Source organism: Paenisporosarcina sp. P4_B8 (assembly GCF_056402175.1).
This window is the reverse complement of the sequence record NZ_JBFUHX010000001.1, coordinates 403,445-452,093: the sequence shown is the minus strand read 5'-3', so window position 1 is coordinate 452,093 and position 48,649 is coordinate 403,445. Positions and strand designations below refer to the sequence as shown.

Here is a 48,649-nt window from a genome sequence, read left to right as displayed (position 1 = left end):
GGCTTCTCCGTGTCATCCTTCTGGTTATAGGTCTCGATGATAAGAAATGTTTACGCTGTCTCTGCGAGACAGTAGAGATCCTTCATCATATATTGCTCATTAAAATGGACTTTCTTTTTACAAATACCATGCAATACTTTTAGTAATTTACCGCACAGGACCACCATCGACTGCTTACCCCGCAAGGGATTTTGTTGGCGTGTTGTGTAGTATTCATGAATCCGTTTAAACGCTTCGTTATGACGAATGAGTGGGACGATTACTTTGAAAAGAATATATCTAAGTCTCCTTCTTCCTCGTTTGGCTCGCCCTTTCTATATATTTACCCCGTATTTACATTAATGCTGCTTTTTAAAAAAGTTTGATCAAAAACACTTCGCAAACCCATATTTCACGACAGTCAAAAAGAAGCCATTTTGTAAATGATTGATCAAAAGGCTTCTTAATTTGTTATTAGTTATTTCGTTTTTCATAAAAAAGTTTGAGCATTTTTTAGTGGTCCTTATTCAACTAAAGCACCCGTTAGTTGAATAAGAACTTTTTAATCAATACTATCAAAATCATAATCATCAAGCTGAGTTTTATAAAATTCATCACAACTCTCTTCAGTTGGAAGCACTCCGTCTTCATCAGGCAAAAGAACTCTCAACACGTCCCGTCCCATTTCTTTATACGGTTTAAATGCCACTTTAAAGCCTTCTATTATGTCAGAGTATTCTTCGCCTTCCTCAAACCTTTTACCACTACTTATGTCCTCAGTTAAGGTAAAGAAAATCCCATTTGCAACTTCAGGGTCTATATTAAGCACAATTTGAAAATCCATATGATTAAAGTTTCCTTGAACTCCGTGAGTGTGATAATTAGCGTGAATTTCATCGTATTCTTCTGCGTAAATTGCATCCATATACCAGCCATATTCTTCTAACATTTGTTTTTCCCATTGTTCATTTTCCAAGTGATTTCCCTCCAATGCATTTTCTTCATTATAACAATCCTTATTAAACTAACCTGCCACATTAGTTTAATAACATAGAAATCCAAAAACGGTCTGATGTATTTAATAAACCCACAACACTTGAAGCTGTTTCCTCAAAATCGTCTTCTGTTTTTGCATCCTCATAATCAAACCATATTCCTTCTTCATCAACTGATTTTGCTCCTAACCTAAACCGATTGTTTAGATGATGAGCAGTTGCTTTGTTAGGTGGGATTTTTTCTCCCCAACTCATACTTACACCTTCTATTGGACACGTTGCCAATTCAACTACAAATGAACCAGCCCATCTGTTGAATTGGATAGTAATTAAATCTATAATCTTTTCATTTGTCCGTCTAAAGTGAGGAAACGAGCCTTTAAATTCTTGATTTCTTAAAACCGGTGTCACAATTTTTTTCAAGGCATTATCCATCATTTTTCTTTGATTCTATTCCATTTTTTCTCCTTTCTCAGGTTAATTTGTTCAACTTATCTGCCCCTTTAATTGAATAAGGCAGCCCGATGATCTTAAACTATAGCACCCGTTCGTTGAAGAACATATATTTGTTAATGTCCTTCTAATTGGTTCAATAGATAATCACATAGTTCCTTATAAATTGATTGTCTTTTTAAATTCAAGATAAAGTGTTTTGCATTATCCCCAAACTACCGCTTGGGGATAATTTTTGTTATAATACAGTTCAGTAAAAAATTTATAAGGATGTAATAGTTTGAAAAAATATATTAAAGGTTATGCTCTAGGAACTTTACTAGGTTTATTACTTTGTTCGTCGGCATTTATCGTTGATGTTCCATTCACTTTTCGACAACATTGGTATGCGGTGATAATCTTTTTACCTGCTGTTATTTATTTTATCTTTACCTATAGTGAATACAATGAAATCTCTTTTAAAAAGGAAAATATCAAGAAATCTATACCTTTCAGCATCGGTTTAGTTTTAAGTTCGTACGCAGTTTGTTCGATTTGGGGTTTACCAGATTTATTAAAATATTAATCCAATTGAAAATTAGGGAATACAAAAAAGCTAAGAAACACTGTTAAATCAACGTTTCTTGGCTTTTTCTGTGAATCCGAACATACAAAGCCTACTTTTATCGTCGTAAATCACATTTTTTTAGGGAACTTCTATATTAACAATATAAAAATCAACATTTAAATTTAACAGAGCCTTTGAAATAAAAAAGACCTATTCAAATGAATATGTCCTTTTTATATTTACAACTGATTTTATTAAATAAACAATAAGAAATAGAGCTTTCTAAGACAGCTCATACCCTTCAACTAATCTGCCTCGTTAGTTCGAAAAGAAAAAGGGTTGTTTAAACAGCCCGATGATCTTTAACTAAAGCACCCGTTAGTTGAATAAGGAAAAATGCTTTACTACCTTCTTGAGATGAAGCACCTTTAGTTTAAGTAAAATGTTTTACAATATTTTTTCATGGATACACTTGAAATTTTTATCATCGCTGCTGAATCGTCATTTCTTCCCACGAATAATCTGGTATAGTTGCAATCCATAACGTATTTTCCATGATATCCACATCAAAAACGATGGAATCCCTCGCATCAAACACTTTTTCAGATTTTCTTTCATCTTTCGTGTTGATGGAATAAATAGCTTCACCTCTATGTGTGTATCCGAACAATTTCTCTCCTTTTTTAATAAGTTTAACTACCATTTCATCAACTTGAATTTTTCTCCAATTTCCCTCTTGAAGATTTCGGGTCCAAATTCCACTTTGTGTGGTAATGAATAGCCTATTATTAATCACTTTCATATCATGAGGTATATCATTACTATTCGGAATGGTTATCTCGTTCCACTCATCATTTGTCTTTCGCAAAATCTTCCTTTCTTCTGTGAGTCCTACCAAATCACCATTATCCGTTATTTGAACCATATAAAGTGGTTTAGGAACAATAGCTTGTTCCCAACTCTCCCCTTGATTGGTCGTATAGTAAACCTTTCCATTTGATATCACAGCTATATGGTTGTTGATTGAATAATCCATGTTCTCAATCATGTGGTCTAATGAAAGAATTTTCGTTCCTTTACCGTTTGATGTAATACCTGCCCATAATTCCTTTTCCGTAGCTGCAAATAATTGATCATTTATATCAAACCACGCGTGTGTGACATAGTTATTAGCTTGGAGTTCGGTCCATGTTTCTCCATTGTTATGGCTCCATTCAATAAAAGGTTGCTTCGTTGTACTAAATTGTGTTGGCTTTTTGTCTCCCCATACGACTAAATTGTTGTTTCCAGCGACAATCCCCGTAATCGCAATCCCTTTTTTTGTTAGGTCAACGGTGCCAATACGTTTGGATATTAATCCTCCACCGTATGGTAATTTATGAATGGCACTGACCACATCACCGTTTTGGGCATTAAATGAAATTCGAGTAAAACGGCTATCTCGATCATTTCCAATCACTGTTAGAATGGGCATACCATCGATACTATCTAGTGTAAAATGATATCCTGTTGCCCAATCTTTTCCTGGATTTAGTCCGTATTTATCCTTTGCTAGTTGGAGAACATCAGAGCTATCCAACTTGATCTCATTGTGGGGTATTATTGGATCCTGAGATTGCTTACTCGGTCTAAACACCGTAATTTTCTTTTCTGAGATACCAATTAGTACATAATCATCCGTACCTGGAACCACAAAGTTCATAAACCAATTAAAGCGTTTCCCTGTTCCTCCTCTCGAGCCTCCCATCTTTTCATCCACACTGTTTACTGTTGTAAGTGTTGCTTTTACATTCCATTCTTTTGCTCTCTGCAACCCAATGTTAATCGCTTCTTTTAGCGTGATTTCACCATCTGAAGCGACTGTTTCACTGTCTCGTGTAGATTGTGTTATTGGGCGATTAGCGTACGTAATTAATGATGTAGTCATAACAATAAAAAAGATTAAAATTATTGATATTTTCTTCAAATCATCACCTACTCAACCTATTTTGTAGGTATTATATCCATGGATATTATTTGTATTCTTATTCAACTAAACCGCCTCATTCGTTCAATAAAAAAAGCTGCCTAAGCAGCCAGTTAAACTTAAACTAAAGCACCCGTAAGTTCAATAAGGTCCAGGAAAAAGGTTTTTTCATCGTGAATTTAATTCAGGACCCCAAGGTGCTGGAGAATACAAATCTTCTTTGATATTTTGTCTCTTCAACTCTAATTTTTCAGCATAGTAATTAAGCATTTCATAAACAGTTAAACGATGAAAACTTCCGTTGAGAAATTGCGGTTCATTTCGTCTTTCTGGGTCTATATTCGAAAGTGGTACAAAAACTCTTGCTGTATTATCGTTAAATTCATTTATTGGAACATTGAAGTTGATATGCTCGTTATATCCATTTGCAACTGCTATGACAGTAACTTCCCCCATGTTTTTCATTGGGAACCTACGGTCTTTAAAAACAGTAACAGGTATTTTTGCTTCTCCATCAGAATTTGTTAACTCTGTTCCAATTACCTCACCTAATGAATTTATTACAATGATTCGAGCGTTCATAATTGGTGTATCTTGTTGTTTAAAAGTCGTTTTTACTGTGACATTAAGTGTTGCAAATACTATATTTTCATTTGTCTCTGCAAACTTTGCTTTTGTTGAACTTTCCCAATTTACATATAACACCGTTGTTATACTTATTAGCAAGAGTAAAAAAATTATTGATAACTTTCTCATCCAGCACCTACCTAATTTTAAGGTAGTATTTGCTTATTGTAAGACAATATTCTTTTTGAACTAACCTGCCCCTTTAGTAGAATAAGAACTAAAGGCCTCTACTCTTGATTAAAATGCAATAACTTATCTAATGGTATATCTGATTCTTTAAAACCATATTTCGTTAACATCATTAGTTCTATCGCTTTWTCAGGGTTCTCTTGATAAATCTTTATWATTACTTCACAATGTGCCAATGCTAAGTGTTCTGTAAGCATTTGTGCAAATTCACGYAGTAWTTCTTTATGTTCATCTTTAACAGCTTCATCAGAGAAATATGTAGCAGAGACATAGTTTGCACGCTGGTCATCTTCTTCATAAATTAAATCTGGAATTTCAAAATCATCAAATGTGGCAGGKCGAAATTCATCTAAAATGGCTAAAGMATAATGTTGGTCGCCAATTCGAACATCCCACACTTCAAARTCCCTTAATCTAATTTTACGTTCAAAATAATCAATCAAAMTTATACGTCCCCTTTCAATTTWTTTWACTGCTGATAATCAATCAAAATTACATMTTCTTATTCAACTATTCTGCCCCGTTAGTTCAATAAGAAATTAGCTGTATAAGTAAATAATATATCAACCATTTCATCTTTTAATTTTATTCCGATAGTTTAAGGCTCACCTATACCCATTGCGAGTAATAGAAAAAAAGTGAACACCAGCATACAAATATTTAGAATCCCCCCGATAAAAAACCACAACTTGTTTCCTGACATAAATGCAAACACAATCCCAATAATTGATAGAACACTAAAAATTTTTATACCAACATATATATCAGCATTAGGTCCTCTCAAAATATAAAAAGCAATAATACTACTAATAAACATTAGCAATGAGATAACACCGAATTTGTTCAAGGGTTATCCTCCTTAATTTAATCCTTTATAATTATTACGTTATTTAACCCAAATAGTTCCAATAAATGAAAAATTCTCATTGAACTAACCAGTCCCGTTAGTTGAAGAAGAAAAAGGCTTTACTCCTTATTGAAGTAAAGCACCCGTTAATTTACTTTCTTTTTAGATAAATTTCTTAAAGAAGACCCCTTCGTCATCGAAACAAATGGCCTGCTGAGATGTTGCTTAATGAAAGTTCAATCTTTGCAAACTTCTACAGTAAACATTTGGACTTATCATCCAGAGTCAGCGCAGAAAATGATTGCTTCCCCTTTTGGTTTCACAATGTTTGCTAAACTCAATCCGCACAGTCCAATAAAGGTTTGTTATTTTTCTTAGATTATACTAATTAAAACCCCAATTCCTTTCCCCTTTTTTAGACATTTCGGTTTATCCCTTCGGTTGTTTCAGCTAATATTTGTAGATTTCCTTCTTCTAATATAGTTCTTAGGTCCCTCTCAAAACCCCATTTGTCAATAATATTGTATGACTATACAATTCAACTAATCCTCCCAATTTATTTACCTCATCTAGAGAACTTACTACCATAAGATAGAAGCTTCTACAGAAATAGAACCAAACCTTTAAGGAGGTGAAGACAAGCTCTGATTCTAGTAGTCTACTTCAGCAATCTTTTTGGGACTGAATAACTTCTTATTTTTACCTCACCATGATTTTTCTCAGCTTAGCATTATCCGCTAATTACCTTATGGAATAGGAGAATGTAAATGAAAAAGCTAACCATGAAGACGCTTCTAGTTGGATCGATTGCCGCTTCTATGCTATCAGGCTCCATTTCTCAAGTGAACGCACTTGGAGAATCTAGGAATGGGACGGTATTGGATAAATCAACTGTTGCAATGAGTAATAATGAGACCGGTGATCACGTAATTACGCTCATTACTGGTGATGTCGTAAAAGTTTCTACCCTTAAAAACGGGAAATATATCATCAATGTAGAGCCAGCTAATAAGGATGGGGATGGAGTCAGGGTCCTGACCTTTGGTGAGGATACTTTCGTATTCCCGAACTCTACCATGCCTTACCTGGCAGCAGGAAAACTGGATAAGGACTTATTTAATATTACGAAATTGATTGAATATGGGTATGATGACAAGAATCAGACAGGGTTGCCGGTTATCGTCGAATACGAAGAGACAAAGGCTAAATCTTACTCCAAAAACATTGCTCCAAAAGGATCGATGAAGGTTCGGGAGTTGGAAAGTATTAATGGTGCCGCACTTACTACCGACAAAATGAAAGCGGAAACATTCTGGGAAGATGTCACAGTTCAAAGGGACAATAAAGAACCTGAAAAATCTTCGCTCTTTAAATATGGAGTAGAAAAAATTTGGCTGGATGGCCGTGTAGAAGCAGCCCTTCATCAAAGTGTCCCTCAAATTGGAGCACACACAGCATGGGAAGCAGGCTTTACAGGTGAAGGCGTCAAGGTTGCCGTACTTGACTCCGGAATTGACCCTGGCCACCCGGACCTTGTCGATCAATTGGACGAAGCGGTGAGCTTTGTACCTGGCGAAGAAGTGAATGACGGAAATGGTCATGGAACACACGTTGCCTCCACTGTGCTTGGAACAGGTGCAGCTGATGGAAAATCCAAAGGCGTTGCTCCTGATGCACGCTTACTGGTAGGGAAAGTATTGAGTGATCAAGGATTTGGACAAGATTCTTGGATTATTGATGGAATGGAATGGGCATCTGAGAATGCAAAGATTGTCAATATGAGTCTTGGAACTAGCGAGCCAGGTGATGGCACAGACCCTATGTCTCAAGCTGTAAATAGACTTAGTGAAGAGAATGGAACACTATTTGTTATCGCTGCCGGTAACAATGGAGCAGAAGGCTCTATCGGCTCTCCTGGTGCTGCAGATTCCGCTTTAACTATCGGGGCTGTGGACAAATCGGATCGGCTTGCATGGTTCTCTTCAATGGGGCCTCGCTATGGCGATATGGGTCTAAAACCTGACTTATCTGCTCCTGGTGTAGGTATTGTTGCAGCCCGTTCCCAATTTACATCTGGCAGTGGATATTACTCTAGAAAAGATGGTACATCCATGGCTTCACCACATGTCGCAGGTGCAGCAGCTATCCTTGCCGAAAAACATCCAGAATGGGACGGAAAAGCTTTAAAAGAAGCATTAATGAACACAACAACGAAGCTTGAAGGTTACCAGCCTTATCAGGTGGGAACAGGACGGGTTGATATAGCTGCAGCCTTGGAAACAAAGCTGAGAGCAACTAGCTCCATATCATTCGGCTTCTTTAAATGGCCTCATGATCAAGCAGCCCCTGTTGAAAAAGTCGTTACCTATACAAATGATAGTGACGAAGACATCACAGTAGAGTTGGAAGCGACATTTACAAATGCAAAGGGTAAAGAAGCTCCATCTGGTATGTTAAACCTTTCTGAAAATACCATCACTGTTCCAGCCAATGGCACAGCGGACATGAACGTAACACTTGATTCCACACTTGCTGAAACAGGCTCCCGTTATCAAGGATTTTTAACAGCAAAAGCAAACGGAAAAGCCGTTGTACACACAACTATGGCGATGGTCAAGGAAGAGGAACGTTATACTCTTACACTAAATGCAACTGACCGTGACGGCTCTGCTGGACTTGCATATGTGGCAATATCCAGCGAGAAAATGGAGCCGTGGGTTTATGCTGTCAATGGTTCATCAGAACTTCGCCTGCCACCAGGCACCTATTCGGCCATGTCTCTAATGGATGTGGACGTGAACACAGACCACGCTGGTGTAGCCCTTGTAGGTGACCCGGAAGTGAACCTGAATGGACCAAAAACAGTGGAACTCGATGCAAGAAAAGCAAAAGAAATATCGGTAGAGGTACCGAAGAAAACAGAGGCAACTTACCAACGTATGGAATATCACCGAACAATTGGTGATATGCCCCTGACTAGTCTCTATTTGATGCCGGTTTGGATTGATAAGATGTACGCTGTTCCAACAAAAGAAGTCAAAAACGGATATTTTGAGCAGCTTACTCGCTGGCGCCTAACAAAACCACTTCTGACCATTAACTTTAATGGAAAGGAACTGGATGATATTCCATTTGCCGGAAGTGCATTATTGGATGGAAAGTATAACTTATCCACTGTCTATGCCGGAAAAGGCAGTTCAGCTGACTTCGACCGCCTAAAAGCAAAAGGTAAAGCTGTTATGGTCGATCGAAATGATGAAGTACCCCCTTCTCAACAAGCTTCTGCTGCTGCTGCTGCCGGGGCAAAGCTACTGATCATCGTTAACAATGAGGATAAAGAATTTAGTAAATATGCTGGTACTCCAGAGTATACAGAAAACCCGATTGCCGTTGCTGGTATCAGCAAAAAAGAAGGCGACAAGCTTGTAAAAGCTGTACGTTCAGGAGATGTAAAACTGCAAGTAGAAGGAACAATCGATTCTCCATATCTATATGATCTTATGGATGTCCATAAAGGTTCTATACCAAAGGATTTAACCTATGCACCGGAGAATAAAGACCTAGCGACAATCGACAGTCGCTACAATTCCCATATTGAAACAGCAGGTGGAGAATTCCGATACGACTTGCGTCCGCATACATTTGGGGCTGTAGGCTTCCTGTATAAGATATCATTACCAAGAGCCCGAACGGAGTATGTTTCGGCAATAGAGGACACAGGCTGGTATCACCAGGCAAAAGTCTTAGATGCGACATGGGAGATCCGTCAACCATTGGCCACTTACACAAAAGGCCAAAAATTAACAGAGAACTGGTTCTCTCCAGTTGTCCGTCCAAGCTTGGGTCAAGGTTACTGGGCTCCTGAGCGCCAAGGCAATCATCTAATGATCAATGTTCCTGCTTGGGCCGATGCAGGAACAGGAAACACAGGCGGTACCGAATATAATATATCTGTAAAAAATCAGACATCTAAATTGTACAAGGGTGATACATTAGTGAAGGAAGGTAAAGCCCAAGCGCTCTATGCAACAGATGTCGCACCAAAAGAACGTACGCAATTCCGCTTTGTTACGGACGCAGAACGTGACGCAGATCGCTGGAATACGTCGGTCCGCACTCATACTGAATGGACCTTCTGGACGGAAGCATCAGAGGATTGGAGATACGATCTTCCATTCCTAACTCTGGATTACAAGGTGGACACCGATGTAAATGGGGATGCATTGGCAAACCGTCCTACTAACCTTGAGCTGTCTGTCGGTAAAGTGGAAGGTGCAGTAGGATACGGAAACGTGAAGGATGCCACTTTGGAAGTTTCATTCAATGAGGGCAAAGCGTGGAAAAAAGTGAAGCTTACAAAAGATGGCGACGCTTATGCCGCAACCATTGGAAATCCGATAAACGCAAAATCCGTTTCACTCAGAGCAAGCGCTTGGGATGATGAAGGAAACAAAATTACCCAAGAGATCATCAAGGCTTACGGATTAAAATAGTTTTAATGGAAGATGCCTGCTTTATATAGAGAAAGCAGGCGTCTTTTCTTTTGGTTAGTTAGGTGTGGCGGATGTGAAAAATTGATTTGTTAGATGAATGATTGGGTTTGTTAGGATAAGGTGCCTATATGTTAGAATAGGGTATTTTGAGAACTCCATCCTAGCTCAGAAGGAAGCACATACATTCTTTTTACCCCCGAACAATGCAAAAAACATAAAAACAGAGCGTTTTTTCCTCTTTACAAGCCCATTTTCTGACCAAAACTTAAAGCTTCAGCCACAAAAACGTAACCTCTCCATCAAACAAACTGATTATTTGTTCTGAACTTCTCCACAATTTCTCCAGCAAAACGATTAGCATTGGCCATATCATTGTTGGACATATAGTAGTCAAATAATTTTACCGCATAAAACTCTTTCGCCATTATATAGCCCATTTTGTCAAAGTGGGGAAATGCCTTGTTCTCCAGATAGTGATAATACTGGTCATCCTCACCTAGAATGGAGTGATAATGCATCGTAAAGAGATGATGAAAGGTGGCGTCCGAAAAATTCCTGCATAACACAAGTCCCTCTTCTACAAGCTTTAGAAGCTTTTCCTTTGGCGTCTTCCCTTCTTTCGTCAAAGCGTTTATGTACCCCTCCAGCGAGCCGACATACTTGGGCATGGAGGAATTGCGTGCATCCATCGACTTTTGGTAATATTTAGCAGCCTGCTTGAAATAGCCGTGCCGCAAATTCAGATAGCCGAGGTTATGATGCAGCATCGCTTTTTGATGATCGAGCCCATAATCCCCTGTCATATCTATCAATCTATGATATTCACTGCTTAGAAAACGGTAATCATTTGATTGCTCGAGCTGGATGAGCATCAGCATTTCAGCTTTAATGATACGGGAGAAGCTGCGAATTTTGGTGAAGAAGGCCAGTGCCTTATTCGCATTAAAAAAAGCTAGGACGCGAGAATTAAGCGAACTATAGGCAACAGCCAAGTCGTAATAATATTCCTGATTGGAGTATTGCTCCAGACTGATTTGACCTAGAAAAGAGATGGCACTGACATAGTCAAACTTCACGGTCAGATGGAAAATCCCCTTTATGTGCAACAACATATTTTCCTCATAATTAGATAAACCTGTCCAAACATCCATCTCCTCTATTAGAGCCTGCGCTGATGTAAACTCGCCAATAGACAAGTAGTATCTGGTGAGCACAAGGGTGTAGGATCGATAAAAATCCTGAATATATAAAAGGTTAATTCCATCAAGCTGCCTTTTTATACTATCCGCCTTTGTCTGCAGTTCCTTCACAATGGCATCATGCCACTCCTTTAATAAGGATTCCACCCTCCTGTAATTTAACACTTCCCTTTCCATATCAATTCCTAGTCTTTGAGATAATAATAGAATAGTTTCATCCGATACTTCTGTAAGCCCCCGTTCTATTTTACTGATATGAGTACTGGAGGAAATTCCTTCCCCTAGGTCCTTTTGCTTCATTTCTTGTTGTTCGCGATAGAATTTGATTATCTTTCCTTCCAGCATGATTCCCATCTCCTAAGCGTCCCTCCTTAAGCCATGACGGCACCTTTTTCTATTTAGTTTTTCCCCATTATCAATTCTCTATTAAAGGGGGATAGTCCTTCTTTAACTTAACTTGCATTATTGCATTATTAGTTGATGAAGAAACTGGATGATCCATCCGAAAAACATCAATTCAAATGCTAGCTGGATTGTATCGCGTATACACCCTAGGTTGACATAACGCTCACGACTAGGAAGTTAGCCCCCACGAACCAACCCTTACCAACTTTAACTTCTTCTTCTTTTCGTCCATCTTGCTTTTATTCATCGAATATACATCGTTGATTTGACGGGCTTTTGGTTGATTCGCTTTTCCCCTCTAATGAATAAATATCCAATCTGTCTTGGGCTTTAGGCAAATAAAAAAGACCGTCTCTGACGATCTCCTGTTCTTCAACTAAAGCACCCGTTACTTTAAGTACATTTCTTCACAAACTAATCTGCCACATTCGTATTATATGGTCTTATGATAACGGTAGTCGGGGTAGAACGTCGCAACCGTGGGAAATTAATCCCGTTAGTTAATCTGTTCACCCCCTACTTGTATAAACATGCTTCAGGCTGGTTGAGACAAAGATCCCGTTTAACAAGCGAACCTATGACATTACAAGAAGTCTTAGGGGATACCGACTGATATTGCATTTTTAGGAGAAGATAAAGTATAAATCCAGTCATTGGTCTGGATGTACCAAAAGGAGAAAGTCAGGTGCAGGCATTTTTAGATAAAGGTAAATCATCTCGTACGAGCTTCAGTATTAAACACGATCTTGAAGGTTTAGGTAGTTTATTAGAATTCCTTCAAGAGGCTATATAACAACAAAAAAATAGTTGGGCAGGAATAGCGTCCTGTCCAACTATTTTTTCATGATTGTTACAGTTTTTCAGCAAACCATTCCGTTGTTATCTTTAAAAGTTCTTCTGCAATGGATTGATCAGGATTTAATTCGTTATCAGCGAATATTTTGAAACCATGATCTGCACCTTCAATAATACGCAGAGTCGCATCGGTACTTCCAGCATGTTGCACCAATTCCCTTGCCAATAGCGGTGAAACGACAGGATCTTCCGAACCTCCAATTGCGAGCAATGGGCCTTTATATTTGGCAACCTCATCAAGAGCACGAGAATTTTCCATCGCTGTAAAAAATTTTTCACCAAATTCTAATTGAGTACCCCATGGCATCGTCACTATAGCCGAACCTTTCGCATAGGCTTCTTCGGCATATTCGAACAAAATCTCTAAGTCTTTTGCACCATTTGACGGCGCGGATGACCAGGTTGCAAGTGCTTTTACTTCTGGTGCCCGGGCTGCTACTACTTGCGCTATTCGTCCTCCTTGGCTGTAACCCAACACACCGATTCGATTATTATCTATTCCCGTATAATTAGCGAGGAATTCGACCGATTTCAGAGCATCCGCGACTGAATCATCGAAATTATTCTCAACATAGGGTTGGGAACTATCCCCGCCTCCTGCAAAGTCAATCCGCAAAGATGCATATCCTATTGATGCCAATTGAGCAGCAAGTCGTTTATAGATATCTCCAAGTTCATTTTTATTTCCACCCGTACCATGCAACAGCAATACCACAGGAGCTGGTTTATCCTTTGTTGCTCCTGGCGGGCTTACCAATATACCGGGAACATTATGGCTTCCATTAGGGATCGAAACGGACTGTTCCTTTATGGGTTGATTGCTCTCCTTTATGGGTTGATTGCTCTCCTTTTTGCTTGTACTTTCACATCCTGTACAGAAGATTGATATCATAAGGACTGAAATCAGAATCATGGTCATGGTCATTAATTTTTTCATTTTTTTATCCCCTTTAATGTGTTGAACTTGGCTTTGTAGATAAGAGTTAGCAAAACTTTCATAACTAGCGGAACACCTACTTACTTCTTTCTTTACCTCAATCAGCGCTTCTTATAGTCACCACCTCCCTATTCAAGTTTTGGCGAGATTGTATGTATTAAGAATCTTACATGAGGTTTATGTAATCGCTTACATATAGTCGAATAAATAAACTGGTAAATCTATATAAACTCCGCCAAAGCACAAAAAAATAAAAGATTGGGGGATTCTTGAACATATAAATCCTCTATCACATCGAGTAAAGAATGTCATATTGGCTCTTATGATTCCACCACTCCTTAGAACTGCTGCCGGATCGAATGGACCAATCCGCCAAGATCATCGGTTACAACGGAGCGATTTTGGGACTCTTGTGTGCGGTAAAATGTATTCGCTTACAGAAATCGCAATTAAATTTTGAGGAATTCGATGCCTCCTTTTTAATGAATGCCATCATACGCTAAGGATAACAACAGACAACCATGGTGCGTGGTATATATAGTTGTATAATAAATTCACTGTAATTGTATTTCAGTAAACCGGTTAAGTCAATACTGATTTAAAAAAGTGTGTGTCGTGGTTCCGTGATAATGTCACTATGGGACAGGGGACAATCACATTGACTAACGCAGAGATGAAGAAAGTACTTGTTGTGGAAAAAATCTTAGATGGGCATATGACAAATGTGGATGCGGCAGCTTTATTGGGGATAACTCCCCGGCAAGTTATTCTGTTGAAGAAAAAATACATGCAAGAGGGACCTTCGCGAATCGAGCATCAGAACAGAGGCAGAAAGCCCTTTCATGCTTAGGAGGATAAAATTAAGGAACATGTTGTCGATTTGTACATAACCCAGTATCACGGCAGCATTCGTTTCAGTTTAGCGCTAAAATGACCGAAGAAGATTGTGTAACGCTAGAGGACGATCTTATTCTCTGGCATCAAGGTCAAGCCTTGGAAAGTTAAAGAAACTGAAAAGGTACAACGCATAAAGGAAACAAAAAAGGCGAGTTCTGCGCAGCCACGCAAACCCACCTCAAGCCATCCGTGGAGACTTAGAACCAAAAACAATCTCAGAAACATAAAAAACTTGCAGTCCAAGCCCCCTAGTGGGGTCTCGGACTGCAAAGAAAGTGACATTTCCTCAAAAATTTGACATACTGATTAAAAAAGTTATTTTCCATATTTTTCTGCAATTTAAACTGGATTTAGTTGTATTTCATCATCCCCAATGTTGAGGTGTCGCATCCCTAACTAAAGGGATATAATGTTTATTGAGGAGGAGTATTTTAATGCCGATTAAAAACAAGTCCCATCTATATGTGGATGCTTATGATAAAATACTAAAACTAATTAATGCGGGAGTTTATCCGGTGGGAAGTAAATTGCCTGCGGAATTGGAACTTTCCAAAATGATGAATGTTAGCAGGATGACTTTACGCCAAGCCTTAAGCTTACTCCAAGAAGATGGCTATATCGAGACGATCCATGGACAAGGAAACTTTATAAAAGATAATACAAAATTACGAAGTATTGGATTAGAGAAAATAGGAGATACAGTTTCTAATTGTTGTACGGAAGCTATTGACGACATTGATTCCGACTTTCGCCTTGAATTTGTCAACGATTATGAATATACAAAAAAGCTGTTCGGTATTAACTCGGCAGTGGTTATTGGATTTAGCAGATGGTACAAAAGCAAAAACAAAATTGTTGCGCACACCTTTTCCGCGCTGCCAAGTGAAATCGCTTCCCAATTTCAAGTAAGTCTTAATGATAAAGAATGTATTCTCAAATTGCTTGAAGAACGAATTTATGAATATGCGCATTCTTCGACAATAGAAGTCAAGTTTACAAAATCCATACCYCCCTCTTCGAGCCATCAACTCCATTCAAACAATGATTTATTTACACTATTAATCGAGAGTTTATATGATTCGATTGGCCATGTTATACTCCAGAATAAAATATATATACCGACGGAATTCAGCTCAATTAAAATTAATCGGAAAAATAAATAGATTTATTGCTGAAGCCAAGTGATATTCTGGAAAGCCGGCTTCTATCTATGTTTCCACCTCGTGTCAATACGTGGATATTAAGTTCATGAGTAGAGTAGAAACTCCCGTCGCCGAAAGTTGTAAGTAACAGACGTTACTATAAGGGAAGCTCACACATAAGAACTTGTACATCCACTTTTGGCCGCTGGCGTCATATAAGACGGCTTTACCGAAATAAAACGAGCAGGCAGCCAGGGCCACCTGCTCGAGAAAATAGCACTCTGAAAACCATAATGTTGGATTTCTTACCCATTCCACAGCCATTTCTACAGTTCAAAATAGTCTGCTTCAGGATTTTCCTTCAGCACTTGTTTTTTAGTTAAATAACATGGTGTTTCTTCACCTGGAACACTGTAAAATAAAAATTATTACTACGAACATATTAATTAAATGTTTCATATTCCCCCCTATTAGTTTACGTTTATCTCTTAATTAGGAGTCTTATTAAACTAAACTACCCCGTTAGTTTAAGTACAATATTTCACATTCTTATTCGTTAGTTCAATTGGTTCAACAAAAAGCGTTAATCCTTCTTGGATCAACGTCTCCTTACTTTCAGCAGCCTACCTCTCCGTTAATCCTACTCGGATCATCGCAACTTTATTTCAAAACTACAATAGAATAAAAACCTCGTATTTTGTTTGATCAAAATACGAGGTTTCACCTGTTAATTACTATTCATTTTTATTTAATAGCTCCCGCTAAACTTGCCAAAAACCTTTTCTGATTGTGACACCCTACGTTCATATTGTCCAACAACCTATCGAACGAAATAAATTCACTTCACAAATTGGATTGATTTCTGATTCCTCTGCCACACGACACTTACCAAGATTGTAATCCCTAGTACGACGAATCCTAGCAAGAAAGGATATATAATATTCACGTCATATAAAACACCAGCAAGTAGCGGTCCGATTACGTTACCAATACTCATATAGGCGTTATTCATCCCCATCGCGAAGCCTTGTTCATTACCTGCTAGCTTTGAGATCAGCGTATTCAGCACTGGTCTCAAAATAGAAGTTGCAAGGAACACCACTAACGTAATCATAAAGAACAGCACATAGGTTGAGGCAAATAAAGATAAGAAGAAACATAAAGCTGTCAAGGCAATAAAGAAATTCAAAATGATTCCTTCACCAAACCTTCGAACGAGACGATCCACCACCAATAATTGCATCACAACGCTGACAATCCCGGTTGACGTCACCATCACAGCAATCTGTTTCGGTGTTGCGCCAAATTGATTATCCACAAACAGACCTAATACCGATTCATATGCCATCAACCCAAAACTCATAACGAGTGTAATAACAAGTGGGATAAAATAAGGCTTTTGTACAGACTGTGCAAGTTTTTTCACCATTGGTTCCTGTTTAACTGAGCCTAAAACATCTCCAGTTTCCCTGCTTTCCTTCAATACAATGACTGAGAAAATCACAGACAACAACGATACCAATGCGGAAACGAGCAATGGAAGCTTCAAGTCATAATCCGCCAAAAATCCTCCGATTCCAGGTCCAATGACAATTCCGAGTGACATCGCTGCGGAAATGTAACTATTCCCTTTTGCACGCTGATCCATTGTCGTAATATCTGCTACATAAGCAAAAATCGCAGGAATTAATAAGGCTGCACCGATACCGCCGATCACTCGCGATGTATACAGCACCCATATTGAATCCGAGAAATAAAACACAAACATGGAAAGCGTTAATCCGCTTAGACCTGCAATAATCATCTTTCGTCGACCAACTTGATCTGCCCACTTACCGGCAATCGGTGACATGACGAACTGTGCACCCGCAAAGATGGCAATCATAAGACCTGCCGCCATGCCCCCTTCACCAATCGACATTAGATAGGCTGGCAGTATCGGAATGATTATGCCAAAACTCCCTATTGCGATAAACATATTTATCATTAAAACAATTATTTTCTTTCGTTGATCTTGCATCATCAATATTCCTCATCTCATTTAACATACTTTCCTATCTAACCCTACCTACCAGTCAAACGTCAACTCTTTCCGTTCATTTACTTGAAATGTAATCTTTTTTTATGTTCGGTACCATTGTGACGAATTAAACAACTTTTTCGACTATATTCGACTTTATTCATTATTTGGTAGGTAAAATCCTTCTTATCAACTATAATAAAAAAGAGTACTAGCTACTATAATACAAAAATATTGTTATATATTGTAAAATCTTGAATGATTTACTTAAGACACTTTGAAAAAACCTTATTATAAAGGGGGGATTTGAATGCAAGCACAACAATTAAATTTACAGCTAATTGAACAGTCGAAAATGCGATGTGAAGAATGGGGATTGGATCCGACGATTATTCCCGACCCTTTTGAAATTGGCCATGAACAACTACAACAAATTCAAAAAGAAAATAAAGAAGTCTTGAAAGTGGTGGAATTTTTTATTCCAGAATTTTTGAAGATGGTAAAAGGAACTCCACTTTTGATTGTTGTTACCGATAATCAGGGCATCGTCACCTATATGGAAGGTGACAATACGATTAAAGATGTCATTCAACAACTTGGCTTCAGAACAGGCGTTCAGTTTACGGAGAATTACAATGGAACGAATTGTATCAGTCTTGCACTGAACCACAATCAACCGGTTGAAGTAATAGGCTCTCAACATTATCATGATTTCCTCTATCAGTCGGCTTGTTATTCCGTGCCAGTTACAGATCATCGTACGAACGGCACTCTTGGAACAGTTTCCATTATGACCGCTTTGAATTTTGAAGACCCTCTACTCCTTTCTTTGCTTTCGATTGTCGGAACGAGTATTGAACGTGAAATCCAATTGCAAGAACAAAACAAAGATTTGAATGTGCTGAACCAAGTGTTAACGGAATCCTCACATACTGCCATGATTTTGACGGATCATCATGGTCGTATTATGGAATTTAATCCATATGCAGAAAAACTGACAGGATTGAAACGCCAAGATGTGATTAAAAAGCCTGCGTCTGAGCTGGCTATTCTTGAGGATTGGATAGATCAAATTATCCAAACGAAAGAAAGCTTTTCCGATATCGAAGTGAAATTCCAAAAACCCGATTCGTCAAAAGAAACCATTTGTCTATTTGACGGTCGTCCAATTTACAGTGTGAATCAATATTTCATCGGGACAGTCTGCAGCTTCCGTGACATAACGGAACGCTATGAAAACCAATTGATCATGCAACATCACGCACATCATGATGATTTAACAACATTGCCTAATAGACGCTATTTCCATAACTATATAAATGGCATTCTAGATTCATCCGATGGGAAAAATATTTCATTGGCGGTTTTCCTGCTAGATCTTGATCGTTTTAAATTAATCAATGATACATTGGGTCATGCAAAAGGTGATACGTTACTTGTTGAAATCGCTCAAAGATTAAATCATTATTTACTCGACAAAGGAAAGCTGTTTCGAATGGGTGGCGATGAGTTTACCATCGCTTTGACACATTTCAATTCAGTTGATGAATTAAAAAAAATTGCCGACGATATTATTGAAGTCGTTCGGAAACCATTTTTCCTTCAAAACCTGGAGTTTCATGTTAGCACGAGTATAGGTATCGCCCTCTATCCAAATAACGGGTCAGATATCAATACCCTATTCCTACATGCAGATACTGCTATGTACCGTGCAAAAGATCAAGGGAAAAACGGTTACTGCATATACAATTCGGATATGAACGAGGAATCTCTCAAGAAACTAACGCTCGAATCGGAGCTCGAATTAGCCATAAAAAATAACGATCTTATCCTGCATTACCAACCGCAGATTGATTTGCACACTAATCAAATTGTGGGAGTTGAAGCCTTATTACGCTGGAATCATCCTAAACTCGGACTTATTCCTCCAGTTGATTTCATTCCCCTAGCTGAAGAAATGGGATTGATGGTACATCTTGGTGAATGGGTACTCAATCACGGCTGCCGTCAAATGAAAAAGTGGCACGATCAAGGCATGACGTCATTGAAACTATCCATCAACTTGTCTCCTCAGGAATTTTTAAAGCAACGTCTTGTGGATAAAGTCAAACAAGTATTGCAAGAAACTGGGCTTGCACCACATGGATTGGAACTGGAAATCACGGAATCTATGACAATGGATGTTATTCGTTCCACATCAATCTTGGAAGAATTGCATGAGCTTGGTATCCAGATAGCCATGGATGACTTTGGTACAGGCTACAGTTCACTTAACTACTTGAAGAACTTCCATATTCATCGTCTGAAAATTGATCGAAGTTTCATTCGTGACATGCTGAATGGACCGAAAGATGGCCAAATCGTAAGCACCATCATTTCCATCGCACATGCGCTGAATCTAAAAGTCATTGCAGAAGGCGTAGAAACAAAAGAACAGCTTCATTTCCTTGAAAAATTACAATGTGACGAAATACAAGGCTACTATTACAGCAAACCGTTATCAGCTACCGATCTCGAAAAAAAATATGAATTTAATTCATCTAGAGGTGTCATTCATCCATGAAATCAATTGCATCATTATTGGTCGAACACTTAAAATCATTTCAAGTAACTCACGCATTCGGTATTCCCGGTAAAGCGGTTGTTCCGCTTCTCCTTGCAATGGAAAAGAACGAACTTGAATTCGTATTAAGCAGACACGAATCTGGCGCTGGCTTCATGGCTGCAGGTTATGCACGCCAGAACAATACGCTTGGGGTAGCGGTCGGAACTTCAGGACCAGGTGGCACGAACTTGCTGACTGCTGCTGGACAAGCAAAAGCCTTCCACTTGCCGGTACTTTTCATTACTGGACATCCTTCAGTCAAAGATTCAGGACGTGCCATGGGTCAGGATTCCAGTATTTTCGGGACCGATCTTGTAAAAATGTTCGAACCAGTTACTCTCTTCAGCGCAAGAGTCGAACGAGCTGATCAGTTCCAAGTATACTTCCAGCATGCACTTCAAAAAGCACTGACTGGAACAAAAGGTCCTGTTCATCTTTCCATCCCTGCTGACGTGTTGATGGAAGAAATCGAGCCCTTTACATTATCGCTTCCGGCCATGGAACCGGCGGTCTCGCCATACATGGGAGAAGTGAAATCCTTGCTGGAGCAAGCGAAAAGACCTCTCCTGTTCCTAGGGAAAGGTGTGCATATTTCACAGGCTTATGACGAAGTTAGCCAACTTTCACTTCAATACAATGTGCCCGTCATCACTACACCGGGCGGAAAAGGAACAATTCGCACCGAACATCCGGGTTACCTCGGTCCTTTCGGATTGGGGGGAACGCAAGCTGCGTCTGATTATTTAAATGAAGGCGTTGACTTGTTAATTGTCATCGGAACGAAACTGACGGATATGACGTTAGCCGGTTTCACTCTGGACATGGCGCCTGAACAAATCATTCAATTTGATATTGAATCGACATTTATCGGCCGGTCACTACCTGTTCCTACCCTGCCTGTCATTGGGGATGCAAAAACGAATCTACATGCCATTCTTGACCCGGCATTTCGTGAAATTGCGGCAACAACTTTCGCTGAGAAAGAAGCAATTGATGTTGACATTCTTCCTTCAACTACCGAAAGATTGTCAGCAGTTACTGCTATCCAATTGATGCGCAAACATCTGCCCTCAGAGACCATACTGTATGGGGACGATGGAAGTCATACTTTCTACGCAATCGAGCATTTCACGATTGAACAAGAAGGTACATTCTTTATGGATGATGTCTTCGGGACAATGGGACATGCAATCGGCTACGCCATCGGTGCTAAATTTGCAGATCCCAACCAAGCCATCGTCTGTCTGACTGGCGACGGCTGCATGATGATGCACGGCGCAGAAATATCAGCTGCTGCATGCCATGACCTGCAAATTCCATTTATCGTCCTGAACAACGGTCGCTTAGACATGGTCGACAAAGGCATGCGCTATAATTTAGGGCGATCAGTCGGTACGGTTTACGAATACCCAGCAAACTTAAGCCTATTCGGCGAATCACTGGGTGCAGCATCTTTCCGTTGCTTCACTGCTCAACAAGTTGAAGAAGCCCTGACCTTCGCAAAAGCTAACAAAGGACCAACCGTCATCGAAATAATGGTGGACCCTGAAGAAATCCCACCTACACTGAAACGCGGTTAATAGATACCCCACCAACTTTTTTCGAGTTGGTGGGGCTTTGTTTTGTTAACTAAAGAAGTTTTGATAAAAAGGTTGCTGTTGTTTGTTGGAAAATGCCGTTTCCAACTAATGTTGCACTCTTTCCAACTAACATTTCATATTTTCCAACTAACATTTCATATTTTCCAACTAACCATTCGAATTTTCCAACTAATTAGCGGAGGTTATGTTCTAAAGTTTTTAATGGATGTCTGGCATTTTTCGTCATATTAGAATTTTAAAAGATTCCATAAATACGAAGAATTTAATGATAAACTAGAATTATCAGAACAGGAGTGATCACACAATGCGCGTAGCCATTTTCGACTTTGACGGGACACTGTACCCGCAAGAAACATTTACATTAATGATGAACTATATGAAGAAACACCCTGTCCACTCATCAAAATATCAATCATTTTATCGAGCGCTAATGAAGCCATACCTTGCCTATAAAATGAAAATATACCCTGAAAACAAAATGAAAGCCAAATCAATGCAACTCTATCTGGACGCATTCAAAGGAATGTATCAACGTGAAATCGAAAAATACTTTGAGGATATGTCCCGTGATATGCACAAAGACCTTAACTGGAATGTTGTCGATCGTTTGCAAAAGCATTTAATCGAAGGTGACCATGTCCTTCTCGTGTCAGGTGCTTTCACTCCTATGCTAAACGAAGTTACCCGTGACTTCGCTATTCACGATGTCATTGGTACAGAAATTCCAATGCGAAACGGCAAAATCGATACAGATACTGGCATTTACCATATCCAAGGTGAACGCAAAAACGAAATGATAGAGAAAGCACTTGAAGGCATGGAGATTGACTGGGAAAACAGTTCAGCTTATGGCGACAGTATTTCCGACATCACCGTTTTGGAACTCGTTGGAAATCCGGTGGCGGTCCGTCCCGAATCCCGCCTGAAAGCAGTAGCTGAAGAACGCAAATGGGAGATTATTTGGTAGATTGAAAGGTGGAGAATGCCACTATAGCTCGACTCCGACTGTGGAAAGGCCGAATCGAAAACCCTGTTTTCGAATGATGTTAGGAAGGAAGGCTAAGAGCCCGACATCGTGTCGGAACGCCTTCATGATCAACATCCTGTCGAACCAAGTTTAGGTGCGGGCTGGCACTTGTAGCTGGACCGCACGATTAATGTAACAAGCGACTGAAGATATAATTTCAGTGGCTTTTTCTTTTTCCGGAACCTCCTCCATAGAGAAAGTCAGTCGTCACCATCTTTTTCTCAGACTGAGATTTCGCACTAGTAAAGTTCAATGAATAGCCACCCCCGCGCACTGGTACGTATGATACACTTAAAAGAAAAAAAGGAAGTATTCATACATGAAACGTTTTAAATTTATCATTCCGATTATGGTAGTCGTCGCAGTTCTTTCGTTATGGCACTTAAGCACGGATTATTCAGAGGTCCCTCTTGCAACACGTATTTTGATTGCAGCAGGCGGTTCCGTCGTGTCAGGCATTATCTCCTACTTTATGCTGAGAAAAGATGTTCATAAAGTCGACCCAAAACCTGCAGAACCTACAAATAAAAAACGCTAAATAAATTTACTGTGATCTATAAATATGGACAACAAATAGCACCTCCAATTGTTAGTTGTGTCTAACAATTGGAGGTGCAGTTCATTTTGACGGTGCCTTTCTCTTTCCTTTCGAGACTTCTTAAAAATCTCATAGTCGCATGTTACCTCAAAATTTATCACTCAAACTGGAGCATTTATCGAACAAACAAGAGATTTATCGCTCAAGCACCTCTCAACCCCAACTTCACTTGTTGAGACAACTTTCACCTCAAAACAAAAAAACCTTCCCAACTCGGGAAGGTTCATAATTATTTCATTTTATATATACGTGTTTCAAATGGTGCCATCTCGAAACTATTCATTTCTTCGTGAGGTTGCACGTCTTTGTTCGCCAATAATAAGTTATCGAACTTAAATGCGCGCTCCGCCATTTTTTCAATGGACACGGTATTTGCTCCCAAATTGGAAATGACGATTACTTGTTCGTCACCCAAAGTACGCGAATAAGCATATACGTATTCGTGATCAGGCAGCAATAAATCGTACGTGCCATACGTAAAGACATCGTGTGATTTTTTCAGTTGAATCATTTTTTTGTAAAAATGATAGATGGACTGTTCATCTTTCAACTGGTTTTCAACGTTGATGTCAACATAGTTTGGATTGATGCCAATCCACGAAGATGCTGTTGAGAAGCCCGCGTTTTGTTCAGACGACCATTGCATCGGGGTACGTGAATTATCACGACTTGATGACCAAATGATGTCCATGATTTCTTCATGCATCTTGCCTTCACTCATCTTGGAAGCGTACATCCCTTTGATGGCCACATCGTTATAATCTTCAATCGATGCGAACTGTACATTGGTCATGCCGATTTCCTGGCCTTGATAAATGAATGGCGTCCCTTGCATGAAGAAGTACATAGCTGCGATAGATGTTGCACTTTCGTACCAGTACTCTTTGTCGTTCCCCCATGTGGAGACGATGCGGGCTTTGTCATGGTTTTCGATGAACAATGCGTTCCAGCCATTGTTCTCAAGCCCCTTCTGCCAACGCGTCAACACTTCTTTAAGACCTTGGATATCCAGTGTTTTCTTATCTTCAGCATCCCATAATCCCAAGTGTTCGAATTGGAACACCATGTTGAACTTACCGTTCTCTTCTCCAACCCATTGATCGATTTCGTCGACACTGACACCGTTTGCTTCGCCAACAGTCATGATATCGTATTTTGAAAACGTCTCTTGCTTGAGTTCTTCAAGGAATGGTTGGATTCCCTCGACGTTCATATATTTTTCCCATGCGTGAATATATGGTTGATCCGTATCGTTTTCCATATCTGAAAACGTTTGGTCTTTTTTAATATGGCTGATTGCATCCACTCGGAAACCATCAATGCCTTGATCCAGCCACCAATTGATCATGTCATATAGGGCAGTTCGCACGTCACCATTTTCCCAGTTCAGGTCAGGTTGTTTTGTTGAGAAGATGTGCAAATAATATTGCCCACTTTCTTCATCCAATTCCCATGCTGAACCGTTGAAAATACTTTCCCAGTTGTTTGGCTCTTTGCCATCTTTGCCGTCACGCCATACGTACCAATCACGTTTCGGATTGTCTTTTGACGATTTGGACTCGATAAACCATTGATGCTCATCACTCGTATGATTAATAACCAAATCAATAATCAGCTTCATCCCACGTGCGTGAACTTCTGACAACAATTGAGTGAAATCGGCCATCGTGCCAAACTCATCCATGATGTCCTGATAATCGCTTATGTCATAGCCATTGTCATCATTTGGTGATTTGTACATCGGACAGATCCAGATAACATCAATGCCTAAATCTTTCAGATAATCCAATTTTGAAATGATTCCTTGAAGATCGCCAATTCCATCTCCATTTGAATCCATAAAACTACGAGGATACACTTGATAAACAATTGCTTCTTTCCACCAGTTTCTAGTCAAATCTTTACCTCCTTCAGTCTTTCAAGATAACTGCACATTTCATTTTTCATTTAACTTTTTTCAACTTACCTGTTTTACTTCACATCACCAGCCGCTTCTCCTAAGATCCCTCTCGGTCGAAGACTTATGAAGACTTTATGTAACAATTTCATATGTATTAATCATTCTGAAAGGGGTCTCAACTTTGCCCCATCGATATTGAAATTGAATTTCCATAATACGAAGAACAATGGAATTATGACTCATTGGAACGAATACCAAAGACGCAACTTGCATAAAAAACGTTCACGTTTTTTACGAGAAAGTGCGTATGCTGCCATCGAAGAGAAAATGATGATAAGAATAATTACGCTCGGAGTCGTAATCATGAGGGTATTGAAAAAATATTGGAACAAAATCCAAAAGCTCAAAAATATCATTGTTATCATCCATCTGAAAACAACGAAACATATAAATTTCTTGGTTGCAGCAAATAGAACATTCCTCAAATTATGAAAACGCTTGCATAAACTTTTTAGGAATCTGTGCAACCGTTTTCACAAATAGGTAAACTTATCGTATCACATGACGTTTCTTCATTCAATAACACTTTTTATATTATTCAATTACTTTATATTACTTAATGCGTAATTCACTTTCTTTATCAAAGAAGTGTCCTTTTTCCAAGTTGAAAGCAAGATTGATTATATCGCCAGGCTGAACATTGCTGCTTGCATCTATTCTTGAGATGAATTCTTGATTGTCGATGTTCGAGTAAACCATCAATTCCGCCCCAGTAAGTTCTGATACTTCCACTTTTACAGGCAAAGTTGGTGATCCAACAGGTGCTTCATTTGAAATATGTTCAGGACGAATTCCTAAGATTACTTCCTTACCTTCGTAGCCTTGCTCTTTTAAGTAAGTTGCATGTGAAGATGGAATTTCAAGAGAAGTTTCCCCAATCACAAAATGTCCTTTCACGACTTTACCATTAAAGAAATTCATAGAAGGTGAACCGATGAAACCACCAACGAATACATTATCCGGCTTATCATATACTTCTTTTGGCGTGCCGATTTGCTGAACGAGCCCGTCTTTCATAATGACAATACGTGAAGCCATTGTCATTGCTTCTGTTTGATCATGTGTTACATAAATAGTTGTTGTCTTCAGTCGTAAATGTAATTTGGCAATTTCAGCACGCATTTGAACACGCAACTTTGAATCAAGGTTCGATAATGGCTCGTCCATCAAGAATAGATTGGCATCACGGACAATCGCACGACCTAGTGCCACGCGCTGACGTTGACCGCCTGATAGTGCTTTTGGTTTGCGATCCAAATAAGGTTCCAAACCAAGAATTTCAGCAGCATTTCTTACACGTTCTGCAATTTCATCTTTCGGGAACTTACGCAATTTCAATCCGAACGCCATATTTTCAAATACCGTCATGTGAGGGTAAAGTGCATAGTTTTGGAAAACCATTGCAATATCACGCTCTTTTGGCGGAATATCGTTCATGCGTTTGCCATCGATATAAAAATTACCATGCGAAATATCTTCAAGACCTGCAATCATACGCAATGTGGTCGACTTCCCACACCCTGATGGACCAACGAAAACAATAAATTCTTGTTCTTCTACATGCAAGTCAAAATTTGAAACGGCAGTAACGTTGTTATCGTATACTTTTGATATGTTTTCCAACACTAATTTTGCCAATCCATACACGTCCTTTACTTATTTTTTCTCTTCTTCGCCTGACCATACCAGTAAAGCAGCACCAAGCATACCTGCTTCATTGCCAAACGTCGCTCTTCTTACTTCCACCGGCTTCAGCAACAACGGTTCGAGTGACTCCAGTAAGTGAGACCACCATCCATCTGCCGATTCGGAAACACCGCCGCCGATTACGACACAATCCATATCAAGGACTGCCTGTAACGAACTGATAACAATAGCCAAATCACCCGTGAATTTTTTCGTGATAGCCAATGCTTCCGTATGGCCTTCACCARCAAGTTCAAACATTCGGTTCGGTGACACTAACTGATTTTGATCATCCACAATATTACGTTCAGCAATAAGTCGACGTAGCGCCGTCCCTGAAACATATCGTTCACTGCAACCCGGTCGACCACATGCACAGATGTGACCATTCGGATATAAAATCATATGACCGACTTCCCCCGCACCGCCGTGGGCTCCATTCATAACGTGACCATCGATGACAAAACCGCCACCCAGTCCCGTACCAACCGTTAAACAAACCGTGCGTCGGAAACCTTTTGCTGCGCCAAGTCGATGTTCAGCAAGACCGGCACAGTTCGCATCATTATTGACCTCGACTCGAAGCCCTGTCGCTTTCTGTAAAAGCGCTTTCACTTCTGTGCCTTGCCAGCCGGGCAATGTCTCGGTTTCGAAAGTGATGATGCCTTGTTCCGCGTCCACCATGCCTCTCGTGCCAATCCCAATCGCCTCGATGTGCGGATGGTTCTGTAAAAATTCGACTACTTTTTCTTCTAAATAAGGATACAAAGGGATCTGAGTTGGAACAACATGATCTTCAATCACTTGTCCCGTTGAGTCGACAACGCCGAATCGAATCTTCGTCCCTCCAATATCCACACCAAGGACTACCATCTACTCTTGACCTCCATTATATTGAAATCTATTAATCGATGAAGTTATCTTTTTTATCATACATGATTTTACCGATTCGTCTATATTTGATTTTTCACAAAATTCATTCCGACGCAGATGAATAAAAAACCAATGCCTCATATGGTCGCAACTCAATTTTATCAAGCAGGCCAACAGAAGGATAATTATGGCTAATCAGTTTACTATTACTTATATAGTTTTTCACGACATCATCTTTTAGTAAAATTTCATCCTTACTGAAATTACATAACACCAACAGGCTTTCTTTCTCAGCTCTGCGTTCATAAGCAAATAGCTGTGCATGATCCTTGAATAATATTTTGAAGTCACCGGTTGTGATAACGTCCAGCTGTTTTCTCAACTTGATCAGCTGCTGATAATGTGCAAAGACCGACTGTTCACTTTGTAAATCATTCGCAACATTAATTTCTGAATATCTCGGATTAACTTCGATCCACGGAGTCCCCGTTGTAAAACCACCATTTTTTTCAGATGACCACTGCATCGGTGTGCGTGCATTATCTCGACCTTTTGCATAAATGGATTGCATAACGGTATCGTGATTGGCACCCTGCTCCATTTTTTCATGATACATATTCAATGTTTCCAAATCTTTGTATTGGTCAATTGTTTCGAATGCCACATTCGTCATGCCAATTTCTTCGCCTTGGTAAATATAAGGTGTCCCTTGCATCATATGTAAGCATGTTGCGAGCATTTTTGCTGACTCCACACGATACTCCCCATCGTTACCGAAACGCGACACAATCCGTGGTTGATCATGGTTATTCCAATATAGACTATTCCACCCTTTGTCTTGAAGCGAGATTTGCCACTTTTCAAGATTGTCCTTCAGATCGATTAAATTCAAAGGTTTTAGATTCCATTTACCATTAGGACCACTATCTAAATCCATATGTTCAAATGTGAAAATCATATTCACTTCTTTATTTTCAGGATTCGTGTAATCGATTGCTTCCTTTGGTGAAGCTCCTGGCATTTCGCCAACTGTCAAAACGTCATAATGCGAAAGCACTTCTTGATTCATCTCTTGTAAAAAGTCATGTATCTTCGGACCGTTAATGAAATAGGGACTGCCATCCCCGTAAGCTTGTCCTTCATTTTGTGCACCATTAGGCAAACCTGGCTCCTTAGAAATGAAATTGATTACATCCATACGGAATCCTCCAATTCCTTTATCCAGCCAAAAACGCATCATGTCATACACCGATTGTCGCAATTCATCATTTTCCCAGTTTAAATCAGGCTGTTTTTTAGAGAACAAATGAAGGTAATAATCTTGTGTTGCGTCGTTCAATTGCCAAGCGGACCCACCAAAAACCGATCCCCAATTGTTCGGCGGCTGTCCGTTTTTACCCTTTGCCCATATGTAAAAATCTCGTTTAGGATTATCTACACTCGACTTCGACTCAACAAACCACGTATGTTCATCCGATGTATGATTGACGACTAGATCCATAATAATTTTGAGATTCCGTTCCTTTGCCGCTTCCAATAACTCATCAAAATCCGCCATGCTTCCGAATTCATCCATGATGGATTGATAATCCCGGATATCGTAGCCGTTGTCATCATTTGGAGAATCGTATATCGGACTCAGCCAAATTACATCCACACCAAGCTCCACCAAATAATCCAATTTTGAAATGATGCCTTGTAAATCGCCGATTCCATCACCATTAGAATCATAAAAACTGCGTGGATACACTTGATACACAACACTTTTTTTCCACCAGATAGTTTCAATATTCATGTCATTTTCCCCCATTAATTTTTGAAACTAGCGTACCATAATTTTCACTAGACCGAAAATTTTAATTTTTCTCTTATCTTGAGGGCATAAAAAAAGAACCTACAATGTTTAGACGCTTGAAGATTCTCTTTAACGATATTTTAATTGTATGATACAAAATTAAGGCTCAATTATTCCTTGGTATCTATTCAGTAATGAATCAAGCTCCTGGCTGCATGCGACTACGCTGGAATGCGTAAAACCAAAATGCTTTGCTTTGTAATACATTACTCTCCTTTTAATATTGATTTGTCCAAGTAAAAACATTTTAAGATGAATATTTGTCATGATTACCCTTTCCTCCACTTAATAATTTTTGGCATTTTTTGTATACGAATTAGAGACGTTGTACACTCAAAGAACATCTTAACTAATTGGCTTTGTAAAAAAATGTCGCATTGTGGTGAGTTTTTAAAAATTCACTAATTTGTCACATTCACTAAATTATTTGATGTTTAATATTGAAAAAACATGTTTTTTCTGATTCGCAATTTTAGTAAAACGAAATAATATTTTGTTCATCCAGGTGCTTCTTGAATTTTATTTGTATTTGAATTCCCGGCAAGAGACTTACACAGTAAAAATGCTAATAGGATACCAATCATATCAACGCCAACATCAAAAAGTCTCCCATTGCGTTGAAAATATAGCTGTAGTATTTCTGTAAAAAACGCAAACATACTGCATAAAATAAACGCATGCCCAAGCCTTTTGATCGTTGCAAATAGGAAGAAAAACAGAAGTCCAAAAGCAGAAATGTGACCGATTTTTTGTATCACATAGAACTCTTTCTCGAGGTGAATATCATGTGTAATAAACAAGTCACGAAAATTCGGTTTGACATCCAGATGAAAACTGATTGCCTGCTCATATAAAAAAGCGTGAGCATCCGCGGTACAGCCTGCGACTAATATCGTGACTATCCAGAATAACAGGAGGAGTGGTTTTAAACATGTGGAAAGCGCCACGTTAGTCCAACTCCAGCCCAGGTAGAAATATACTCTTAATAAAATTTTTAAGCTTTATTAATAAATAAAACAAAACCGTACATCCTTTCATCGAATGACATGTAAAGCGGATATGAGGAAAGACTATCGGCTATTGAAAAGGTTGACCACAATTTCTATCAGTTATTCGCTCAAAATAAATAAAAGCCGACAGAATGAACTGTCGGCCCGTGTTTTATGAATTTTGGTTACCTCTTAATTGTTGTTGGGCTTGTGCTACTAATCGCTTAGTGATTTCTCCGCCAACGGAACCGTTAGCACGCGATGTAGCGTTTTCGCCTAATTGTACTCCAAATTCTTGTGCAATTTCATACTTCATTTGATCCAAAGCTTGTTTTGCACCTGGTACTGACAATTTGTTGCTTGAATTGTTGTTTGCCATGTTACTCACCTCCTTGTTGCATATAGAATGTCTCATTTTTAAAAAATCATACAAGAAGGTTATATATTTTGTTCAAGAATAGATGTTTTTTATGAAGCGATTTAGGCTGACCATTGTTTTGTTGGAACAATTGAGGGTTTAGTTGAAAAAAAGTGTGGATTAATTGGAAATAAGGAGATTTTAGTTGGGAAAATTGCAGCAATCGTTGGAATCACACCTATAGTGAAATCTATATGTGCCTATATTTTTAATAACTCCTTTCATATATATAGAAACAGAAGGAGGATTCCGATGAACAAAGTGATGTATACCGTATATGAATGTTATAAAGAAGTTTTCAACCCACTTGAAAAAGTGACGTCCATTTTTAGATACGTTAAAATAACCAATTGGAAAAACCGTTTGATTCTTGCTACCATGCCAACTTCGTTACTTGTCTGTCTAATTCTGTATTTCAATAATTATTTTGTCTTATCCACACTAACTATTTTCACGGGATATTTAGTATATGCCATATTTGAATGTTATTTAAAACATGATATTTCCATTAACAACTCTATTTATCATTTCAAACAGGACTATGAAGAAGAAGTATCGACGTGGATTAACTTACTGGAACAGAAACTTCACATTTCGCTTATGGATCTGAACAATCTCCAAATGCTAGAGGTCATTGTTCGAAATGAAATTGAAAATACCATGACCAAAAAATCTTTTGGAACCCGTATGAGTAGTTCCATTCAAATTTATTTAATTCCATTACTAAGCTTTTTAGGCGGGATTCTCTTTTCCCAATCGATTACGATTCAATATTTGGACATGGTGTTCCTGGGAATTGTCTGGTTTTTCCTTCTCCTCGCAATTATTAATGTGATGGCACATACAATCTTTGATTTCTCGAGTCAAACGAAACTTCGGGATATTTTGTCCTTGCTTTTGGAAATCAAACTCAACATTATTTCCTCAAAGAAAAAATGATATTCCACACGAATTTAATTAGGCAATTCGATTGATTTTTAGATATGTTTGATTGATTTCCAGATAAACCACGTTGATTTAGAGATATTACCATGCGAAATATTGATATGTACGAATGAATTTCAGATATCCACTTGTGAATTCTAGATAATCCGTAAAAGACCTATTTTCCAACACAAAAAACCTTCTGGAACTCAAGCCAGAAGGTTTTTACTTTGGTTATAAGGAAATAATGATTACATCGTTCTTCTTCTGAGAAGGCAAGAGAGTTCTTAAGGTTAACCGAGAATAATAAAATAATGAAACGACACATTTACACAAGGAGGTACATATGAATGAACAAAATATCACTAATTTAGTTGCTATCCTGCAAGACATTCAAATTGAGCTACATCACATCAGTGATTCGTTACATACGTTAGCACACCATCCTCCCATTCACGATAAAAGTTTCAACGGAATGGAAGAAAAATTAAGGCGCATCGCCTGTTTTCTGGAGGATATCTCATATAAAAATAAATGATATGTAAATTTTTTGATACAAAAGCCCACTAGAACCAGCTCTAGTGGGTTTCGTGCGTAAACTCCTATATTCATTTCACAGATACGCGATTGCGACCTGCTCCTTTTGATAAATAAAGAGCTGCATCCGCTTTAGAAAATAATATACTGGAATCGTTGCCTTTTTCATACGTTGTCACACCAATGCTGACAGTCACACGTTTTTGAGTCCAGGAGCCATGATCGAGATTCAGTCGAATCCGTTCCGCCATCACCCGTGCGCTTTCTTCATTCGTACTCGGAAGCAAGATTATGAACTCTTCTCCACCCATGCGGGCAACAACGTCGTGCTCTCTAGTCTCTCTTAAAAGCTTCCATGACAGCTCGCGAAGCACGGCATCGCCCATTGGATGGCCAAACGTATCATTGATCTGTTTGAAATGATCGACGTCGATCAGCAACAAGGAAAAAGTCTCATTCTCTGAACTCTCCGCTAACTCAACGAGATCCATTAGTTTTTCCTCCAAGAAACGACGATTCTTCAATCCCGTCAGTGCATCCGTCATTGCAAGTTCCTGCAATTCCATATTTAAATCCAACAATTCCTGTTGTTTCCCTTCGACTTCTTTCAGTAATTCTTGCAATTTTCTGTTGGCTTCATCCGTATCATGAAGAATCCGCTCAGCATTTCGTCGAGCAAGCAACAGCTCATTCTCATACTCATCGCGCACTGCCATCTGAACCAGTACACAAGCAAATTGGTCATTGTGTTTAACCGCATTCATCAAAACCGGAAGATGATGTTCTTTACCTTTTAACATCAAATACATCTCATTGACTTTTCCGTGCAACATAATAGACGGAGCGAAGTAAGTTTGAAAATAAATGCGGGAAGGCACCGTCAAAATGTCATGTAAGTGAACAGGTGTATCTTCTACACCGAGCATATCACTCAAGGTACGATTCATTTCCACCACGTGAAAGCTTTGATTCATCACCAAATAACCACAAGGCGCCAAATCCAATTGCTCTTCCATTTAATTTCCTCCCTTCACTTCGTCAAATACGCTTTTATGCATGTCACAGTCTCTTCAGGATAACTAAGATGCGGATTGTGTCCTGTAGCTTCCATCAGCACAAACTCACTTGTAGTAATTTTCGTATGTAGGTATTCGCCTACTGCCACCGGGGCAATAGCATCGAAATGTGTCTGTAAAATTAAGGTTGGTGACGTAATTTCACCAAGTATATCTCGCGAATCGGAAGTAAACGTCACTTCAGCAAACTTCCGTGAAATGACAGGATCATTCGAGTACAACGTGTTCTCAAAATTCTTTGTTATTGTTGAATCCGAAGCTTCACCCATTACAACTGGCGCTAAATATTTCGCCCATTCCCGATAATTAATTTCCATCATATCTAGCAACGTATCAACATCCGATTTATCAAAGCCGCCAACATATCCTGGTTCATTCAAATAATGCGGTGAAGGACCAATCATTATTAATTTTTCTATTAGCCCGGGTCTCTCAATACTAGCCAATGCACCGATCATACTACTGACAGAATGCCCAACGAACACGATATTTTCCAACTCAAGTGCATCACACACATCAATAACATCTTGGGCATACCCATTCAAAGACTCGTATCGATCTGTAGAATACATAGACTTATCACTGTTGCCAGAACCAACATAATCAAACAGGACTACACGATAATCCGTTGAAAATGCTGGCGCTACATCACGCCAGACGGACTGATCACAGCCAAAACCATGAGCAAACAATATCGTCTTTTGACCCTCCCCAAACACTTTCACATTATTCCGTTCAACTATATCATTGTACATTTACCCAATTTCTCCTTCGTGATGTATTCCATTATAGGTTTATTCTACCATAATAAACTCCACAATATGGTAATTTACCATCTATTTTAACATCTTAAAATATCCTTCTTTTTACTGCTTACTTTACTTGAAAAAAAGATAATAAAGCTATGATGAATGTTACAACACAAAAACGCTTCCAGTTACATGCACCGGAAGTGTCTATCAATCGCCTATCAACTTAAAAAATTCTACCTCGAGCTGTTCAGGGCGAATCGGTTTACTGAAAAAATACCCTTGGCCCATCGGACAGTCCAATTCCGCAAGAAGATGAAGATGCTCCTCTTTCTCAATCCCTTCAGCGACAACATTGAGATTGAAGGTTTGTCCGATTGAAATGATGGTCTTAACAAGAGATAAGTCCTGGCTATTGCCAATCAAATCACGAATAAACGATTGATCGATTTTCAACGTATCAAATGGCAAGTTCTTCAACATGCTCAGCGACGAATACCCTGTACCGAAATCATCAATCGAAATACCTACTCCAAGAGCTTTCAGCGAATTAATTTTGGGCATAACCAAATCAATATTTTCGATTACACTTTCCGTTACTTCAAATTCCAAATATTTTGCTTCAATACTATAAGAATAAAGACACGACTCAATAAAAGGAACGAAATTATTATCACGGAATTGGCGCTGGGATACGTTCACTGAAACTTTAACAGGCGAATACCTTTTGTCCTGCCATCTTCTCATCTGGTACAGAACATCATTGATGATCCAGTTACCAATCTCATTGATCAACCCTGTATCTTCAGCTACCGGAATAAATTCCATCGGCGAAACCATGCCAAGAACCGGATTGTCCCATCGTATTAAGGCTTCAATGCCTGCCAGTTTGGAATTGTGCAAATTAAACTTCGGTTGATACACCACATAAAGCTCCTCATTGCGAATCGCTCTTCTCAATTCTATTTCAATGAGCGTTCTTCTTTCACGCTGCTCTTTTAACTCATTATTGAAGAATTTATAGGTGTTTTTCCCATCCAATTTTGCATAATACATCGCAGTGTCTGCCATAGTAATTAATTCATTCATATCGTCCGTATGTTCTGGACTGCCGCTAATTCCTATACTGGCCGTCACAAAGACTTCATTGCCTTTAAGATAGAAAGGCTCTTTTATGTATTCCCCAATGTCCATTGCGATATTTTTAACGAAATCCATGTTCTCTTTAAGAATCATGACAACAAACTCATCGCCACCTAAGTGATACGTCTTAATCATATGATTACTGAAGAAATTCAATCGTTCCGCAACCTCAATCAGTAATTTATCTCCCACTTCGCGACCCATTGTATCGTTGGTTATTTTAAATCGGTCCAAATCAATAAACAACAACGATGTTTCTAAAGATTGTTCTTTGAACTTTTCTAAATCTTGATTCAACTTGCGCCGATTTGGAAGATGAGTCAATTCATTATGTTCAGCTTTATACTTAATCATGGCTTCGTATTGTTTTTTCTTTGTAATATCTCGAATAATCACGAGTGTTTTTTGAGTTTCATTTAATAGTGACATCGTGATTTCCAAAGGAAACATGGACCCATCACTTTTAAGTCCGGTTGCTTCACTTCTGACATACCCACTTTTTTTAACTTCAGAAAAGAAGGTTTCATGAAAGTAATCGATGGATTCTTGTGTAAAAAGTTTTTCCCAATGTATTGTTAAAAGCTCGTCCTTCTGATAACCATACAATCTCGCCAATTCTTCATTGACAAATTCATGGTTTCCTTCTTCATTCGTTATCCCAATCGCATCAACCGACGAATCCAGTGCATACGTATAATCAACCAACACACTTTTCGTCGAATCAAGTTCTCTCTTCGAATGCAAATACTTATCAATCTGTAGCCCAATTAACCACCCTAAAAACAAATTAACCGGTAATGTAGCCAGACGCCACCATGAAAAGTTCTCTGGAATGACCAAGACGATTAAATTTAGGAGTAGTACAATAGATGTAATTAATATTCGCCATTTAAATCGCTTTGATATAACCACTCACTCCTATCATGTATAGACTATTATCATAATTCACCAACCTGACAAAAGTCTATGTTTTCTAGCAATTTTGTGAATATCTTCATATGGTAAAGTGCGAAATTAAACACAAAAAATGGCCGTTCGAAGCCGGCCATTCTTAGTTGGAAAAATCTCAGGTTTTGTTGGATAAGTGACAAAATGCCCATTACGTAACAATCCTCTTAAAGTAACGATCCGTCACTAAACCAAACACCGAAGCCAATGACTGTTGAAAAAGCATGCCCATGATAACTGGCACAGCAACTGCTGCCGGGAAGTATGAAATCGCGAGCACCGCACCCGCACTGATATTTCGCATGCCGCCATTGAACATTAGTGCAATCACAGTCTCTTTATCCTGCTTAAACAATTTTCCAGCGAAAAAGGAAATCAAATATCCGCTACACGCTATGAAAAATACAACGACCGCTATGGCAATCAGTTTCCCGCTTACGTCAAGCAAATACGGCGCAACTACCGCTCCATTCAACATCACAACAAAACCCATCCCAATTTTCGAAAAAGGTGAAAGGCTATCACTTAATCTCTTCACCTTATCACCGGTCGTCAGTTGATTCAGCATCATCCCCACAATCGAAGGAATCACAATCATCAAAATCAATCCTTGGGTCATACTGATAACATCCATTTCGATGTTTCCACCCACCAACAACGACATCGTAAAGGGCACAATCAACGGTGACAGCAATGTATCAATCAAAATAACTGATAGCGACAGCGCTATATTGCCCTTATAAATAGCGACCCACACAACACTCGAAATACCAGTCGGAATGGCCATCGACAACACCAAACCAGTTATGGTAAACATATCACCACTAAACACCACGTGACCTATCCCAAGCGCCCATAGTGGCATAAATACATGCAACACGAATATTGTTAACACCAAAGGCAAAGGAGAAAGCATCGCTTGTTTCATCGATGCAAAATTCGAATTCAAACTGCCCGAAAACGTCATGAACGCAAATATCCATGGAATCAGTCCCGAAAAATCGTGAAGCGTCGCCGAAAAAATAACCCCAATTACCAAACTGATTGGGATGAACAACGACATTATTTTTTCCAACTTTTTATTTATTCTATTTAACATGCAACCAAATCCCCTATAAAATACGAAGTCTTTACACATTATAATCCCATTTGGTCTTTCGTGACCCTAAGAAAATATTTTTTTAAAACTTCACATGATAATACTGATTCAAACTCAAACTAATTCAAACTGAATAGGCAACTTGATTAAGGAGGAATTCACATGGAACTGAACCGCATCAAACAAATCGTCAACTCGCCAAATGATATCGAAGTCACGTACAACGGGGTTTCCGTCTGGATCGACCAAGTTCACGAAAACGGAAAACTCGCAACAGTCCATCTTCGTCGCTCACTCGAAGAGCGTTCTGAAGTCGACATCTCCGAACTAAATGAAGTGGTACACTAATACGCCGATGTCTATTTTTCCAACTAACACGGCGTTTTTTCCAACTAAGCTTTACCCCCCTGCTGTAAACGAAAGAATTATCTCCATATTTCCATAAAACAGGCGGCTGAAGATGCAATTTCAGCCGCCTCCTCACTTTCTCCATAAAAAGAACCCAACAACTTAAAGTTGCTGGATTCCATCATCACTTTCTATATCCTTTGCCTCAACGAAGATGCTGAATATCAATTGGATCATCTGACTTGCGATCAATCAAAATTCCCATCTCTTCAATATAAAATTTTCGACCGTTCATTACATTTATTTTACTTTGAAGAGTGAATCCAATTATCTTTATTGATTTCACGTAAATTAAGCACGCTATATCCTCAATTAAATTTGTAATATTTATGACTTTTTTCCATAAATTATATCTTATTATCATTATTACTATTATACTAAAAATAAAAACACATAATTAGGAGTTTGGACATCATTAAATTAAATATTAAGCACTTCACTATGGTTTTTCTATTAATTATTACACTATTTTGTAATCCTTTTGAATCAAAAGCACAAGAATCACTTTCACAGGGTATCAAACCTTTTTTCAATATCGGCGGATATGTACATATGGGCAATGAAAAAATGGGTTTTGCGACGTTTATGAAAGGACAAACATACTACATAGAGTCAGAGGATGAAAAGTTTTATCACGTTTCATTTGGTAATGGATTTGTTAATGTAGATAAAAATCATGCTGAAATAGTAGAGTTGCCAAATAAACAAGTTTTAGAAAAAGGTACATCTTCTGTCATCGCAAAGAACAGACTTGTGGTTTTTTCACAACCTAAAAACTCACCTTCACTGGGATATGTGAATCCTAATGTTCGCATACCTATCATTAAAGAGTACAAAGAGTTTTATGAAATTAATTTCGGTGGTTCAAAAGGATATATCAAAAAGTTGCAAACGAACACAGACAATGGCATTCCTGTATTGATGTATCATCACATGATGCATGAAAAAGCTCAATCTAATCAAGCTTTTAATAATATGACGATTGAATACAAGCAATTTGAGGATCAAATGCGCTACTTGAAAGAGAATAAGTGGAAAACAATATCCATGCAGCAATTAGATGATTGGCTGGCTTATCAAACGAACCTTCCTGAAAAAGTCGTTGCAATTACGTTTGATGATGGAATAACCTCAACTGTGGACTTAGCGTATCCTCTGTTAAAAGATTTGGACTTTCATGCTACGTCATTCGTTATTACAGGAAAGATTCGGCAATCTTCAGATTACTGGATCGCGAGTGATTTGCAATATGTAGGGTTAAAAGAAATTAGAGAAACTTCCGATGTATATGACTACCAACATCATTCCAATGACATGCATCTATACAAACCTGGTGCTAGATCGGGCATGTACACAACGGAATCTTATGACGCAATCTTAAAAGATATTCAAAAGGGCACTGCCCAATTGGGAAAAGCATTTTCAAATGACCTTCTCAGAACAAAATATCTTGCCTACCCATTTGGTCATTACAATCAAACGACCATACAAGCTACTCAAGATGCCAGCATACGATTGGCGTTTACGACCATGACGGGAAATGTAAAATTAAGTGACTCTCCATACGAATTGAAAAGACAAGGCATTGCTCCCTATCATTCGATGGAAGACTTCATTCATAAACTAGAAGGCACCTATTAAAATTTTATGATAAACACAAAAAAGGCGGCCGATAATTCGGCTGCCTTTGCAATTTATATTATTCAAATTCAATCCCAGGAAACGCGGTCTGATCCTTCCAAGCGATGTCCATATTTACGTTTTTTCCGTCGCTCATCATTCTCAAGCTTCGCTGCAATAAGACCATAAGCGATTCCAAATAATGCGCCACCCAGTACTTCAATCGGTTGATGGCCAAGTAGTTCTTTAAGCTCGCCTTCACGCTCCGTGTACTGGAAACTTGGATAATCACCAGAAAATGCGACCAATTCATCTTCCAAATCATTCACGAGCTGTGCGATCTCACCCGTATGACGTCGAATTCCTTGCGCATCATACATAACGATAAAGCCAAAAACGACGGCAAGAGCCGTTTCAGTGTGACGAGTCCCTTTATTCGCTGCAACGTAAGAAGCAAGTGCCGCTACTCCAGCTGAATGGGAACTCGGCATGCCACCCGTCTGAAACAATGGTCGCCAATCCCATACACCTGTATTTTTCTTATGTGCAAAAACCTTTAACCCTTGCGCAACGCCAATGGCAGATAGTGCCGTAACGATTCCACGATTCATTTTTTTCATTCTCATCACCCTCAGCTCTTTTATTGTTGAAAATGCTTTTAAATATTTTCTTCTTCCTTTTAATACCCCACTTGCTTCTTTTTATTCAAATTTTTTCTGAAGTAAAGGAAAAAGAAAAATCCAGCAAAAAGATTTGCTGGATTTCCGCTTATTCTCTCTCAGGATTAACCGTTTCAACTGCAAAGTAGATTTTTTCAAATCCTAAGTACGTTTTCTGTGAATCGCCGATTTTCACTTTTGTTAAAATCAAGAGCGAATCACTTTTCGCATCAAAGAACATATAATCAATTGCACCGTATGAAGTCAATTGATAAATCGATTCAAACGTATCGTAATCATAAACAGTAATTAGGTTCTTGCCGTTCGATGTATACAGCTCGCCGTATGTCAAATCATAGGCTGCAGCTGTAAATGGACGATCCAATTTGCCAACATACGTCATATCAGCAGCTGTATTGACACTAGCACGGAAAATCCCACCAAGACCATTGAATAAATAACGGCCATCTGGAGAAACTTCCAAATGTTTACTCAGATCATAGTCTCCATGATAAGGAGAATCTTTTTCAGGTTGAAGCTTGCCATCAACAATCGTATATGCCGCGAAATCTCTCGGTGAAGAATCGGTATCAATTGCATAAATTTTGTCTTGTTTTGGAGTCATATCGATATAAGAACGTTGGCGAATCATTTGGGAAGACAAAATTGCACCAGTTTCTCCATTGTAGCTTTCTATGCGTGTCCATTGACTAGATCCACTTGAAATATAAACGACGCCTTGATTATCTGCTTCAATGTCATATGGATCCAAACCGATATGGATTAGTTTCAGGCTTTCCAAAGTGTCCGCACTATACACACCAAATGCGCCTTGCTGTTGATCTTCATCCATATTTGAACTATGTGGGACCTTCACTTGTGTCACATAAACCTTACCGTTTGCATATGCAAGCTTTTCAGCTGGGTATGGTAATTCTACTGTAATACTTTCATACGTGTCCGTGTTGATCGCGTTCAATGTATTATCATTTCCATCGATTATATACACGATTGGTTCAGTCGGATGCTTGATAGCGTCTGTTGCAAGCATATCCCATGCATCTTCCAAATACGCATCCGCCACTGATGGTGAATACGGTTTGAACGCAGGATTCAAAATACGTGCCATAAATGCTGCAAACTGTGCACGATCAATCGTTACACCCGGCTTAAATGTACCGTCAGGATAACCAACTGTTACATTGTTTGCCGCTAAGGACGAAATAAACGGGTATGCCCAGTATCGAGTCGGAACATCCTTGAAACCTTTTGGATAAATACTGCCAAGCTCATATGCATTCACTAGAACCTTCGCCATTTCCGCTCGAGTCAATTTCCCTTGCGGATCAAAACGATTGCCCTCTTTCCCAGAAATAATGCCTAATTCAACAGCAGCTGCCACTTCGGCATATCCGCGGTCAGCTGGCTTGATATCCACAAAACCAGGATCTTTTGGTGTTTCATTTGGCATACCCAAGTCGCGCATGATCATCATGACCGCTTGGACGCGTAGAATCGGTGCAGACGGACGATACGTCCCATCTGGGAAACCATTAATTATACCGGCTTCTGTTAAATACTCAATTTCCGTTTTAAAACTCGAAACATCACTAAAACTAGCAGCAGAAACACTATGGGTAGATGACAACATCATCAAACCTACCATCAATAAAGCCAGTCCGGCTCTCAAACTCTTTAGCACTTTCAACTTCCTCTCAAATTACAAATTCAATTTATTATAATGTTCTAGTAAATAATTCTCTTATGGCATTGGAACTATTTTTTACAATAGTTTCAAAGTTATGACAGGCAATTTTATTATCTATTTGAGCTTCATACCATTATTGAGGATAAATAAAAAAGGACTCCATTTGGAATCCTTTTTCTTAACTATTATCTAGATAATAAAGAGATGACCCACGTGAATGAACCGTCCATTTCCTGTGCAACTCCTACGCCCACTTCTTTGCGACTTGCGTCATACAAATAAGGTTCATTGATTGCCTGAGACAATATTTGTTGTAATGCAGATTCCACTGAGCCATTTGCATAACGCTCACTATAATCTCCGTTTAGTTTCTCTCCATATTTATCTTCATAAAATTTATATATGTCCATGACTCTCTCATCAGATGGATATTTAGCCATCGCTCTAATTTTCAAACCAGCCATATCCTGTAAACGCTCATTTAAAACGATTGGTTCATACCCCTTTTTTATACGGGCATTGTTAATCAACGCAATCATTTCAGTTTCCATTGCATTCAATTGTTGTTCTGTCAGCCATGTCGGTTTCACCCGCTGCAGAGTGTCCGGGTCGTAATGAACATATTCCATATACATTGGGTTAAATTCTTTGTTTACTGTTCGTCCAAGGAATCCTGCAAACTCTTGTCGGGTAATTTTTGCATAGGGCTTAAAGTACATATTTTCATAGCCAAATGATATTCCGCCATTGAATAACGCATCGATTTCCTTCTTCCCAGTTGTAGTTGAAGAAACATCTTTAAAAGGAATCTCCCTACGATCTAGCGGAATATCATACGCACGTGCCAATATGATGGCCATTTCCGCACGAGTCAAGGAACCACTCGGATCAAAATAGCGTGTACCATCCTTGGCCACTTTCCCTTGAATCACACCTTGTTCAACAGCTTCAGCTACTTCTGTATAAAAACCGTCACCTTTTTTAATATCCGTAAAGCCTGGATCCTTAGCACCATCCCATCGTATGCCAAGTTCTCGGATAATCATTACTGTAGCTTCTGCTCTTGTGACAGTTGCATTGACTCCAAACGTTCCATTAGTATATCCTTTTGCCACATTGCGCATCGCCAAATACGTTATTTCTTTCTCAAAACGTGGTCCGACGTCCGAAAACGTTCCGGCTGCCCCGGCAGTTAGTGGTAAGAAAAGCGACAAAGACAATGCTGATAAAGCAATTTTCATTTTCCACTTCTTCAACGTTAAAACCTCCATTATTCGTTTATGTTGGAAGAGAAATCACCGAGAATGTAATTAAAATCCGCTGATTCCTAAACCTTCCATCTAAATTGTATAGGAAATTTCACTATAAATGGCAGGAACCTTCCAAAACCATCCCTTATACCTAGACATTTCTTTGATTCCCCCATTTAATTAGGATTGCACGCGCTGCTTTACAATCTCTACTGTTGGCGTAATATTTCACTTAATTATGCTACTTCTAAGTTGACAGAACTGGCCTCCAGTTTGCACAATACCTTATCATCAAAAATAAGAGAAGCGACATGGTCGCTTCTCTCATCCTCACTTCTTATAAATAAACCCCAAACGCTTCATACCCGAAATACACCGAAAGAACCGACAGTGCTGCGACCACCAACGATTCTACTGTGCCACCAGTTTTGGTCGTCAATGGGAATCGTACACGTATTTTGAATGGAAAAAGCAACTTTATGCCATTAGTTGTCATCATGTCCAGCACATAATGACTGACCATCCCGACCAAAATTCCTTCTATCACTGCTTCGTTCGTTACAAATGATTTCAATAATAGCGAAATGATAAATAAAAATAACAAGCTGTGGGTGAAAGAACGATGTCCGAAAATCACATTAATCAGTTTCGAAATGAACGGGAATGTTCGTCCAATTTTACTGCCGCCATGGCAAATATCCGGAATCAACGCTCCGATAACCCCTGCCCCTACCAATAGTATGGGATCGCTTGTTGTAAATTGTGCGTATGCAAGACTTGCTGTCAAACCGCCTATGATGTGTGTCTTTCCTGTCATGCTTTTGCTCCTTTTTCATTAGTTCTATACAGAACCAAACGACTTCATCCAGTCGATGCCCTGTCCAAACTTTTCCATCAATAACTCTACAACAAGTCAATTACTCGAAACAAGCGGCTGAAGATTCATTTTCAAGATCTTCTTAATTGTTATTAAAATTAGGTAATTAAAATATCGAGTATTATCATCGATAAAATCGAACAGTAACAACTGCTTTTCGGATTACCCACCACACGTAACAAATTACATGTGGTAGTGGGTTTTGTTATGAAAAAGCAACTTAAAGACAAAAATCCAGTAGCCTGAAAAGCTACTGGATTTTCATTTCTATCATCTGTTTGAAATAGCACATTTTAGCTCTCAACTCGATAAACCAGTGTACGAATAAATTGATCCATATCCGATAAATATTCATATTTTTTCCCGTTCAATTCAAGTTCATAAATACCCGATTCCCTAATAGTAAAGGTGTTATCCCCTAAAAATTCACCCGCACGGTCTGTCGGGATCTCGTCATCGACATAACTGATGAACATGCTCATTGTATGAAAAATGGCGGCACTATCCGGACCGGTATCATGACAGATAAGCCTCATTTCAGTGATTTCTTCGGTTTCGTTATTTACCGTGTAGACCAAGCTGATTTTCACCGCAGTGTTGAACTCATGCGAAAACGTCGTAACTTCATCATTGGATTTCATTTCATCTTTCACTATCCGAGACGCATCAAACCTGAACTCAGGATACCTCTCTATGAACTCAGATGCTGTCGCATTCCATTTTGCAACCTCGTTTTCCGCGTTCGGCAAGGTTTCCAACTGCTCGACTTTTTCAGGCTGTTCAACTACAGGCAATTCATCGTCTTCCTTAGGTACGTTCCCCTGTACTTTTACAGTCTCTTCTTTCTTAGCCACTCGATCCAACGCAAAAAAACCAACAAACAACATCCCCATACTCATCATCATACCTACAATTATCGTCACTGCTTTACTTTTCACAGGATTCCCCTAACTGTTAAACCTTCATTATCACGCCAAACTAAACATTACAAAATACTGCCGCTTTCCACTCGCTGTTCCCGCAACAAGAACTTTTGAATTTTCCCACTAGCATTTCGCGGCAATTCATTAACAAACTGATAATGCCTCGGACGTTTATAACCAGCCAGTTTGTCGTTTCCTTTACAGAATTTTTCAAGCTCTTCCGCCGTAAGTTCAGGATTCTGCGTCACGATAAACGCCAGCACCGACTCCCCCCACTTCTCATCAGGAATCCCAAGCACCGCTACATCCTGCACCGATTCGTGTTCATGCAGCACATCTTCCACTTCACGCGGATAAATATTTTCACCACCACTGATGATCATGTCATCCACACGGTCTGCCACATACAAATAACCGTCTTCATCCATGTACCCCAAATCACTTGAATGATACCAACCTTTATACAGCGCCTTTTCTGTCGCATCCTCGCGATTGAAATAACCGGCCATCATGCAAGGACCTTTTACGATGATTTCGCCCACTTGGCCCGGTTTCAAAATAGCATCTGGCTCGGAAGGCCCATTCTCATTCGGCTGGACAATGCGGATTTCATGATTGTATGCAGGTTTCCCAGCTGAACCCACTTTAGTTAGCTGCTCGTCTTCCGCTAGAAACGTAATCGCCGGCCCCATTTCCGTCTGGCCATATGCCTGAATCAAATCGATACCTAGAACTTCTTTTACTTTCTTAACAAGAATGGGAGCCATTGGCGCAGCACCATACAACCCTCGTTGCAACGTCCCGACTTTCGACACTGCCCCTTCAAGGTCCGCCATCATGCTCCACATCGTTGGAACCGCGAACATCACCGACACTTTTTCTTGCTCGATCGTATCAAGCGCAACTTGCGGATGGAATTGATGCATAATAACGCTCTTCGCACCTGCCTGAACCCTCGGAATCACACAGCAATGCAGCTCAGCACAATGAAACATCGGTGCCGTTACAAGCCCAACATCATTTTTCGTATACTTCAACACCGCCGTGCAAATAAGACTTTGCTCCGCCATATCACGGTGACGGTGAATCACGCCTTTCGGACGCCCCGTCGTTCCACTCGTATACATTATGGCATACGTATCCGTCTCGTCTACTTCCACTGCTGGAGCAGTCGATTGCGCACTACCAACTTCCGAGTGATAGCTGATTGCGAAATCTGGTGTATTCTCATTAATAAACCAAAACTGAATCTCTGGAAACTGTGGCTGAATCACTGCCACCTGATCCTTCAGATTATCTTCAAACATCACAACTTTTGGTTTTGCATCATTTAAAATATATGCCACTTCCTCCGACTTCAACCGGAAATTTATCGGATTAAAAATAGCCCCGATTTTGGCACACGCAAATAAAGTCGTCGCAAGCTCACTCGTGTTGAACAAAAACGTCGACACTCGGTCTCCTCTTCCAACCCCAGCCGAACTCAGCGCATTCGCCAAACGGTGTACTTCGTCCCGCCACTCCCCATACGTCCAACGCTGCCCCCGCTTCAAATCCACAAGCGCCTCTCGATTCGGAAAATTACTCACCGTCTGATCGAAAATACTCCCTAAAGTCGCATACATCATCCCAACCCCCATCAGTATGAATCTTCATTCATTTCATTTTGTCAGAAAAGAATGAAGATTTCAATAACTTTTTGGTTTACTAAAGAAGCGTCACACCATTTCACAAAAGAAGGCGGCTGAAGATGCAATTTCAGCCGCCCCCTTGCCTTAGATATATGCTCCACTTCACCCATTTTTCCAACTAAGTTAATTCTAGATACAAAAAATGGCATTTGTACCTATCCTCTTCTACTAAACTTTCAGTAAAATGGAAATCAAGGGGGAAATCACCATGAATAACTGGAAACTCGCCACCATCATACTTGCTATCCTGCTCGGCATATCACTTATGTGGAGCGTTCAACAGCGCGCCAACCTTGAAAAAACACAACTCAAAGCATATGTACTCGAACACGCCCAGCTTGAATACGCTCTAAAGGATACGATTGAAAGTTACGAACAAAGCGGAAATCAAAAAGAGCTGGGAGAACGTCTCCACTGGTTGTCTGGATTTGTCGTTAACATTAATCCAGCGGGACAAACCGAAGCTTATCATAGCTTTGACTTCGATTATGACACTATCGTTGTTCTCAGCGAAGTCCACCGCAAAGCAAGAGGCAACCAAGCCACAGAAGAAGATATAGATCGCCTTAAAACATTGCATCAACTAATCAATAGATTCCAAAAATCCGCACTCGACAACGTCGAACACAAAACAGTCGACGATTACGAAGCCGATTTTATTGAATTTATGGAGTACTACGAAACCCAAAAAGAGTACCTGTTTAAATAGAAAAGCAGCCGAAGATATGTATTTTAAAAGCCTTTAGGCTACGAAAGAATAGACAACTTCATACCTAGAAAGGAAGCTGCCGAAAATACAATTTCGGCAGCTTTCTGCATTTCATATACCCTAAACGGCTTCACTTTCAATTTAATTGACACCGACTGCTAATTAATCTCATCACTGCAATTTAATCTGCATCAAACATGATTTAATCCGTTTCATCCAGTTTCTCCCACAATTTATGATGTAACAACTAATATTCAAATATATTTCCCCAGCCCTATCAAATACTGGCATGTCCCTGCATATACTCCACAAAGGAGGCGGTACATATGTCGTACTATTTAGCGCTTACAATTGGGTTTATATTATGTTTGGCCATGCTCGGGGGTGCGTTTTTTTATTTCCTTTCCCATGGATTAAAAACTCGTGATGCAACGAAAATCGATCCGAATTAAGAGAATTAAAGTCTATAAAACAAGCACCCGACGATAAAGATGAGGTGCTTGTTGCTTTGTTTATTTCGGTTGAATCAAAACCTCGTCTGTGTGTCTCCCCACTCCAAGCAAGCAGTGTGACATATGCTGAAGGGTAGATTACGAGGAATGAGGTAGAAGTTTTGACTAATAATCCTTTTTATCGGAATGGAGATGAATGTGATTCATCACGCTTTCCACAAGGGTTCCAACAAGAGCTCTCATATGATTATTTTGAGCCCCCCCCATTTGGACCCCCACCCGGTGCTACCCTCCCACCAATGGTACCACCCCCTGGCTTCTCTCCACCGATCCCCGCATGGCAGGTCGGACCCAGCAGAATCAGGAATTGTCTATACCGCAACACCTATATTTTGTTAACAAACAGCAGAAGCTTTTCGTTTTTCCCTACCTTCGTAGGCAGACAAATAATCGTTGCTCTCGCTGGAGAAGAAGGCGGGGATGGACATATCACATTTTGAATACGCACAAGATTCGTTCCTATCAATGCTTCTAAACGTAAAAGAACGTGGCCAACCATTTGAAATAGTTATCATTCATATAATTGGTTGATTCTCATAAGGTGAAAAATGAAAACAAGGTACGGAGTGAACATTCACTCCGTACCTTGTTTTTGCATCAAAAATTTCGTTGTATTAGAGAGAATTTACTATATTTAATGTGTTTAATAGAAC

The 48,649-nt window shown here is 39.3% G+C and carries 39 protein-coding genes and 3 pseudogenes; 15 read left to right on the top strand and 27 right to left on the bottom strand.

Features of this window, described 5'->3' with window-relative positions; genetic code table 11:
• Window positions 1-50: 50 nt before the first annotated feature.
• The 3 genes and pseudogenes from AC1DSK_RS02070 to AC1DSK_RS02060 form a co-directional block, all read right to left on the bottom strand.
• Window positions 51-305, bottom strand: a pseudogene (locus tag AC1DSK_RS02070) (IS110 family RNA-guided transposase); the annotation flags it as partial.
• Between the two features lie 236 nt (window positions 306-541).
• A complete protein-coding gene (locus tag AC1DSK_RS02065) occupies window positions 542-955 on the bottom strand; it encodes a DUF4262 domain-containing protein (protein ID WP_477548809.1) in 414 nt (137 codons plus the stop codon).
• Between the two features lie 61 nt (window positions 956-1,016).
• Window positions 1,017-1,397 carry a DUF4304 domain-containing protein gene (locus AC1DSK_RS02060; protein WP_477598025.1) on the bottom strand — a complete coding sequence of 127 codons (381 nt, stop codon included), beginning with the start codon at window positions 1,395-1,397 and terminating at the stop codon, window positions 1,017-1,019.
• A gap of 310 nt (window positions 1,398-1,707) precedes the next feature.
• Between AC1DSK_RS02060 and AC1DSK_RS02055 the strand changes: the two genes are divergently transcribed.
• Window positions 1,708-1,992, top strand: a complete 285-nt coding sequence (locus AC1DSK_RS02055; protein WP_477548807.1) for a hypothetical protein — start codon at window positions 1,708-1,710, stop codon at window positions 1,990-1,992.
• 466 nt (window positions 1,993-2,458) lie between these two features.
• Here the strand turns inward: AC1DSK_RS02055 and AC1DSK_RS02050 are convergent, their stop codons facing one another.
• The 4 genes from AC1DSK_RS02050 to AC1DSK_RS02035 all read right to left on the bottom strand — a co-directional run bounded on the left by AC1DSK_RS02050 (window position 2,459) and on the right by AC1DSK_RS02035 (window position 5,573).
• Window positions 2,459-3,940 carry a WD40/YVTN/BNR-like repeat-containing protein gene (locus AC1DSK_RS02050; RefSeq protein ID WP_477598023.1) on the bottom strand — a complete coding sequence of 494 codons (1,482 nt, stop codon included), beginning with the start codon at window positions 3,938-3,940 and terminating at the stop codon, window positions 2,459-2,461.
• Between the two features lie 168 nt (window positions 3,941-4,108).
• Window positions 4,109-4,696 carry a hypothetical protein gene (locus AC1DSK_RS02045; RefSeq protein ID WP_477548805.1) on the bottom strand — a complete coding sequence of 196 codons (588 nt, stop codon included), beginning with the start codon at window positions 4,694-4,696 and terminating at the stop codon, window positions 4,109-4,111.
• A 98-nt stretch (window positions 4,697-4,794) separates the two neighbouring features.
• On the bottom strand, window positions 4,795-5,199 hold the full coding sequence (locus tag AC1DSK_RS02040; RefSeq protein WP_477598021.1) for a hypothetical protein: 405 nt from the start codon (window positions 5,197-5,199) through the stop codon (window positions 4,795-4,797).
• 155 nt (window positions 5,200-5,354) lie between these two features.
• Window positions 5,355-5,573 carry a hypothetical protein gene (locus AC1DSK_RS02035; protein ID WP_477533426.1) on the bottom strand — a complete coding sequence of 73 codons (219 nt, stop codon included), beginning with the start codon at window positions 5,571-5,573 and terminating at the stop codon, window positions 5,355-5,357.
• 797 nt (window positions 5,574-6,370) lie between these two features.
• Between AC1DSK_RS02035 and AC1DSK_RS02030 the strand changes: the two genes are divergently transcribed.
• Window positions 6,371-10,096, top strand: a complete 3,726-nt coding sequence (locus tag AC1DSK_RS02030) for a S8 family serine peptidase (RefSeq protein WP_477546373.1) — start codon at window positions 6,371-6,373, stop codon at window positions 10,094-10,096.
• Between the two features lie 299 nt (window positions 10,097-10,395).
• Here AC1DSK_RS02030 and AC1DSK_RS02025 read toward each other — a convergent pair whose 3' ends face one another.
• A complete protein-coding gene (locus tag AC1DSK_RS02025) occupies window positions 10,396-11,640 on the bottom strand; it encodes a helix-turn-helix domain-containing protein (protein WP_477546372.1) in 1,245 nt (414 codons plus the stop codon).
• A 700-nt stretch (window positions 11,641-12,340) separates the two neighbouring features.
• Between AC1DSK_RS02025 and AC1DSK_RS02020 the strand changes: the two are divergent.
• Window positions 12,341-12,481, top strand: a pseudogene (locus AC1DSK_RS02020) (IS110 family transposase); the annotation flags it as partial.
• 69 nt (window positions 12,482-12,550) lie between these two features.
• On the opposite strand, the gene AC1DSK_RS02015 reads toward AC1DSK_RS02020, so the two are convergent.
• The gene (locus AC1DSK_RS02015; RefSeq protein WP_477546371.1) at window positions 12,551-13,492 is read right to left on the bottom strand and encodes an alpha/beta hydrolase family protein; all 942 of its coding nucleotides are present in this window, start codon (window positions 13,490-13,492) and stop codon (window positions 12,551-12,553) included.
• 658 nt (window positions 13,493-14,150) lie between these two features.
• Between AC1DSK_RS02015 and AC1DSK_RS02010 the strand changes: the two are divergent.
• Window positions 14,151-14,339: pseudogene (locus tag AC1DSK_RS02010) on the top strand (helix-turn-helix domain-containing protein); the annotation flags it as partial.
• Window positions 14,340-14,823: 484 nt separating this feature from the next.
• Window positions 14,824-15,552: a GntR family transcriptional regulator gene (locus tag AC1DSK_RS02005; protein WP_477546370.1), complete on the top strand. Its 729-nt coding sequence runs from the start codon at window positions 14,824-14,826 to the stop codon at window positions 15,550-15,552.
• Window positions 15,553-16,369: 817 nt separating this feature from the next.
• On the opposite strand, the gene AC1DSK_RS02000 is transcribed toward AC1DSK_RS02005, so the two are convergent.
• On the bottom strand, window positions 16,370-17,554 hold the full coding sequence (locus AC1DSK_RS02000; protein ID WP_477546369.1) for an MFS transporter: 1,185 nt from the start codon (window positions 17,552-17,554) through the stop codon (window positions 16,370-16,372).
• A 307-nt stretch (window positions 17,555-17,861) separates the two neighbouring features.
• Here AC1DSK_RS02000 and AC1DSK_RS01995 point away from each other — a divergent pair, with 307 nt between their 5' ends.
• From AC1DSK_RS01995 to AC1DSK_RS01980, 4 genes are all read left to right on the top strand, one after another.
• Complete coding sequence (locus AC1DSK_RS01995; RefSeq protein ID WP_477546368.1) at window positions 17,862-20,114, top strand: EAL domain-containing protein; 2,253 nt, start codon at window positions 17,862-17,864, stop codon at window positions 20,112-20,114.
• Complete coding sequence (locus AC1DSK_RS01990; protein ID WP_477546367.1) at window positions 20,111-21,736, top strand: thiamine pyrophosphate-binding protein; 1,626 nt, start codon at window positions 20,111-20,113, stop codon at window positions 21,734-21,736. The genes AC1DSK_RS01995 and AC1DSK_RS01990 overlap by 4 nt, the downstream gene beginning before the upstream one ends.
• 325 nt (window positions 21,737-22,061) lie before the next feature.
• Entirely contained in the window at window positions 22,062-22,724 is a 663-nt protein-coding gene (locus AC1DSK_RS01985) for an HAD family hydrolase (protein WP_016428160.1), read from the top strand.
• A gap of 379 nt (window positions 22,725-23,103) precedes the next feature.
• Complete coding sequence (locus AC1DSK_RS01980; protein WP_016428161.1) at window positions 23,104-23,322, top strand: hypothetical protein; 219 nt, start codon at window positions 23,104-23,106, stop codon at window positions 23,320-23,322.
• Window positions 23,323-23,611: 289 nt separating this feature from the next.
• Here AC1DSK_RS01980 and AC1DSK_RS01975 read toward each other — a convergent pair whose 3' ends face one another.
• The 7 genes from AC1DSK_RS01975 to AC1DSK_RS01945 form a co-directional block, all read right to left on the bottom strand.
• Entirely contained in the window at window positions 23,612-25,279 is a 1,668-nt protein-coding gene (locus AC1DSK_RS01975; protein ID WP_477546366.1) for a glycoside hydrolase family 13 protein, read from the bottom strand.
• Between the two features lie 615 nt (window positions 25,280-25,894).
• Window positions 25,895-26,980: an ABC transporter ATP-binding protein gene (locus AC1DSK_RS01970; protein ID WP_477546365.1), complete on the bottom strand. Its 1,086-nt coding sequence runs from the start codon at window positions 26,978-26,980 to the stop codon at window positions 25,895-25,897.
• Between the two features lie 18 nt (window positions 26,981-26,998).
• Window positions 26,999-27,901, bottom strand: a complete 903-nt coding sequence (locus AC1DSK_RS01965) for an ROK family protein (protein WP_477598019.1) — start codon at window positions 27,899-27,901, stop codon at window positions 26,999-27,001.
• Window positions 27,902-28,004: 103 nt separating this feature from the next.
• Window positions 28,005-29,696 (bottom strand): glycoside hydrolase family 13 protein, encoded by a 1,692-nt coding sequence (locus AC1DSK_RS01960; RefSeq protein ID WP_477546363.1) that lies wholly within the window; start codon window positions 29,694-29,696, stop codon window positions 28,005-28,007.
• Between the two features lie 159 nt (window positions 29,697-29,855).
• Window positions 29,856-30,023, bottom strand: a complete 168-nt coding sequence (locus AC1DSK_RS01955) for an aspartyl-phosphate phosphatase Spo0E family protein (RefSeq protein ID WP_477546362.1) — start codon at window positions 30,021-30,023, stop codon at window positions 29,856-29,858.
• A 230-nt stretch (window positions 30,024-30,253) separates the two neighbouring features.
• Window positions 30,254-30,703 (bottom strand): VanZ family protein, encoded by a 450-nt coding sequence (locus AC1DSK_RS01950; protein WP_477546361.1) that lies wholly within the window; start codon window positions 30,701-30,703, stop codon window positions 30,254-30,256.
• Between the two features lie 214 nt (window positions 30,704-30,917).
• Window positions 30,918-31,124, bottom strand: coding sequence for an alpha/beta-type small acid-soluble spore protein (locus AC1DSK_RS01945; protein ID WP_016428168.1), 207 nt, complete (start codon window positions 31,122-31,124; stop codon window positions 30,918-30,920).
• A 291-nt stretch (window positions 31,125-31,415) separates the two neighbouring features.
• On the opposite strand from AC1DSK_RS01945, the gene AC1DSK_RS01940 reads away from it, so the two are divergent.
• Both AC1DSK_RS01940 and AC1DSK_RS01935 read left to right on the top strand, forming a co-directional pair.
• On the top strand, window positions 31,416-32,102 hold the full coding sequence (locus AC1DSK_RS01940; RefSeq protein ID WP_477546360.1) for a hypothetical protein: 687 nt from the start codon (window positions 31,416-31,418) through the stop codon (window positions 32,100-32,102).
• 331 nt (window positions 32,103-32,433) lie between these two features.
• On the top strand, window positions 32,434-32,625 hold the full coding sequence (locus AC1DSK_RS01935) for a hypothetical protein (protein ID WP_477546359.1): 192 nt from the start codon (window positions 32,434-32,436) through the stop codon (window positions 32,623-32,625).
• Between the two features lie 70 nt (window positions 32,626-32,695).
• Here the strand turns inward: AC1DSK_RS01935 and AC1DSK_RS01930 are convergent, their stop codons facing one another.
• The 4 genes from AC1DSK_RS01930 to AC1DSK_RS01915 form a co-directional block, all read right to left on the bottom strand.
• Complete coding sequence (locus AC1DSK_RS01930) at window positions 32,696-33,640, bottom strand: GGDEF domain-containing protein (protein WP_477546358.1); 945 nt, start codon at window positions 33,638-33,640, stop codon at window positions 32,696-32,698.
• A 14-nt stretch (window positions 33,641-33,654) separates the two neighbouring features.
• Window positions 33,655-34,455 carry an alpha/beta fold hydrolase gene (locus AC1DSK_RS01925; protein ID WP_477546357.1) on the bottom strand — a complete coding sequence of 267 codons (801 nt, stop codon included), beginning with the start codon at window positions 34,453-34,455 and terminating at the stop codon, window positions 33,655-33,657.
• Between the two features lie 204 nt (window positions 34,456-34,659).
• The gene (locus AC1DSK_RS01920) at window positions 34,660-36,504 is read right to left on the bottom strand and encodes a putative bifunctional diguanylate cyclase/phosphodiesterase (protein ID WP_477546356.1); all 1,845 of its coding nucleotides are present in this window, start codon (window positions 36,502-36,504) and stop codon (window positions 34,660-34,662) included.
• A gap of 187 nt (window positions 36,505-36,691) precedes the next feature.
• Entirely contained in the window at window positions 36,692-37,639 is a 948-nt protein-coding gene (locus AC1DSK_RS01915) for a bile acid:sodium symporter family protein (RefSeq protein ID WP_477546355.1), read from the bottom strand.
• Window positions 37,640-37,801: 162 nt separating this feature from the next.
• On the opposite strand from AC1DSK_RS01915, the gene AC1DSK_RS01910 reads away from it, so the two are divergent.
• Window positions 37,802-37,987 (top strand): H-type small acid-soluble spore protein, encoded by a 186-nt coding sequence (locus AC1DSK_RS01910; protein ID WP_016428176.1) that lies wholly within the window; start codon window positions 37,802-37,804, stop codon window positions 37,985-37,987.
• Between the two features lie 465 nt (window positions 37,988-38,452).
• Window positions 38,453-39,688: a polysaccharide deacetylase family protein gene (locus AC1DSK_RS01905; protein WP_477546354.1), complete on the top strand. Its 1,236-nt coding sequence runs from the start codon at window positions 38,453-38,455 to the stop codon at window positions 39,686-39,688.
• 68 nt (window positions 39,689-39,756) lie between these two features.
• On the opposite strand, the gene AC1DSK_RS01900 is transcribed toward AC1DSK_RS01905, so the two are convergent.
• The 6 genes from AC1DSK_RS01900 to AC1DSK_RS01875 form a co-directional block, all read right to left on the bottom strand.
• Entirely contained in the window at window positions 39,757-40,287 is a 531-nt protein-coding gene (locus AC1DSK_RS01900; RefSeq protein ID WP_477546353.1) for a divergent PAP2 family protein, read from the bottom strand.
• A 148-nt stretch (window positions 40,288-40,435) separates the two neighbouring features.
• Entirely contained in the window at window positions 40,436-42,028 is a 1,593-nt protein-coding gene (locus AC1DSK_RS01895; protein ID WP_477546352.1) for an S-layer homology domain-containing protein, read from the bottom strand.
• Window positions 42,029-42,219: 191 nt separating this feature from the next.
• On the bottom strand, window positions 42,220-43,290 hold the full coding sequence (locus tag AC1DSK_RS01890; RefSeq protein ID WP_477546351.1) for a CAP and S-layer homology domain-containing protein: 1,071 nt from the start codon (window positions 43,288-43,290) through the stop codon (window positions 42,220-42,222).
• 331 nt (window positions 43,291-43,621) lie between these two features.
• On the bottom strand, window positions 43,622-44,101 hold the full coding sequence (locus AC1DSK_RS01885; RefSeq protein WP_477546350.1) for a metal-dependent hydrolase: 480 nt from the start codon (window positions 44,099-44,101) through the stop codon (window positions 43,622-43,624).
• 353 nt (window positions 44,102-44,454) lie between these two features.
• Window positions 44,455-45,099 (bottom strand): hypothetical protein, encoded by a 645-nt coding sequence (locus AC1DSK_RS01880; protein ID WP_477546349.1) that lies wholly within the window; start codon window positions 45,097-45,099, stop codon window positions 44,455-44,457.
• A gap of 47 nt (window positions 45,100-45,146) precedes the next feature.
• The gene (locus AC1DSK_RS01875; RefSeq protein ID WP_477546348.1) at window positions 45,147-46,709 is read right to left on the bottom strand and encodes a fatty acid--CoA ligase; all 1,563 of its coding nucleotides are present in this window, start codon (window positions 46,707-46,709) and stop codon (window positions 45,147-45,149) included.
• Window positions 46,710-46,983: 274 nt separating this feature from the next.
• Here AC1DSK_RS01875 and AC1DSK_RS01870 point away from each other — a divergent pair, with 274 nt between their 5' ends.
• Together AC1DSK_RS01870 and AC1DSK_RS01865 are read left to right on the top strand one after the other, a co-directional pair.
• A complete protein-coding gene (locus tag AC1DSK_RS01870) occupies window positions 46,984-47,484 on the top strand; it encodes a hypothetical protein (protein WP_477546347.1) in 501 nt (166 codons plus the stop codon).
• Window positions 47,485-47,810: 326 nt separating this feature from the next.
• Complete coding sequence (locus AC1DSK_RS01865; protein ID WP_477546346.1) at window positions 47,811-47,936, top strand: hypothetical protein; 126 nt, start codon at window positions 47,811-47,813, stop codon at window positions 47,934-47,936.
• Window positions 47,937-48,649: the final 713 nt, after the last annotated feature.

Coding starts and splice junctions, on each gene's coding strand:
- AC1DSK_RS02045 (WP_477548805.1), bottom strand. CDS start 4,696: ATGAGAAAGTTATCAATAATTTTTTTACTCTTGCTAATAAGTATAACA.
- AC1DSK_RS02035 (WP_477533426.1), bottom strand. CDS start 5,573: ATGTTTATTAGTAGTATTATTGCTTTTTATATTTTGAGAGGACCTAAT.
- AC1DSK_RS02030 (WP_477546373.1), top strand. CDS start 6,371: ATGAAAAAGCTAACCATGAAGACGCTTCTAGTTGGATCGATTGCCGCT.
- AC1DSK_RS02025 (WP_477546372.1), bottom strand. CDS start 11,640: ATGCTGGAAGGAAAGATAATCAAATTCTATCGCGAACAACAAGAAATG.
- AC1DSK_RS02015 (WP_477546371.1), bottom strand. CDS start 13,492: ATGAAAAAATTAATGACCATGACCATGATTCTGATTTCAGTCCTTATG.
- AC1DSK_RS02000 (WP_477546369.1), bottom strand. CDS start 17,554: ATGATGCAAGATCAACGAAAGAAAATAATTGTTTTAATGATAAATATG.
- AC1DSK_RS01995 (WP_477546368.1), top strand. CDS start 17,862: ATGCAAGCACAACAATTAAATTTACAGCTAATTGAACAGTCGAAAATG.
- AC1DSK_RS01990 (WP_477546367.1), top strand. CDS start 20,111: ATGAAATCAATTGCATCATTATTGGTCGAACACTTAAAATCATTTCAA.
- AC1DSK_RS01985 (WP_016428160.1), top strand. CDS start 22,062: ATGCGCGTAGCCATTTTCGACTTTGACGGGACACTGTACCCGCAAGAA.
- AC1DSK_RS01980 (WP_016428161.1), top strand. CDS start 23,104: ATGAAACGTTTTAAATTTATCATTCCGATTATGGTAGTCGTCGCAGTT.
- AC1DSK_RS01960 (WP_477546363.1), bottom strand. CDS start 29,696: ATGAATATTGAAACTATCTGGTGGAAAAAAAGTGTTGTGTATCAAGTG.
- AC1DSK_RS01955 (WP_477546362.1), bottom strand. CDS start 30,023: ATGACAAATATTCATCTTAAAATGTTTTTACTTGGACAAATCAATATT.
- AC1DSK_RS01945 (WP_016428168.1), bottom strand. CDS start 31,124: ATGGCAAACAACAATTCAAGCAACAAATTGTCAGTACCAGGTGCAAAA.
- AC1DSK_RS01940 (WP_477546360.1), top strand. CDS start 31,416: ATGAACAAAGTGATGTATACCGTATATGAATGTTATAAAGAAGTTTTC.
- AC1DSK_RS01935 (WP_477546359.1), top strand. CDS start 32,434: ATGAATGAACAAAATATCACTAATTTAGTTGCTATCCTGCAAGACATT.
- AC1DSK_RS01930 (WP_477546358.1), bottom strand. CDS start 33,640: ATGGAAGAGCAATTGGATTTGGCGCCTTGTGGTTATTTGGTGATGAAT.
- AC1DSK_RS01925 (WP_477546357.1), bottom strand. CDS start 34,455: ATGTACAATGATATAGTTGAACGGAATAATGTGAAAGTGTTTGGGGAG.
- AC1DSK_RS01915 (WP_477546355.1), bottom strand. CDS start 37,639: ATGTTAAATAGAATAAATAAAAAGTTGGAAAAAATAATGTCGTTGTTC.
- AC1DSK_RS01910 (WP_016428176.1), top strand. CDS start 37,802: ATGGAACTGAACCGCATCAAACAAATCGTCAACTCGCCAAATGATATC.
- AC1DSK_RS01900 (WP_477546353.1), bottom strand. CDS start 40,287: ATGAAAAAAATGAATCGTGGAATCGTTACGGCACTATCTGCCATTGGC.
- AC1DSK_RS01885 (WP_477546350.1), bottom strand. CDS start 44,101: ATGACAGGAAAGACACACATCATAGGCGGTTTGACAGCAAGTCTTGCA.
- AC1DSK_RS01875 (WP_477546348.1), bottom strand. CDS start 46,709: ATGTATGCGACTTTAGGGAGTATTTTCGATCAGACGGTGAGTAATTTT.
- AC1DSK_RS01870 (WP_477546347.1), top strand. CDS start 46,984: ATGAATAACTGGAAACTCGCCACCATCATACTTGCTATCCTGCTCGGC.
- AC1DSK_RS01865 (WP_477546346.1), top strand. CDS start 47,811: ATGTCGTACTATTTAGCGCTTACAATTGGGTTTATATTATGTTTGGCC.